Below are 57,671 nucleotides of genomic sequence, written 5' to 3' on the forward strand. Positions count from 1 at the left end.
GGCACTACAGGGTCAGGCCTTTTTCGGCGATACCCACATCGCGATGCGGGCCTGGAACACTTCCACGCCCTTGCTGTCGGTCACCCGCACCAACACCGGCAGGTCGTAGCCGGCGGCGGCACTGACGATGGGAATTTCCGGGCTGGCCACTGCCGTCAATACACCCAGCGCCTTGGCCTGGTACTTCACTTCCATGCCCTTGGGGATCCAGCGCATGTCGGCGGGCAGGCTGGCGTCGACCATGACACCGCCGACCAGCTCGGCCAGATTGCACATGGCAATCGCATGCACGGTGCCGATGTGGTTGCTGATGCGGCGGCGCTGGCGGATCACGCCTTCGCAGCGGCCCGGTTCCAGCACGGTGATCAGCGGCGAGATGCTGGCGAAGTAGGGCGCCTTGAAGCACACCGCGCGCGAGAACAACCAGTTGCCGGCGGGCCAGCGGCTGAAACGGCGGTACAGCGAAAGCAGCGGAGCGGTCATGGTGTGGATTCCTGAAAGAAAAACGGCGGGCACAAGGCCCGCCGTCGGTGTTGCGTGTGGCTTGGTTTACGCGGCCTGCTGCGGCTGCGGGCGCTGCTTGCCCGGCAGGTCGTAGTAGCCGGCCGAACGCAGTTCGTGCGGTTCGAAGTCGTCCACGGTGATCGTGTCCATGGTCAGCTCGCGCAGTTCTTCCAGCAGCTTGCGCTCGTCCTGGGTGATCACGCCCTCGGCCACGGCCTCGTCCAGCTGGCTGGCGAAGGTCAACGCCTCGATGCCCTTGGTCTTCAGCGCCTTGATGAACTTGCGCTCCACCGGCTCGGCCATGATTGCCTTGGACAGGTAGCTGTTGATGCGGCCGCCCGGGTTGTTCTCGCACGGGGTGAGGAACACGCCCTGGGCCAGGCGGTCACGGGCTTCGCCCGGGGCCATCAAGGTGGCGGCAACGCGACGGCTCAGGCGATCACCCGGTGCTTCGGCACGACGGCCGAACGGGAAGATCAGCGCCCACATCAGCCAGCCGATCGGACGGATCGGGAAGTTGCGCAGTGCAGCCGACAGCGACTCTTCGATCTTGTGCACGCTGTCGTGGAAGGCCCAGGCCAGCAGCGGCTGGTCGGCCTGCGGCGCGCCTTCGTCGTGGTAGCGCTTGAGCATGGCGCTGGTCATGTAGATGTGGCTGAGCACATCACCGAGGCGGCCGGACAGCGATTCCTTGAACTTGAGCTTGCCGCCCAGCGTCATCATCGAGATGTCGGCCATCAGCGCCAGGTTGGCCGAGTAACGGTCCAGCTTGCGGAAGTAGCGGCGGGTGTAAGCGTCACCCGGTGCAGCGCCGAAGCGCGCGCCGGTCAGGCCGAACCACAGCGAACGCACGGCGTTGGAAATGCCGAAGCGGACATGGCCGAACAGCGCCTGGTCGAATTCGCGCAGGCCAGCCTTGCGGTCTTCATCCTGCGCGGCCTTCATTTCCTTCAGCACCCACGGGTGGCAGAGGATGGCGCCCTGGCCGAAGATCAGCAGCGAGCGGGTCATGATGTTGGCGCCTTCCACCGTGATGGCGATCGGCGCGGCCTGCCAGCTGCGGCCGGCGAAGTTGCGCGGGCCCAGGATGATGCCCTTGCCGCCGATGACGTCCATCACATCGGAAATGACTTCGCGGCTCATGTTGGTGCAGTGGTATTTGGCAATCGCCGACGGCACCGACGGCACGTCACCACGGTCAACCGCGGCCGCGGTGGCCTGCGACAGCGCGCTGATTTTGTAAGCCTTGCCGCCGATGCGGGCCAGCGCTTCTTCCACGCCTTCGAAGCGGCCGACCGACAGGCCGAACTGCTTGCGGATGCGTGCGTAGGCACCGGTTACCACCGCGCCAGCCTTGGCACCGCCCGAAGCGGTGGAGGGCAGGGTGATGGAACGGCCAACGGCCAGACACTCGTTGAGCATGTTCCAGCCCAGGCCACGCTTCTCGGCGCCGCCGATCAGCTGGCTCAGCGGGATGAACACGTCCTTGCCGCGGATCGGGCCGTTCTGGAAGGTGGAGTTCAGCGGGAAGTGGCGACGGCCGATTTCCACGCCATCGGTGTCACGCGGCAGCAGTGCCAGAGTGATGCCGATGTCCTTGGTATCGCCGAGCAGGCCGTCCGGGTCGTACATGCGGAAGGCCATGCCGATCAGGGTCGCGACCGGGGCCAGGGTGATGTAACGCTTGTCGAAGGTCAGCTTCAGGCCCAGCACTTCCTCGCCCTTCCACATGCCCTTGCAGACGATGCCGAAGTCGGGAATGGAGGTCGCATCGGAGCCGGCAAACGGACCGGTCAAACCGAAGCAGGGCACTTCCTGGCCGATGGCCAGACGCGGCAGGTAATAGTCCTTCTGTTCCTGCGTGCCGTAATGGTTGAGCAGCTCACCCGGGCCCAGCGAATTGGGCACGCCGACGGTGGAACTGACCACGCTGGAAACCGAGGCCAGCTTCTGGATCACCTTGTGGTGGGCCAGCGCGCTGAAACCCAGGCCGCCGTATTCCTTCGGGATGATCATGCCGAAGAACTTGTTCTTCTTGATGAACTCCCACATTTCCGGCGGCAGGTCCGCGTAGACGTGGGTGATCTCGAAGTCGTTGACCATCTTGCACAGTTCTTCCACCGGGCCCTCCATGAAGGCCTGTTCCTCGGCGGTGAGCTGCGGCTTGGGGTAGTTGAGCAGGATGTTCCAGTCCGGGTCGCCGGTGAACAGCTCGCCTTCAAAACCGACCGAGCCGGTTTCCAGGGCAATGCGCTCGGTCTTGGACAGCGGCGGCAGCACCTTGCGGAACACGCCCATGAATGGCGAGGTGATCAGCGGCTTGCGCAGGAACGGCAGCAGCACCGGCACGCTGATCAGAGCGATGATGGCGGCTGCGACGATGATCGCTGTCTGGTTGACGCCGGCAAACCAGCAGACGGCCAGGGCCACCGCGCTGATCAGCGTCCACACCACCAGACGCATGCGGTGGTAGGCAACAAAGGCGCCTGCAAGCAGCAGGGCCAGGAAGGGTACGACGATGCTCATGGACGTGCTCCGGTAACGTGCTCGGTTCGGGCGGACGCTGCGGAAGGCAGGGCGTCCAGATAGTTCAACACGGCGGCGGTAAACGCATTGTTGTCATCGCCGGCCACCATGTGGGTGGCGTCGGGCAGATGGACATGCTGTGCGTGCGGCACCAGCGCCATGAATTCTTCAACGGTCTGCGGCGAGACCAGATCACTGCGGCCGCCACTGACCAGCAACAGCGGGCATTGCACCTTGCGCGCCGCCTCGGCGATCACGTCCTGGTGCTGCTCGCTGTCGCGTGCCAGCTCGTCGACCAGGCGCGGATCCCAATGCCAGCTCCAGCGGCCGTCCTTGCCGGGGCGCAGCAGGGCACGCAACGAATCTTCACTTTTGCGCGGACGGTGCGGCATGTAGACGGCGATGCTGTCTGCAGCTTCTTCCAGCGAGGCGAAACCGTCCGGGTGCGCGCTCATGAAGGCAAGGATGCGCTCCACGCCGCGGGTTTCCCAGCGCGGGGTGATGTCGACCAGCACCATCGCCGAGAACAGGCCCGGCCAGCGCGCTTCGGCCATCAGGCCGAACAGGCCGCCCATCGAGGCGGCCACCAGCACCGGCGGGCGCGGCAATTCACCGGCCAACACGATCAGGTCATCGGTGAATTGATCGCCGTGATAGGGCAGGTCGCTGGCGTTCCAGTCCGAATCGCCATGGCCGCGTGCGTCGTAGCTGAGCGTGGCATGGCCGGCCGCATTGAGCGCTTCGGCAGTAGTGGTCCAGGCGCCGCGGGTCTGGCCGAAGCCGTGGGCGAACAGGATGCCGGGCTGTTTCCCGGGGTTGCGGGATGCCCCAAGGCCCGCGCCATGCGCGCCTTCAAGGCGGATTTCTTCAGTAATAGCGGAGAAGGATAGTGGCGTAACCATACCTGATGGTATGGAATGGTCTGAATGGCTGTCAATACCCAAGGGTATGGAAACGCCGCGACGGGCAGGTAGTGCTGGTCGGCCTGATCAATTATTTGCCAGTTTGCCCGTGCATTTGTCCTCCACATACTGCAACCAGTCCCCGCCGTATGGTTAAATCTGCCCATGAACGATTCTTCAGTTTCCAGCACTGAATCCCGCAGTACGCGGCACAGCCGTCTGAGCGCGGATGACTGGGCGCAGGCAGCATTGGATTTGATCGCCGAGCAGGGCGTTGGCGCGGTCGCGGTCGAGCCGCTGGCACGCCGTCTTGGTGTGACCAAGGGCAGCTTCTATTGGCATTTCCCTTCACGCGATGCGCTGCTGCAAGCGGCCTTGGAGCGTTGGGAGGTGGTGGAGCAGCAGCAGGTATTCGGCAGCCTGGAAGAGGTGCCGGATCCGCGCACGCGGCTGCGCGCGCTGTTCCAGCTGGTGGCCCATGAGGTCACCCCGCATGTGATCTACAGCGAGTTGCTCAAGGCGCTGGACAATCCGATGGTGCGGCCGGTGATCGACCGTGTCTCGCAGCGGCGCATGGAATACCTGATCGCCTCGTTCCGCCAGGCCGGGCTCAGCTCCACCGATGCACGCCATCGTGCGCGTCTGGCCTATGCCGCCTACGTCGGCTTCCTGCAGCTGTCGCTGCAACTGCAGCAGCCCAAGCAGGCGCGCGAGGATTTCGAGGCCTATGTCGAGCATGTGATCGAGACCTTGATTCCGAACAGCTGAGTCGCTTGATCGCTGCGCAAAAGAATAAGGCCACAATGATGTGGCCTTATTCTTTTGCGCGCTTTTCATCCAACAAAAAACCACGGCCCCGAAGGGCCGTGGTCTGTTTCCGGGAACTACCTGGCTACGATCAGAACTTCTGGTTGTAGCGCATGTAGAAGAAGCGGCCCGGGATTTCGTACTGCGGGTCGAACGAGTTGGCGAACGTGGTGTAGGACTTCGGCGGGTCACGATCGAAGGCGTTGTTCACGCCGACGGTGATCTGGCCGTTCCACGGGGTCTTCCAATAAGCGCTCAGGTCGGTGTAGGTAACGCTCGGAATGTGACGCTGCGGATCAGCTTCGCCACCGCGGCCGATGTGGTCTGCATCCGAACACAGGCGGGCGAAGTTGCCGCCGGTGTAGTTTGCACCTGCGCAGTCTTCGACCTGGCTGGAGTAGTAGCGGGCCGAAGCGGTTGCGCCGAAGTCACCCAGCTGCCAAGCGACCAGCAGGTTGGAGCGGATACGCCAGTAATTGTCACGGTCCAGGTAGTTGCCGACGCGGTTATAACCTTCGGTCACCGGATCTTCGATGGTGTAGCTGGAGGTGTAGGTGCTATCCCAGACGAAGTTGAAGCTGCCGAAACGGGTATCCGGCAGGCGGTAGCCGACGGTGAAATCCCAGCCTTCCACTTCCATGGTGCCCACGTTGTTCGGCACGGCCAGCATGTTGGAGATCTGGCCAGTCGTGTCGCGGGTGATCATGCTGCAGATATCGCTCACGCCCTGCGAGTAGCAGGCGTCCAGCATCTGCTGGGCGGTCTGGGCGTAGATGGCGTCTTCGATCTTGATGTTCCACCAGTCGAGTGCGATGTCCAGGCCCTGCACGAAGCTCGGGCTGTATACGAAGCCCAGCGTCTTGGAGACCGAGGTTTCCGGCCCCAGCTCGGGGTTGCCGCCAACGGTGGTGCGGATCTGCGAGTTGGACTGCGTATATGCAGGCACGCCGGCGCAGCTGGCCGGAGGCGAATTCGGGTCATCACCGATAACGCCGGCGCACGGATCGGCGACGTCTTCGAAGGTGTCGCTGACGCCGGAGTACAGCTCGCTGATCGACGGAGCACGGAAGCCCTGCGACCAGTTACCGCGCACCATCAGGTCGTTGATCGGCTTCCAGCGGAAGCCGAACTTGCTGTTGAGGGTGTCGCCGAAATTGCTGTAGTCGGAGATACGGGTCGCAACGCTGAAGTCGAGCAGCTGGGCGCCGGTCACGCCGGACAGCAGCGGGATTGCCAGTTCCAGGTAGGCTTCATCGAGCTTGTAACCACCAGCGGTAGCGGTACGCGAGTTGCCGGTGGTGTCGCCGGAGTTGATCAGGCCATCCGGATCATCGAAGCCCGACTCGTCACGGCGTTCGACGCCGGCCGAGAAGGCAAGTGCGCCACCCGGCAGATCGAACAGTTCGCCGCCGATGTTGGCGTAATAGGTCTTCTGCTCGTAACCGTAGACGTCGTGCGCGGTGAAGCCTGCGTACTTGATCATGTCCGGGGTGAGCGAGCCGGCGCCGCTGAGCATGTTCATCGGCACGCAGCCGTCGATCGGCGAGGCACTGGTACCGCAGCGTGCGCTGCCGTCGGTGTCGATGAACGACGGGCCCAGCGCGTTGCGCAGAGCGGAGATGTTGAAGAAGCCCGTGGTGATGTCGGTCTGGTCGTTCTTGCCGTAGAACATACCGGCTTCCCAGTTCCAGAAGCGGGTGCCGACTTCGAAGTCACCTTCGAATGCGCCGTTGAACCCGTAGGTCTTCACGTTCTGCTTGTAGATACGACCACCGGTCTCCGTCGCGCGGTACTGGATGTAGTCGATGTCGCGGCCGGTTTCGTTGTAGATGTTGTCTTTGCTGATGACGATGTTGGCACCGTTGGTACCCGGTGCGGCGCGACCCAGCACGATCGGCATTGCGGCCAGGATCTGCTCGGACTTACGCTCGTTGTAGGTAACGGTGGTCTTGAAACGGACGTTGTCGGTGATCGACAGGCCGGCATCGGCAAACAGCGAGGTGCGCTCCTGCGGGGTGACCAGCAGGTTGCCCGGGGCGTGGTTGAAGCTGTCGGCCGAGGTGTACGGACGCCATGCGGCGCCGCCATTACCGGTGACGAAGTAGCCTGCGCTGCCGTCCGGACGGGTGGATTCAAACTTCGGTGAGCCGTCGGCATTGACGCCAGTCTGGGCGTAATAGCCGAAGCGGCCATCCGGGGTGGTGCTGCTGTTGCCGGTGTTCGGCAATGAGCCGAAGGCCGGTACTGCCGAGATCGCGCGGTCGCCTGCCCACACGGGCTCTTCCTTGACGTAGCCAACACCGACGGTGGCATGCCAGCGATCGCCGCTGGAGCCAATGGTGAAGTCATACGATTCACGGCCGCCGTCGCCCTTGTCGTACTGGCCGTAGTAAGCGTTGGCTTCGGCGCCGTCGAAGTTCTGGCGCAGGATGATGTTGACCACACCGGCAATGGCGTCCGAACCGTAGATGGTCGAGGCGCCGTCCTTCAGGACTTCGATGCGCTCCACTGCAGCGGTCGGAATGGTGTTCAGATCGACTGCACCACCCAGGCCGGTACCACCGACCCAGCGGCGGCCGTTGACCAGAACCAGCGTACGGCTGGAACCCAGGTTGCGCAGGTTGACGCGGGTTTCGCCGTTGCCACCGTTGTTGTAGGTGCTGTTGAGGCTGGAGCCGTTGGTGCTGATGTTCTGGATGATGTCGCCGATCGAGGTCTGGCCCTGGGCCTGGATCTGCTCGCGGCTCATGGTGAACACCGGCTGCGAGGTTTCCACGTCGGCGCGCTTGATGCGCGAACCGGTGACTTCAATCTTGTCCAGCGTCTGCGTGCTGTCCTGGGCGAAAGCGGCGCCTGCCGGCATCGCACTCGCAGCCAACGCGATGATAACTGCATCGCGCAGTTTCGTGGTCTTGCACTTCATTGGGTTCTCTCTCTCTGCCAAGTGGACTTGGTATAGCTGGGTTGGCCGCTGGTGGATCCGAAAAGCGGATCCAAAACCATGGGCTTGGGACCGATAGTACTTGCGACTGCAAATAAATTAAAGATTGGTTAATGAAGTTGTGGAACTCGCTCCAATTCAGCAAAGCCGATACGGCGCTGCAGGCCGCTGAAATGGCAGCTTGGCGGGAGTTGCCGCGGGCAGGCGGGTGTGCTCCGGACTTGCGCTGGCAGAGGTTTGCGTGCTGAAAATGCTGCAATGCAAAACGCCCCGGCAGGCGGGGCGCTGTGTGGATCAGGGCAGGGAGGTTTACAGGTCCTGTTCGTAACGGACGTACGGGATTGCGCCGTCGTCGTTGCTTTCGTTACGTGGTGAGAACGGGTTTTTGCCGCGGGTGATCACGTTTTCCGCGCCAACCGTGAGCTGGCCGCTCCATGGCGTGCGCCAGGTGATGCCCAGGCCCAGGCCTTCCCACTTGCCACTTTGCCCGGGGGCGTCGACAACGCGGCCGATGACATTGGCGCTGAAGGCGCCGTAGCCGCCGCCCACGGTCAGGCTCTTGCTGTCCCATTGATCGACCACGGCCGGAGCGGCGTCGGTCAGCGGAACCAGCCGGGCCTTGGCGTAGGTGCCGCCAATGGAGACGAAGCCTTCGCGGCCGATGTTCTTCTGCCCGAATACGGTCAGGTCATTCTGCTCGACCCGCGCCGCGCCGCTTTTGTTGCCACCGGACAGCCACGCAGGCAGCGTGTCGCGGCCGGTACCGGCGCTTACCCCGACGCGCCCACCCGGGCGGTTGAAGGCGGTGGTTGCCGAGATATGACGACCGTTGTTGTCGTCGTCATCGCCCAGGCTGGCCAGCATGCAATGGCTGGCGAGGCCGCCAATGCTGCTGCCACGGCTGCTGTTGCAGAGCAGGCCAAGCGAGTCACCCGAGGACAGACCGAAAGCGGCGTCCAGCGAGCTTTGGCCGAAATTCCAGCGCGCGCCCACATTCTGGGTGCCGGTGGGTTCCAGATAAAGCAGAGCTTCAACCTTGCCGCTACCGCGGTTCCATACCGGCAACACGGTGCTGTCCATGGCGCGCGGCTTGCTCTGCGCATGCGCGCCCGCAACCACCCCAAGGGCGATCATCAAGGCAAGCGGTAGGCGCAATAAGGCGTTCATGGACTCAGTGAGACCCCGTTGGCGCCAGGAAGTTCCCGGCGCGTGAGTTCTCGATCCTATGCGGTTTATGGTTTCTTAACAAGTCTTCGCCCTCCCCAGAACGTAACTCGTTGGACCGTTATTGCAGCCGCTCGGGAGCGGGCTGGTTGGCCGGTGTGGAACTGAACAATACGCCGAATTCTGCTAATGGGAAGTGATATTCCTGACCGCAGAACTCGCAGCGGACCTCGACCTGCCCGGTGGGCTCGGCCGCGGCCCGGGCTTCTTCCTCGCCAAGCGACTGCAGCATGGCGCTGACCCGCTCGCGCGAGCAGGAGCAGCCGAAGCGCAGGGGCTTGTCGCCGACCAGTTGCGGGTTCTCCTCATGGAACAGGCGGTGCAGCAGTTCGGCGCCGGGCAGGGCCAGCAGTTCGTCGCGGCCGAGTGTGTCAAACAGGGCGCCGGCGCGGATCCAGCCGTCTTCATCGCCTTCGTCGCCCGGCAGTTTCTGCAGCAGCAGGCCGGCGGCGTGCTCGCCATCGCTGGCCAGCAGCAGGCGGGTCGGCAACTGCTCGGAATGGCGGAAGTAGTCCTCGAAGGCGTCGTCCAGGCTGTCGCCGGTCAGCGCAACCAGGCTCTGGTAGCGCTGCGGTTCGCGCGGGTCCAGGCCGGGGTTTTCAATGGTGATGGCAAGCAGGGCGTCATCGCCGAGCTCGCCCAGCGTGGCCGGGGCGTCTTCGCCGTCGTTCAGCTGGACGATGCCGCGCAGGGTGCCGGCCGAGGTGCATTCACTGAACAGTGCGCGCAGGGCGCTGCTGCTGCGAAGCTGAATGGACAGCCGCCCGTCGACCTTGGTATGGCCGGTAAACAGCGCCGAGGCCACGCTGGCCTCGCCGAGCAGGCGCGTGGCGGTGGCCGGGTAGTCGCCGTGCGAGAGGATGTCGCGCCAGGCCTGGCCCAGCCGGACATGGACGCCGCGCACGCCGGCGGCGGGCAGGAGGAAGCGGACAAGCAGATCGGAGGTGTCGGTCATGGGGTTGCATCTACGCGAGGTGGGGCCGGTGCCGGATAATGCGCCGGACAAAGAGTCTTGCAAGGTGGATATCAATGGGGGCGGAGCAGGCCGAGCTCAAGGTGGAGCAGGGGGCGGGGAGCAAGCGCCGGCGGCGTTGGCTGCGGCGCTTGTTGTGGGCGCCGGTGGTATTTGCCGTGTTCAGCGTGGTGCAGGTGCTGGTCTTGCGCTTTGTCGACCCGCCATTTTCCACGGTGATGCTGTTCCGCCAGGTGGAAGCGGTGGCGCAGGGCGATTGGAAGTTCCGCCTGCATTATCAATGGTGTGATCTGGAGGATATGGCGCGCAGCGTGCCGATATCGCTGGTGGCGGCGGAGGACCAGCGCTTCCCCGAGCACAATGGTTTCGATCTGCAGGCCATTGAGAAGGCTCGCCAGCACAACGAGCGCGGCGGGCGCCTGCGCGGCGCCAGCACCATCAGCCAGCAGACCGCCAAGAATCTGTTCCTGTGGCAGGGCCGCAGTTGGCTGCGCAAGGGGCTGGAGGTCTGGTACACGGTGTTGATCGAGGCGCTATGGCCGAAGCAGCGGATCATCGAGATGTACGCCAATGTCGCCGAGTTCGGTGACGGCATCTATGGGGTGCAGGCGGCATCGCGCAGTTATTGGGGCAAGGATGCTGCACGCCTGAGCCCTGCCGAAAGCGCCCGCTTGGCCGCGGTGCTGCCATCGCCGCGGCGCTACAACGCAGCCAAGCCGGGTCCCTACGTGCAGCGGCGTGCGGCGTGGATCCAGCGGCAGGCGCGCCAGCTGGGTGGGGCAGACTATGTTGATGATGCCAATTGAATACGCAGCTCTGGGTAGACTTGTTGCATGAGCCAGCCTGAACGCCTGACCCTGCTGATTACTGCCTTCAATGAGCAGGATGTGTTGCCAATGCTGCATCCGCGCTTGTGTGCGCAGTTGCAGGCGTTGGTGGGCAGCGTCGACGGCCGCATTCTCTATGTCGATGATGGCAGTACCGATGCGACCTGGGCGGTGATGCAGCTGTTGGCAGCGCAGGAGCCGCGGGTTTCGGTGCTGCGGCTGTCGCGCAACTTCGGCAAGGAAATCGCGCTGACGGCGGGCCTGGACTTCATTGACGACGGTGCGGTGATCCTGCTGGATGCCGATGGGCAGGATCCGCCGGAGCTGATTCCGCAGTTCGTCGCGTTGTGGCAGCAGGGCTATGACGATGTCTATGGCACGCGCCTGGAGCGCGGCGGTGATGGCTGGCTGAAGCGGTTCACCGCAGCAGTCTTTTACCGGGTGATGGGGCGCTTGTCGAAAACGCCGATTCCGGCCGATACCGGCGATTTCCGTCTGCTCTCGCCGCGGGCATTGGCCGGCCTGCGCCAGCTGCGTGAACGCCATCGCTTCATGAAAGGCCTGTTCGGTTGGGTGGGTTACAAGCGCATCGCGCTGCCGTACCGGCGCGAGCCGCGTTTGGCGGGCAGCAGCAAGTTCGGCTTCTGGAAGCTCTGGAATTTCGCGCTGGAAGGAATAACCAGTTTCTCCACCGCGCCGTTGCGGGTGGCTACCTATCTGGGCCTGTTCACCGCGGCCGGGGCGTTCGGCTTCGCTGCCTGGGTGATCGGCAAGGCGGCGCTGTATGGCGACCGGGTTGCCGGTTGGCCAACGATGATGGCCGCGATCCTGTTCCTGGGCGGGGTACAGCTGATCGCGCTGGGCCTTATCGGCGAGTACCTGGGCCGCCTGTACATGGAGGCGAAACAGCGGCCGTTGTACCTGGTGGATACATGGCAGCCGGCGAACGTGGCAGTATCTGCCCCATCCGCCAGCGCAGGAGAACGCCATGCAGACCGTTCGACAGTTGCTTGGGGCCAAGTCCCCTGAAATCCACGCCGTGCCGCCGGATGTGGCGGTGGTACAGGCAATCCGCCTGATGGCCGAGAAGGGCATCGGCGCGGTGCTGGTCATGGAGGGGCGCCGGCTGGTGGGCATCCTTTCCGAGCGTGACTACGCGCGCAAGATCGTCCTGATGGACCGCTCCTCGGCAAGCACCCCGGTACGCGAAATCATGACCGCCGAACTAGTCACCGTGGCCCCCACGGTGACCGTTGAGCAATGCCTGGAACTGGTCACCAACCGCCGCATCCGCCATCTGCCGGTAGTGGACGGTGATGAGGTGGTGGGCGTGATCTCGATCGGTGACCTGGTCAAGTCGGTGATCGAGGCGCAACGCCGTGAACTGGGCCAGCTGCAGCAGTACATCACCGGCACCTGAGTGCTTCGGCGCTACCTGGCATAGCGCCCGCCACAATCGGCATCCTTGCCCGGCCCGGTTTCGATGGTGGCCAGCAGCGCTGCGGGCGGGGTGATGCTGGCCAGGGTCAGGGCGATCGCGCCACGCAGTCCCAGTGCCTTGAAGTCGGGGCGGAATGAGGGGTCCTTGAAGCTGCCGCCAATCCGCAGCGGCGAGCGCAGGGCGAGGATGCTGACATCCTTGGGGCGCGGGCGCAGCAGCAGGTCCAGTTGTTCCTGCTTGAGGTTGATGCTGCCTTCGCCGACGACCAGGGTGTCGGTGGTGTCGAACGCCAGGGCACGCGACTGCATGCGGCCGTTGCGCACGCCGAAGTCACCGAAGGCGCAGCGCAGCGGAATCTGCTTGTCGCCGGTGAACAGGAACTTGAGCGATTCCGCTACGTCCAGCCCGGCCAGTTCCATCAGCAGGTTGCCGATATGGCCGCGGCCCATGCCCAGCGCTACATCACCGTTGCTGCTGCCGAGCATCGCGGCGATGGAGTTGCCATTGCCGCTGAGGCGGATGTCGCCACTGATGCCGCCCGATGCCTGCTCGGCCAGTTTGGCATCGGGGAAAAGCTGGCCCAGCTGGATCCTGCGCAGGCTGGCAGTGAGCGTGGTGCTGATCTGCGGGCGCCGTGCATCCATGCGGATGGTGCTGCGGATATCGCCACCGGCGACGCCGAAGTTGAGCGGCTCCAGCCGCAGCACGCCGTTGTCCAGCAGCAGGTGCGCATCCATGTCGTCCAAGGGTAGCGTGGGGGCATTGATGTGCTGCGCCTTCCAGCGCACATCGGCATCCATCGCGCGCAGCTTGGTCAGGTTGTAGGGCTTGTCCGGCAATACCGTTGGCTTGGCGGCGAGCTGGGCGGCCTGTGCTTTTTGTTCGGCATTGGCCGATTCCTCGCCGCCGGTCTTTGGCGGTGCACCGATGAAGCCGGCAAGGTCATCGAAATCCAGGCGTTTGGACAGCAGGTTGGCGGTCAGCCGCGGACGCTCGCCGGCGACGTCGATTTCGACATCGCCGGCCAGGTCGCTGTCGCCGACGCGGCCGTTGAATTTCTCGTAGCGCCAACGTTCGTGATCGCGCTTGAGCTGCCCATCCAGGCGGTAAGGCGGCGAAGAAGGAATAGCGATGCCGATGAGCGGGTACAGGTCTTCCAGATCCTGGCCGCTGAGCTGGAACTGCAGGTCGAACACCTGGAACTGGAAGGGATTGGTCAAGCTGCCGCTGGCGATGGCGTGGGTAGGGCCGGCGCGGGCATCGAGGTGGATGCGGAAGGGGTGCTCGCTGTTGCTCAGTTCCAGTGGCGATTCAGTGCCGCCTTTCAGGGTGAACGCCGCGCCCCGCCATCGCCCCTTGCCCTGGATCAACAGCGGCGGTGCGGCATCGGCCTGCCTCGGGTTGCCGCTGCGCACGTCCAGATCGATGTGGGTGCGGCCGAGCTCATCAAGGAACTGCAGGCGACCGTCGCTGATGCGCAGGCGTTGCAGTTGCGGAGGGTTGCCGCCACCGCTGGCAAGGAAATTCCAGTTGCCAGGATCGCCCTTGCGCGCTGCGGTCTGCAGCAGCACGTCGGGGCGGCTCAGGCGGATCTCTGGAATCTGCACGCTGCCGCGCAGCAACGGCCAGATGCGGATATCCAATTCAACGCGGTCGGCGGTGGCCATCTGCGGTTGCGTGGCCCAGCTGGCATTGGCGAAGCGGATGGCATCAGCGCGGACGGTGGTGGTGCGGCCAAGATCCACATCGAGATTGCCTATATGGAGGGCGCGGCCGGTGCGGGCCTGCACCGCGCGTTCCAACGGTGCCTTGAACCAGTTCCAATCCCACAAAACGATCAGCACGATCAGCGCAATCAGTACCGCGACAGCAGCAATCAGCCAGTGCTGGCCGCGTTTGCCAGGGCGCCGCAGTCGCCAACGCGACATGGCTGGCGTAGCCGGGGGCGTGGAAGTATTCACGCCCCCATCGTGGCGTGGCCCGTGTTCACATCACGCGAAGCGCGCATTGAGGCGATGTGCAGGGCGCGTTGCCGGAGTGTTGGGGCGTGATGCTGCGCCTACAGGATCTGCGCGGTCACCGAGACGAAGTGACAGACGCTGCCGGCGATCACGAACAGGTGCCAGATCGCATGCGAGTAGGGCAGTTGTTCACGGTGATAGAACACGGTGCCCAGCGTGTAGAAAACGCCACCACCAAACAGCCAGCCCAGCGTCCAGCCATCAATCGAGGCCCACATCGGCTTGATCGCCACGATCACCAGCCAGCCCATGGCGATATAGATCGCGGTGGAGAGCTTCTTGAAACGGCCGGTGTAGAACAGCTTGAACACCACGCCGAACAGCGCCAATGCCCAGATCGCGATGAACATGCCCCAGCCCCAGGGGCCGCGCAGGCCGATCAGGGTGAATGGGGTATAGGTGCCGGCAATCAGGATGTAGATCGCGCAGTGGTCGAAGATCTTCAGCCGGCCCTTGGCCACCGGGTGCTGGATGGCGTGGTACAGGGTGGAGGCGGTGTAAAGCAGCAATAGCGCCACACCAAAGACGATGGCGCTGGCCAGTTGCCAGCCATCGCCGTAGATCGCGGCCAGGGTGATGAGGACGGCGCCGCCAGCCAGTGCGCTGACCGCGCCCAGACCGTGGGTGAGGGCGCTGGCGACTTCTTCGCGGATCGATGCAACGGTTGCAGTCATGGGCGTTGATGGCGCGGGCTGGGGGGAGGCCCGGTGCCCGCTATCATCACCCCGAATGGCGGCGTGTGCACGCCGCCATCGAACCTAGGCCACCGAAACCGTGTGCGCGGCTTCACGGGTTGCCGAGAAACGCACATCCGGTGCGCGTTCCTGCGCCAACTGCAGGTTGACCCGGGTCGGTGCCAGGTACACCAGATGGCCGGCGGCATCGATGCTGAGGTTGCTGGCGTTCTTCTCGCGGAACTCTTCCAGCTTCTTGGCATTGCTGCAGCTCACCCAGCGTGCGGTGATGACCGACACCGGCTCGAACACCGCTTCCACGCCGTACTCATCCTTCAAACGGTAGGCGGCCACGTCGAACTGCAGCACACCCACCGCGCCCAGGATCAGGTCGTTGCTCATCAGCGGGCGGAAGAACTGGGTGGCACCTTCCTCGGACAGCTGGGCCAGGCCCTTCTGCAGCTGCTTGAGCTTGAGCGGATCCTTCAGGCGCGCGCGGCGGAACAGTTCCGGGGCGAAGTTGGGGATGCCGGTGAAGGTGACGGCCTCGCCTTCGGTGAAGGTGTCACCGATGGAGATGGTGCCGTGGTTGTGGATGCCGATCACGTCGCCCGGCCACGCCTCGGCGGCGATCTCGCGGTCGCTGGCCATGAAGGTCAGCGCATTGGCCAGCTTCATTTCCTTGCCGGTACGCACGTGGAAGGTCTTCATGCCGGCGGTGAACTTGCCCGAGCACACGCGCATGAAGGCCACGCGGTCACGGTGCTGCGGGTCCATGTTGGCCTGGATCTTGAAGACGAAGCCGGTCAGCTTTTCTTCCTGCGGCGCGATGTCGCGGCCAGTGGTGGCACGCGGCTGCGGTGCCGGTGCGTGCTTGACGAAGAAGTCCAGTAGTGGCTGCACGCCGAAGTTGTTCACACCCGAGCCGAAGAACACCGGGGTCTGCTTGCCAGCCAGGTAGGCTTCCACGTCGAACGGGTGGCTGGCGCCCTGCACGAGTTCCAGTTCGTCGCGCAGGTCGGCCAGCATCTTCTCGCCGATCTTCCCGGCCAGGCCGGGCGAATCCAGCGACGGGAAGATGGTCGAATCCTGCCGGGTGAAGTTGCGGCCCTGTTCGTACAGGTGCACCTCGCCGGTGAGCAGGTGCACCACGCCCTTCAGACGCGTGCCCATGCCGATCGGCCAGGTCACCGGCGCGCACTGGATGCCGAGCACGGTTTCCACTTCATCCAGCAGCTCGATCGGGTCCTTGCCCTCGCGGTCGAGCTTGTTGATGAAGGTCATGATCGGGGTGTCGCGCAGGCGGCAGACTTCCATCAGCTTGATGGTGCGTTCTTCCACGCCCTTGGCCACGTCGATGACCATCAAGGCCGAGTCCACCGCGGTGAGCACGCGGTAGGTGTCCTCGCCGAAGTCGGCGTGGCCGGGGGTATCGAGCAGGTTGATGATCTTGTCTTCGTACGGGAACTGCATCACCGACGAGGTCACCGAGATGCCACGTTCCTTTTCCAGTGCCATCCAGTCCGAGGTGGCATGACGCGCGGCCTTGCGGCCCTTGACCGAGCCGGCCATCTGGATCGCGCCCCCGAACAGCAACAGCTTTTCGGTCAGCGTGGTCTTGCCGGCGTCAGGGTGGGAAATGATGGCGAAGGTGCGGCGGCGCGCGGCTTCGGAGGCGACTTCGGACATGGCAGGGGCGCCCGCCCGGGCGCATCAGAAACGAATGAACCGGCGATTATACCTGCCGCCAGCCCAGCAAGGATGACCGGCGGGCGTGGTGCTGGGCGATGCTCTGCAGGGGCCTTCCCGGACCTGTAGTGCCGAGCCATGCTCGGCAAGGGGCGTTCAGGCGATACATCAGGGGTTTGTAGGAGCGGCGTGAGCCGCGAAGCCCGCGTGGTGCGTATGACCCCTGTAGTGCCGAGCCATGCTCGGCAGAGGCCTTCAGGCGATACATCAGGGGTTAGTGGGAGCGGCGTCAGCCGCGAAGTCGACAATCCTGAAATCAGAGGCCGGGCGGCCAAGCTCATGGATAGCGAGCTTCGCGGCTTACGCCGCTCCCACAAACGTTAGGGGCCCGGTGGGGTTTTCCCGGTAAGGCCCCTGTCGAGCATGGCTCGGCACTACCGTTCAGGGGGTTCAGGGGACCTGGCGCGGGAACTTCAGCTCGCCGCGCTCGCTGACCATGCGGAAGGGGATCGAGCGCAGCGCCAGCCCGGTATTGGCCTGCAGCACGAAATGCAGGTGAGGACCACTGCTGTGGCCGGTATTGCCGGACAGCGCGATGGTTTGCCCGGCCTCGACGGTCTGGCCGGGGCGGACCTGGGCGCTGGCCGCCTGCAGGTGGGCGTACAAGGCCATGCTGCCGTCGCCGTGCAGAATGCGCAGCAGGCTGCCTTGCTCGCGGCTGTCCACCACCTGCATTACCCGCCCGCCGCGGGCGGCCCGCACTGGCGTGCCTTCGGCGAGGGGGAAATCCACCGCGTACAGGTTCTGCGCGTCGGTATGGCTGTAGTGGCCGGCAAAGGCCTGGCTGACCTGGACGGACGCGCTTTGCACGGGCACCAGATAGAGATGGTCCTGCGGGCGCGCCGCCGGGTCACCGGGAAAGGCATCCAATACCAGCCGCAGCGGCTTGCCCTCATCGGCCAACCACAGCAGTTCGCGCTGCTCGTCAGCGTTCAGCACGGTAGCCGGCGGGGTACGGCTGTCGCCCTGCAGGCGGACCTGCAGCGGCCCGGCCAGCAGATTGCTGACGATGGCGCTGCGGCCGCCAGCGCGTGGCTGCAGCTTCAGGCTGGCGAAAGCGTCTGAGCTTGCCGCTGGACTGGCCGGCGTGGTCGCGGCCATTCCCCAGGCGTCGCGCCAGCGGCTGCTGGGTGCGGCGTCGGCTGCATTTGCGCAGCACAGGGCAATGAATAACAGGGCGGAAAGGATGCGGGGCACAGTGCGCGCGTGGTTGGGATGACAGCCGTGATTGTGCCTGTTTGGTTGCTCCGGAAACTTATTCATCTCTTTATGCGAATAAAGCGATTGACAGGTGGGAAGGGCGCTGGCAATGTAGCGTCACCATCGAGACCGGCAGAGGGACAGGCCCTTTGAAGCCGGGGCAACCAGCGGACGCGCAAGCGGCTGCGTTTGGTGCCAAATCCTGCGGTGACCTCCGTGTCCGCCGAAAGATGGTTCGTTCCGTACCTTGCGTACGGCGAACACGAGCTCCGCGAAAGCTCGATGGCCGCTCCTTATCGGATACCGCCATGAGTTTCGCCACCGCTACCGCCGTCCAGCTCGCCCCCGTTGCCCTTGTTGATCGTGCCGACAGCGGCGTTTCCGCTGTACGCGGTGAGATCGAGCTGCAGCTGCGCATGCGTCACGCAGGGCAGCGTGCGCTGCGCCTGCGTTACGAACTGGTTGGCGCGGCCGACGCACCGGTGGTGCTGGTGGCCGGTGGAATTTCCGCGCACCGGCATCTGGCTGCCAATGCTGGCTACGCCGAAAAAGGCTGGGCCGAAGGCCTGGTTGGCGTAGGCCGCGCGCTGGACCCGCAACGCCGTCGCCTGCTTGGCGTTGATTTCATTGGTGCTGATGGCGCGTTGGATGCACCCATCGATACTGCCGACCAGGCCGATGCCGTTGCAGCGCTGCTTGATGCGCTGCATATCGAACAGCTGCATGGGGTTGTCGGCTATTCCTACGGTGCGCTGGTCGGCCTGCAGTTGGCCATCCGTCACCCGCGTCGTCTGCACAAGCTGATCGCGGTCAGTGGCGCGCATCGTCCGCATCCGTATGCCTCGGCATGGCGCGCCCTGCAGCGCCGCGCGGTTGCACTGGGCCAGCTGCAGTGCGCCGAAAGCCATGGTCTGGCGTTGGCGCGTCAATTCGCCATGCTCAGCTACCGCACCCCGGAAGAATTCGGCGAGCGCTTCGATGCCGCGCCGGAAGTGGTCAATGGCCGTGTGCGTGTCGCCGCCGAGGATTACCTCGATGCCGCTGGCGCGCAGTACGTGGCGCGCACCCGCGTCGACGCCTACCTGCGCCTGTCCGAATCCATCGACCTGCACCGGATTGATCCGGCTGCCGTCAGCGTGCCGACCCTGGTGGTCGCGGTTGAAGGTGACCGCTTGGTGCCGCTGTCGGACCTGGTCGCCCTGGTTGAAGGCCTGGGCCAGCGCGGCAGCCTGCGCGTGCTGCGCTCGCCCTACGGCCATGACGCCTTCCTCAAAGAAACCGATCGCATCGACGCGATCCTCGCCACTGCCCTACGCCTGCCCGGAGAAACCGCATGAGCCTTTCCCCCACTTCCGATATCTCCTGCAGCCGTGCCACGGCGGCGGTTCGTGCAGGCATCGACCGCGATACCGCTTATGGCGCGGTAACGCCGCCGATCGTGCTGTCCTCCAACTTCAGCTTTGATGGCTTCGGCAACAAGCGCCAGTACGATTACACCCGCAGCGGCAATCCCACCCGCGATCTGCTCGGTGAAGCGCTGGCCGAGCTGGAAGGTGGCGCTGGTGGCGTTATCACAGCGACCGGCATGGGCGCGATCAACCTGGTGCTGAACGCCCTGCTCGAGCCGGGCGAGCGCCTGGTGGTGCCGCATGATGCTTACGGCGGCAGCTGGCGCCTGTTCAATGCCCTGGCCAAGAAGGGCCACTTCGAGCTGATCACCGCTGACCTGACCGATCCGCGTTCGTTGGCCGATGCGCTGGCGCAGTCGCCCAAGCTGGTGCTGATCGAAACCCCGTCCAACCCGCTGCTGCGCGTCACCGACCTGCGCTTCGTCATCGATGCCGCACACAAGGCCGGCGCCAAGGTGGTGGTGGACAATACCTTCCTGTCGCCGGCACTGCAGACGCCGATCGCCTTTGGCGCGGACGTGGTGCTGCATTCCACCACCAAGTACGTCAATGGTCACAGTGATGTGGTCGGTGGTGCTGTGATCGCACGCGATGCCGAGGTGCACCAGCAACTGGTGTGGTGGGCCAATGCGCTGGGCCTGACCGGCTCGCCGTTCGATGCCTTCCTGACCCTGCGTGGCCTGCGTACGCTGGATGCGCGCCTGCGCGTGCACCAGGAAAACACTCGCGCGCTGGTTGACCTGCTGGCCAGCAGCGAGGCGGTGTCCACGGTGTACTACCCGGGGCTGGAATCGCATCCGGGCCATGCCGTGGCTGCGCGCCAGCAGAAGGGCTTCGGCGCGATGCTGTCGTTCGAACTGGCTGACTGCCAAGGCGATGATCCGTATGCGGCGGTGCGTGCGTTCCTGGATGGCCTGCACTACTTCACCCTGGCCGAATCGTTGGGCGGTGTTGAAAGCCTGGTCGCGCACCCGGCAACCATGACCCATGCAGCGATGACGCCTGAAGCACGCGCAGCCGCCGGCATCAGCGAATGCCTGCTGCGGGTTTCGGTGGGCATTGAATCCAGCCAGGACCTGGTCGCCGACCTGCAGGCCGGGCTGGCACGCGCTGCACAGGTGATCGCCGATGCGCAGCAGGCCGCTGGCAACTGTAAAAAAACGGTGGATGCATGAGCGCCGTACTGCGCCCGCTGGAACAGCCACAGGCGCGGCTGGTGTTGCTGGGAACCGGTACGGTCGGCTCGGCCTTTGTTGCGCGCTATCAGGCGCTGCAGCAGCGCCAGCTGAGCCTGCCGTCGCTGCAGGTGGTGGCCAACTCGCGCATCGCCTTGGCCTGTGAGGATGCGCCGGATGCGGCGTTGTCGCGTGCACGCAATGCGCAGCGGCAGGGCGACACGCCCATCCATCGGCAGGAAGTAGGGCGGCTGCGTGCGGGCGATATCGTGGTCGATGCCACCGCCAGCGAAGCTGTCGCCGCCGACCATGCGCCGTGGCTGGCGCAGGGCATCCATGTGGTGACCGCCAACAAGCTGGGCAATGGCACGGCCTTGGCGCGTGCACAGCAGATTGGTACGGCCTCCGCGGCCGGTGAGGCGCGCTATGGTGATGCGGCGACAGTGGGTGCCGGCCTGCCCTTGTTGCGCAGCATCCGTGCGTTGGTCGCCGGTGGCGACCATGTGCATGCGATCGAAGGCGTGCTGTCGGGTTCGTTGGCGTGGTTGTTCGATCGCTACGACGGTAGCCAGCCGTTCTCGGCCTGCGTACGCGAAGCCGCAGCCGCCGGCTATACCGAGCCGGACCCGCGCATCGACCTGTCCGGCGAAGATGTGCGCCGCAAGCTGCTGATACTCGCGCGTGCTGCGGGCGTGCCGCTGGAAGCGGATCAGATCAGCGTCGATTCGCTGGTGCCGGCGGCATTGGCCGCGCTGGACGCTGCCGATGTCGACGCAGCGCTGTCGCTGCTGGACGCACCGTTGGCTGAGCGCCTGCAGCAGGCGCAGTCTCAGGGTTTGAAGCTGTGCTTCGTCGGCCGCCTTGATGGGCAGGGTGCAAGCGTTGGCCTGCGCGCCCTGCCGCAAGGCCATGCGCTGGCGGGCGGCAGTGGTACCGACAACCGCGTGGCGATCCACAGTGATCGTTACAACACCCAGCCCTTGTTGATCCAGGGCCCGGGTGCAGGCGCTGAAGTAACTGCTGCAGCGCTGTTGGATGATGTGCTGAACATCGTCAATCGCTGAGTGATCGCAGGTCACCCGATAGCGAATCGGGTGACCTGTATCAATGCTGGAATTGGCTCGGTGCGTGGGAATCCCGCCGCGCGGACTTTGAAAGTGGCAAGGCGGCGCAGGGTCTCTCTATGATGCCGGGGTGCGGGCAGTAGCTGCCTGCGCTTGCATCCCGCGCCGGCCGCCTGCCGGTGGCTTTTTCTCCACAGGTGGTTCGTGTCCAAAGGTGTTCTGGTTTCGCTGGCGGCGTCCCTGCTGTTCGGCCTGATGTATTACGCCAGCCCGCAGCTGGCGCCGCTGCAGGGTGGTGACATCTTCGGTTGGCGGGTGTTGTTTGCAGTGCCGCTGGTGGCGTTGATGCTGCACCTGGGCGGTGAGAAGACCCTGATCGCAGATACCTTGCGGCGCCTGCCGGTGGAGCGCCGGCTGTGGTGGGCACTGCCGCTGTGTGCGGGCATGGTCGGTGTGCAGTTGTGGCTGTTTCTGTGGGCGCCGCTGCATGGCCGCGCGCTGCAGGTGTCGATGGGCTACTTCCTGCTGCCCTTGGTGATGGTGCTGCTGGGGCGCGTGGTCTACGGTGAGCGCCTGTCCGTCCTGCAGAAGCTGGCCGTGGCCAGCGCGGCGCTCGGTGTGGCCTGGGCGCTGCTGCGCAACCACGGGCTGTCCTGGGAAATGCTGCTGGTTGCGCTGGGCTACCCAGCGTACTTCCTGCTGCGCCGGCATCTGCACATCGGTCACCTGGGCGGGTTCTGGCTGGAACTGGTGCTGTTGCTGCCGGTGGCCTGGTGGGCAGCGATTGGCGACGGCCAGCAGCTGCTGGCAGCGTTGGCGCACAAGCCGTCCCTGTACGTATTGATTCCGCTGCTCGGGGTGATCAGCGCGGTGGCGCTGATGTGCTACATGCTGGCATCGAAGATGCTGTCCTTCAGCCTGTTTGGGCTGCTCACGTACGTGGAGCCGGTGCTGCTGATGCTGGCGGCGCTGCTGCTGGGCGAGAGCGTCGGCCACGGGCAGTGGCCGACCTATGTGGCGATCTGGCTGGCAGTGGCGCTGCTGGCCGTGGAAGGTGTGCTGAAACTGGGCCGACGCGCTGCTTGAATGCTCAGCCGCGCGCGGCTTTCGACGCCAGTTGCTGCGTTACGGCGTCGCGGCTCATTCGGTTGCCCTCGCTGTCGACGGCGGTGAAATCCACGCCGTTCTCCCATAGCTGTGGTGCCAGCAGCACCGCGATATCTTCGGAGGCGGTCTGCGACTGCAGATTCAACAGCCGCTGGTTGAAGCCGGCCGCGCGCAGCCAGGCGTTGTAGCTGGAGTTGTGCTCGGTGGCAAACTGGACCTGGTAGTGGCACTCCTTGCGCTCAGCTTCGTCAGGGCGCGCATCACATTGCGGGTTCCACTGGTGCAGGCCGATTACCGCATCGGCTTCCAGCTGCCGATTGCCGGCAGCCGCCCACAGCGCCACACACATGCTGGCGCAGTGCGATCGGACCCGGACGGTGAGATTGTTGCGGTTGATCAGCCGCGCCGCTTCCAGGCCGGGATTGGCATAGCCGCCGCCACTGGTGATGTCGATGCGACGTACGCTTGGGTTGGCATCCAGCAGGGCCTTCATCTGCGTGGCGAAGTTCCTGCCGACGCTGCCCTCGATGCGCAATACGCTGCCACCTTCCTGCACCGACATGTGCGCATCGTCGATGTTCGCCATGGTCGTGGACTTCTCGCCCTGGATCACCAGGGAGTCGGAGCTGGCAGCGGCCGAGGCTGGCGCCGTGGCTTCGGTCTGAGGCGTCGCGGCTGCTGTATCGGCAGCTGGCGAGGGCTTTCTATTGCCGAAGTAGTAGGCCAGCAACAGCAGCGCCACCGCAGCGAGGCCGATCTTGATCAAGGCCGCCATGCCGCTGCCAGGCGCCGCGGTGCGTGCGGCCGAGCGCGGGCGTCGTACTGGTGCCTGCTCGCCAGAGTCCTTTTGGTCGTGCATCCGCTCCCCCTGAAGCTGCGTTGTGATGCGCGATTCTGGTGTACCGCCCGGAGATATTGCAATACGTATGCACGGAGAATCGGGAGCAGTCGTTACGAGCACGCCTGTGCTAGTGCGGACGACCGCGCTGACGTCGTTGCCATAGCGCGTGGCCAACGAGAGCCAGCAACAGGACGATGCTCAAAGGAAGGACAAACACCCTGTTGAGCAGCCCCATCCACCAGGCCAGGTCAAGCTGCCAGCTGCTCCAGGCCTTGCCGTTGAGGGCTCTGATTGCCACCGCCATATCCATGCCGGCGGCTGCCGGTGGCGGTGCGCTGAGCTGGCCCGCCAGCCGATAGCGTCCGGGAGAGAGCGGCGGCAGGGGCTGTTTACAACTGACGGTAGCCGTCGACCAGCTGTCCACGCGATGGAAAAGCGCGGTGCCGGAGGCGACCTGCTGCCCGTCGTTTGCCAATAGACGCCATTGCAGCGTGATCGGACCGGTGTCGGCTGTTCCGTCTTTCCACGGAGCGGTGTGGTTCGCGAATTCGGCGTTGCCCAACCGGCCTGGATGGAAATCCAGATTCAACGCCCAGCGTTCCTGCAGGTGGATGTTGACGGGTACATCGAAATCGCCATCGTCGGCGATGGCACCCTGGCCGGGCGCGGCGGTCCAATAACTGCCCCAAAGCCAGCCGGCACCAAACCACGCCAACAAAACTAACAGCAGGCGCCAGCCCCAGCGGGGCCAGCGCCGGTCTAGCTGTGGATCAGCACTCGATGACGTTGACGGCAAGGCCGCCACGGCTGGTTTCCTTGTACTTGTCCTGCATATCGCGGCCGGTGTCGCGCATGGTCTTGATCACCTTGTCCAGCGACACCTTGTGCTTGCCGTCGCCGCGCATGGCCATGCGGCTGGCATTGATCGCCTTCACCGCGCCCATTGCGTTGCGCTCGATGCAGGGGATCTGCACAAGTCCGCCGATCGGGTCGCAGGTCAGGCCTAGGTTGTGCTCCATGCCGATCTCGGCGGCATTTTCGATCTGCCCCGGGTTGCCGCCCAGCGCGGCCATCAAGCCGCCGGCAGCCATCGAGCAGGCCACGCCCACTTCGCCCTGGCAACCGACTTCAGCACCGCTGATCGAGGCGTTTTCCTTGTACAGGATGCCAATGGCGGCAGCGGTCAGCAGGAAATTGAATACACCCTGCTCGTTGCTGCCGGGGCAGAAGCGGTCGTAGTAATGCAGTACCGAGGGAATGATGCCGGCCGCGCCGTTGGTGGGCGCGGTGACCACGCGGCCACCAGCGGCGTTTTCTTCATTCACCGCCAAGGCATACAGGTTGACCCAGTCCAGCGTGGTCAATGGATCGCGCATGGCCGCTTCCGGGCGCGAAGACAGCTCGCGGTACAGCGTGGGCGCGCGCCGGCTGACATTGAGCCCGCCGGGCAGGGTGCCTTCGGAACGGATGCCGCGGGTCACGCAGGACTGCATTGCATCCCATATTTCGCGCAGGCTGGCGCGGATCTCTTCTTCACTGCGCCAGCACTTTTCATTCTCGTACATCATCTGGGCGATGCTCAGGCCACTGCGCGCGGCCTGCGCCAGCAGCTCGTCGCCACTCTTGAACGGGTAGGGGATCGGTGTCTGGTCGGGCACGATGCGGTCATCGGCGGCATCGTCCTCGTTGACCACGAAACCGCCGCCCACCGAGTAGTAGTCGCGGGTGGCGATGATCTGGTCATCGGCGTCATAGGCGGTGAAGCGCATACCGTTGGTGTGGTACGGCAGCTTCTGGCGCTTGTTCATGGCCAGGTCGCGTTTCTCGTCGAAGGCGATCTCGCGCTGGCCCATCAGGTTGATGCGCTTGCTGCTGCGGATGCGCTCCAGCGTGGCCGGGATGATGTCCGGATCGATCTCATTGGGGCGGTTGCCTTCCAGGCCCAGCAGCACGGCCTTGTCGGTACCGTGGCCGCGGCCGGTCAGGGCCAGCGAGCCGAACACCTCGGCGCGGATGCGCACCGTGTTCTGCAGTTGGCCGGGGTCCAGCAGCCAGCGATGGACGAAGCGCTCGGCCGCGCGCATCGGACCCACGGTGTGGGAGGAACTCGGGCCAATGCCGATCTTGAACAGGTCGAACGTGCTGACGGACATGCGGATTCTGCGTACTGCGATGAGATGGCCGCTATTCTACGGGTTCATTGCTGCAGGCCATGTATGCAGCGCAGCATTCCCCAGACAGGTGCGCAGATGGGATTGACTCTGTACCAGCGTGACGATTGCCATCTGTGTGACCTCGCGCTGGCGGTGCTGGCGCAGGCGCGGGCGCCGGAATTTGACAGTGTGTTCATCGACGACGATGAGGTGCTGGAAGAGAAGTACGGTCAGCGCGTGCCGGTGTTGCGTGATTCCAGCGGCAGGGAGTTGGACTGGCCGTTTGATGCAGCCACCCTCCAGCAATGGCTGTGACAGCGTGGTGGCTCAGAGCTTGAGGCCGGTGTTGCGGCCGTGGTCGGTATCGCGGTCGTAGGCAAGCTCGCGCTGACGTTGTTCATCGATCAATGCGCTGCCCAGCTGGTTGGCTTGCGTCAACAGGTTTGGGCAGCCCACCTGCGCGGGCATGGCGATGAGTTGTTGGCGTATTGCAGCGGCCGCGTCCAGCGCGAACTGGTAGTGACCTTGCTCATGTTCACGCAGCAGCGAGCTGTAGTGTTGCCAGCGGTTCAGGAGATCCTCGGTCGCGCCTTGTGTGTCTGTCCATTGCGGAAGGGTGATGGTGCCGGTGACCTGGGTATCGACGGACGTGATACTGCAACGGTTGCCGCGTGAGGAGGTCTGGTATTTCCAGCTCACATGCCAGCGGGTGTAGCCGTGGAAGCGGCGGCCGTCATCGCCCTCAGGTCCGTGCTGTTGCATTGCTTCCAGCAGCTGCTTCGAGGACTTTCCGCTGATCGGATAGTAGGTGATATCCAGCTGTTCGGACGCTGCCAACGGGTAGCTTGCGGTCAGCAGCAAGCTGGCAAGAAGCAGGGGTTTACGCACGGTACAAATCCGTTTGATATGTCAGACACCCAGCGTGGCGTGCTGCCGCGCTGGGTGTCAACCGCTGTGGCGAGCAGCAGCCCGGCTTACTTCGCGTTGAGTTTGACGATGGTGCTGATCGCAGTTTCGTCGGGGATGGTCTTGGTGTCGGCCCAGTCGCCGCCGCCCACGCCGAAGTCCAGGCGCTTGACCGTTGCCTTGCCGGTCAATACCGGTTGTGCGCCCGCTGCCCAGGTGAAGGTCAGGGTGACCGGCTTGCTGATGCCGCGCAGTTCCAGAGTGCCGTCGGCAGCGAACTGGTTGTTGCCCAACGCGCGGAAACCGTTGGCGGTATAGCGGGCCTGGGCGAAGCGGGCCACGTTGAAGAAATCCGCGCCCTGCAAGGTGGAGTCGCGGTCGTTGTTGCCGCTCTTGGCGCCGGCCAGCGGAATGGTCACGTCGAGCTTGCCAGCGGCCGGGTTGGCCGGGTCGAAGCTGACTTCGGTCTGGAAGCCCGGGAAGCTGCCAGTGAACACTTCACCGTCGTACTTGCTGGCAAACACCAGGATCGAACCGTTGCCGGGGGCCTGCTGGTAGTCGGCAGCCATCGCCGGGGCGATGGCGAGCATGCCGGCAAGTGCGGCGGCAACGGCGGCGGGAGAGGTCAGTTTGATGTTCATGCGGAATCCTTCTGGGAAGCGTTGAGCCAGCCTTGCGGCAGCATGCGGGTCAGCGTGGCATCGCGCTGATGAATGTGGTGATAGAACGCTGCGCCGGCATGCGCCAGCACCAGCAGGATCAGCGCCCAGAAACCCCATTCGTGGATGGCATGGGATACCTGGCTGAGCTGTTCGCTCGGGGCGACCAGCTTGGGCATTTCAACCAGCCCGAACAGCTTGAACGGGCGCAGCCCGCTGGCCGAGTCGTACAACCAGCCCGCCAGCGGAATGGCGAACATCAGCACATACAGTGCCCAATGCGTGGCCGAGGCAATGCGTTCCTGCCAACCCGGCGTGCCCGGCACCGGCTCCGGTGCGCCGGCATACAGGCGCCATGCCAGTCGCACTGCCACCAGCACCAGCACGCTGATGCCGATCGACTTGTGCATCGTGTAGATCCAGAAGTACTTGGGCGTCTTGGGGAACTCGCCCATGGTCAGGCCGACAATACCCAGCGCCAGTATCAGCAGGGCGATCAGCCAATGCAGGCTCTTGCTGACGCTGCCCCAGCGTTGGGCGGTGTTTTTCAGGCTCATGGATGGGTTTCCGTTTGGGTTGCGGCGTCCTGGGCGGCTTTCAGGGCCGCCTCGGCGGCGTCGTCCAGGCTGTTGTCTGTGGTGGTTGCCGGTGCGGGAATTGCCGGTGCTGCTTCGGCACCGGCATCACGCACGGCTTCGGCTTCGATGCGCAGTGCGACCTGGTCGCCTATTACCGACGGCCATGCGCTGATGCCGAAATCGGCGCGGCTGAGGGTGGCCGTGGCCGAGACGCCCAGCGTGCGGCGGAACGGCGGCAGCGGATGGCGCTTGAGTGCATTGAGGGTGACGTCGAGCATCACCTCGCGGCTGACGCCGCGCAGGGTCAACTGGCCGAACACGCGGGCATGGTTGGCATCGATCGGTTCGATGCGGGTGGAGACAAAGCGTGCCTGCGGGAAATGCTCGCCATCCAGCAGGTTGCGCGCCAGCGTGGCCTGGTTCCATTTGCCATCGCCCAGATCAAGCCGGGTGATCGGCACGACCACGTCAAGCCGGGCCGTGGTCCAATCCTGTGGGTCGAAGTCGAGCACGCCCTCGCTGCCGGACACGGTGCCCAGGGCCTGCGAGAAGCCTGCGTGGTCAATGGCGAACAACACCCGGGTATGCACAGGATCGAGCCGATAGCGCTCGTTCGCTGCCAGGGCGGCAACGGGCAGCAGGCTGCAGATCAGCAGAAGCAGGCGTGGCAGCAAGGTCGGGCTCCAGATCGGGAAGGGGGATTCTAGGCGTATGCAGGTAACGGTTTGTGCGCATATTGCGCAACGGTTTGTTACGTAGTCGGTTTGGGTGACTTTGCCGGGGCCGGGCACCGGCGCTACAGTCGCCGACGGTGGAGGTCGCTGCAAGCAGCTTGCGATGGGGAGTGTCGAGCGTTGATGAAACGGATTCTTCGGGGTGTATTGCGGTGCGTGCTGGCAGGGCTGCTGGCATGGCCGTGCGGGATCATGGCCTTGGATCTGGCCGAAACACCGCGCATGCGGCGGCTGAGCGTGGCTGAAGGTCTGCCCTCGCGGACCGTGCTTGCGCTGGCGCAGGACCGCCAGGGCTATGTCTGGGCCGCCACCGACGATGGCCTGGCGCGCTACGACGGCGCCCATCTACGGGTCTGGCGGCACGACCCGCAGGTATCCGGGTCGCTGCCGGGCAATACCCTGGAGACGATGCTGATTGACGCGCAGGACCGGGTTTGGGTCGGCGCCAACGGTGCGGGCCTGTCGATGCTGGATGCCGGCCGGCAGCGCTTCACCCGCTTCGCCGAGCTTGAGGCTATCTGCACCCAGCAGGTCTGGGCGTTGGCCATGCAGGGCACCGATCTGTGGGTCGGCACCAGTGGCAGCGGCATCTGCCTGTTGCATGCCGACGGCCGCATAAGCCGCTATCAGCACCGGCCCGAGGACCCGCGCAGCCTGCCCGACGACACCATCTATGCCCTGCTGCCAGGCAAGGACGGCAGCGTTTGGATCGGCACCACCTCTGGCCTGGTGCGCTGGAAACGTGGCGACGGGTTCGCGACGGTGCAGTCGCCACTGCTCGCCGGCAAGGACGTGATCCGCCTGAGCGGCGACCGTGACGGCGGTATCTGGGCCGGCACCGACGCCGGCCTTTACCGGGTCTCGGACGAGGGCCAGGTAGCACCCGCACCATGGCCGGAAGCGGCGCAGACCCGCGCGGCGGTGGTGCTGCATGATCGCGATGGCCGCTACTGGATGGGCAGCTCCAATGGTCTGTACCGCGGCGATGGGCAGCGCATGCAGTTGCTGGAAGGCGATGGCGGCAGCGGCTTTCTCACCGGCAACAGCGGTGTGCTGGATCTGCTGCAGGATCATGAAGGCGGCATCTGGACGGCGCTGCTGACCCAGGGCATGGCCTATCTGCGACCGGACTGGTCGCGTTTTTCCAGCCACTACCAGCTCAATGGCAAATCGCTGGAAAGCTTGTATCTGATCAATTCGGCCGCCGACGGCAATGGCTTCCTGGTGGTTGGCGGGCACGGCCTGTATCAGCTGGACGGGGCGGGCAAGTTGTCGCAGCTGGCCGGCGAGGCGCAGCTTGGCCCCGGCAGTATCTGGTCGGTGCAGCGCGGTGGCGATGGGGTGATCTGGCTGGGCCGCGCCGGTGGCCTCACCCTGTATCGACCCTCCGATGGGCAGGCCAGGCGCCTTGATCTGGGAGTGGGCGACGATCCGGCGCAACGCGCGGACCTTATGCGTCTGGCGCCTGACGGCAGCATGTGGCTGTCGATCATCAACTACGGCCTGCAGCACCGCGCCGCGGACGGCCGCTTGTTGGCCGACTATCCGCAGGGCGAGGCCTCCGGCCTGCCTGAGAAACTGGTCGAACAACTGCGCCTTGGCAGCGATGGCAGCCTGTGGCTGGTCGGCGGGGCCGGCGTGCAACGGTTTGATGGCCAGCGCTTCGTCAACGTGCCCGGGGTATCGGCCGGCATGGTCTATGACCTGGTGTTCCTTGCCGATGGCTCCGCCTGGTTGGCACGTGATGGTGCCTTGGAGCACTACCGCAACGATGCCGAAGGGTTTTCCCTGATCCAGCGGTTGAGCGCCGATGAAGGGGTGCCGGCGGTGGCGATGGGTGGCCTGGTGGTGGGCTGCAGTGGCCAGCTGTGGGCAACCACCACGCGCGGGCTGCTGTGGTGGCAGCCGGGCGCATCACGGGTGCGGATGCTGGAAGAAGGCGATGGCCTGAGCGATACCGAGTTCACTGCACGGCCACCGTCACATGCGGGTTGCGGCCGGGCATTGGCGGTGTCGGCCACCGGTCTGCTCAGTTTCAACCCGGATGCCAAGGTCGCCGCGCCGGTGGGCTCGCAGCTGGTGATCGAATCGGTGGGTGTGCGTCGCGACGATGCTGCCCGCGAGCAGCGTTTGAAAGGGCCGCTGATCCAGCTTGGCCCCAATGATCGCGATCTGCGCGTGACCGGCCGGCTGCTGTCCTACGTGGATCCGGCGCGGCATCGCTTCCGTGTGCATATCGACGGTTACGACCAGAACTGGGTGGATCTGGGCAGTGATGGCGAACGGCTGGTATCACGCCTGCCGGCGGGCAGTTACCGCATGGACGTGCAGGCGGCCGCCGCCGATGGGCCATGGACCAATGCACAGACGCTGCTGGTTGAAGTGGCGCCGCCCTGGTGGCGCAGCAACTGGGCGTTGGCGCTATGGGCCTTGTTGCTGGCCTTGCTGGCGACGGCGGCGGTGTTTGCCTATCGGCGGCGGGTGCGGCGGCGCAGCGAATGGCAGCTGGCGGTGCACAAGCAGGAACTTGCCGAACAGGCATCGCAGGCGAAAACCCGCTTCCTGGCGACGCTGGGGCATGAGGTGCGCACGCCGTTGACCGGCGTGCTGGGCATGAGTGAACTGCTGCTGGGCACGTCGCTGGATGATCGTCAGCAGCGCTACGCCGGCGCGATCCAGCAGGCCGGTACGCACCTGCTGGGCCTGGTCAACGACGCGCTGGATCTGGCCCGTATCGAGGCGGGCAGGTTGGAGCTGGACAACCGTCCGTTTGATCTTGGCCGCTTGCTGCAGGAAGTAAGCGCCTTGATGGCGCCAATGGCGGAGCGCCGGGGGCTGCGGTTTGAATCTGCAGCGCCGTTCCCGACCCCGGTGATGGTGGTGGGCGATGCCATGCGCCTGCGGCAGATTCTGATGAACCTGCTGGGCAACGCCATCAAGTTCACCGAGCGTGGCAAGGTCGCGGTGGCCGCGCAGCTGCATCCGGGCCGCGATGGCATCACCTTGAGCGTGTCCGACAGCGGCCCGGGCATCAGCGCCGAGCAGCAGACGCGCTTGTTCCAGCGTTTCGAGCAGGCCGATGGCAACCGCACAGCATCACGCTATGGCGGCAGTGGGCTGGGCCTGGCGATCTGCCAGGAGTTGGCGATGGCGATGGGTGGCAGCATCCGGGTCGAAAGCCGGTTGGGCGAGGGCGCCCGGTTTGTACTGGAGCTGCCGTTGCCCTGGCAGCCGGCCAATGTTGCCACGGCAGGCTCGGTCGAACCGGTTGCCGACACGCGCGCGCTGAACGTACTGCTGGTTGAGGATGACCCTACCGTGGCGCAGGTGATTACCGGTTTGTTGGCCGCACGTGGCCATCGGGTGGTGCATGCCCCGCACGGGTTGGCGGCACTGGCTGAAGCGGCAGGGCAGGACTTTGACATCGGCCTGCTCGATCTGGATCTGCCGGCGCTGGATGGGATTGCATTGGCACGCCAGCTGCGTGGTTCCGGGCATATGTTGCCGTTGATCGCGGTGACCGCACGCGCTGACAGCCAGGCCGAACAGTTGGCACGTTCGGCGGGCATGGTTGGCTTCCTGCGCAAGCCGGTGACCGGGCGGATGTTGGTCGATGCGATTGCCGAGGCCTTGGCGCTCAGCAAGAGACAGGCACAATAGCGGCATCACAGACGCGCCGGCCGGGCGTTGCAGGAGGCAGGGTTTGATGAAATGGCTTGCAGGGATGTTGGTATGCGGATTGCTGCTGGCGACGCCGTCGGTGCAGGCCGAGGTGCCAGCCACGCCGCAGCCGCGCCAGCTGACTGTGGCCGACGGCCTGCCCTCGAGCAACATCAATGCCTTCGCCGAAGACCTCACCGGTTACCTGTGGCTGGCCAGTCGTGACGGGCTTGCCCGTTACGACGGGCGCAACTACCGCATCTGGCGCGCGGAGAACGGCCTGCGCGACAACGTGGTGTGGAGCCTGCATTCGGACAAGAGCAACCGCCTGTGGATAGGCACGCAGAACGCTGGCCTGGTGATGCTGTCGGCGGATCGGCGAGGTTTTCGGTTCTTCGACCAGCAGACCTATCCGCAGATTGGCAGCAACACCATCTGGGCGATCACCTCCACCGCCGACGGCAGCATCTGGTTTGGTACTGCCACCGGCGGCCTGCACCGGCTTGATCCGGAAGGTGGGATCCGTCGTTTCATGCCGGTGCCGGGTGACGTGCACAGCTTGCCAGCGGCAGCGGTGACCTATCTGGCGGTTACCCCGGACGGCAGCTTGTGGGTCGGTACCAAGGGCGGGCTGGCGCGCTGGAATGGCGCCGCTTTCGACCGGGTCGGCAGCGAGGTATTGCCTTCTCCGCGCATCAACGGTTTGAAAGTCGACAAGCAGGGCCGGCTGTGGGTTGCGACCAACGAAGGCGTGGTCGTGCGTCATGCCGATGGCCGTTTCGAGCCGGCCAACTGGCCTGGTGCGGCGCCCGGCGAAGTGTTCAACATGCTGCAGTATTCGGCCGATGGCAGCTATTGGCTGGATACGCGCGCCGGCCTGGGCCGGATCCGCAGCGCGGCGATGCGCAACGTGCCTTTGTACAGCTCGCAGGAACGCGGCCTGGTCAAGCCGAACTGGTCCAGCGCCTACGAAGACCGCGAAGGTGGCCTGTGGTTTGCCAGTACCAATGCCGGCTTGTGGCATCTGCCGCCGAGCTGGCGGCAGTTCTCGGTGCTGTCGCGGCATCTGGATGATCCGGCCTCGCTGCGCAATCCCTATGCGCTGGCGTTGGCGCCCTCGGCCAATGGTGGCATCTGGGTGACCGGCACCCGCGGTGCCCTTGATCGACTGGATCCGGGGAGTGGCGAGGTAGAGCACCATCTGGCACCGATCGACGGCAACAACTGGCCGCAATCGCTGGTCGAGGATGCGCGTGGCAAGGTCTGGATCGGCAGCCTGGATGCGCTGGTGCGCTACGACCCTCGCGACAACAGCGTACAGCGCTGGCACAGCGACGACCGCACCGACGCGGCGATGCAGGGCGATGCCGACATCGTGCGCAGTTGCGATGGCGGTCGGATCTGGATCTATTCCGAAGACGGCGGCATGCAGCAGCGTGATGCCGACGGCCACGTGCTGCTGCATCTGCAGGCGGGCCAGGGCGGCTTGCCGGAAGCTTCGGTGGAGGACATGCAATGCGGCCCCGGCGACCATCTATGGCTGGCCAGTGGCACCGGGCTGCATGCCTGGCAATCGTCCAGTGCACGCTTCTCGCCCGTGCCGGGTGGGCCGGCCGGGCGCGTATCCACCTTCAACGTGACCGATACCGGCGTGGTCTGGATTGCCGGCCTGGGGCGGATGGACCGCTATCTGTGGGACGGGCAACGCATGACCCTGCTCGATCGCGTCGGCGTTGAACAGGGCTTCCCGATGTTGGCCGCAACCGGCTTGCTGGAAGACGCCCACGGTGTGGCGTGGGCGATCAGCGCCCGTGGCCTGATCCGTATCGACCCGGCCAACCGCTCGGTGCGTTTGTACGGCGTGCACGATGGCCTGCCGGGCCAGGAGTTCCGGCGCCGCTCGCTGGTGCAGGCGCGCAGCGGCCAGCTGGCCGGTGGTACGCCGGACGGGGTGGTCTTGTTCGACCCCGACCAGGTCAAGCCGTCCACCCGGCGGCCGCCACTGATCATCGAGCGTGTCAGCGTCCGCCGCGGCGACAAGGAACAGGATCTGACCCAGGAGTCGGCGCTGCAGATTCTTGATGGCGACCGCGACCTGCGCATCGCCGCGCGCCTGTTGTCCTTTGCCGACTCGGCGACCAATACCTACCGCTTCCGTCTGGCCGGCTACGACCCGGACTGGGTGGATGTGGGTGCCAGCGGTGACCGCGTGTTCTCACGGCTGCCACCCGGGCGCTATCAACTGGAAATACAGGCCGCCACCTCGGACAACGTGTGGTCGCCGGTGCAGACGCTGGCCTTCCGCGTGCAGCCGCCATGGTCACGTAGTCCGGCCGGTGTGATGACCTCCATCGTGGTCGGCGTCGCGCTGTTGCTGGGCGGCGCCTGGTTGTACCAGCGGCGCCTGCGCCGGCGTAACGAGTGGCAGCTGGCACGGCACAAGCAGGAGTTGGCCGAACAGGCTTCGCTGGCCAAGACCCGCTTCCTGGCCACGCTGGGCCACGAAGTGCGCACGCCGATGACCGGCGTGTTGGGCATGAGCGAGCTGCTATTGGCCACGCCCCTGGATGAGCGCCAACGCGGCTATACGCAGGCGATCCGGCGCGCCGGCGAACACCTGCTGCGGTTGGTCAACGACGCGCTGGATCTGGCCCGCATCGAGGCCGGCCGCCTGGAACTGCAGAACCAGCCGCTGGAACTGCGGCAGCTGCTCGAGGACGTGCGTGGCCTGATGGAACCGCTGGCCAAACGCCGTGGGCTGGCCTTTGAATTCGACAACGCGGCAGCACCGCGCACTCGCCTGACCGGCGATGTGATGCGCCTGCGGCAGATCCTGCTCAACCTGCTCGGCAACGCGATCAAGTTCACCAGTCACGGCTCGGTGTGCCTGCGGGTCCGGTTGGAGGAGGCCGGCAAGGGCGTGCGTTTCGAGGTCAGCGATACCGGCCCGGGGATCAGTGCCGAACAGCAGCAGCGTCTGTTCCGCCGCTTTGAACAGGCCGATGGCGCGCGCACCGCGGCCCGCTACGGTGGCAGCGGCCTGGGCCTGGCCATCTGCAACGAACTGACCGTGGCCATGGGCGGCAGCATCGATGTCCAAAGCAGCCTGGGCGAGGGCACCTGCTTCAGCGTGAACCTGCCGCTGGCCTGGGAAGTACCTGCAACCTCGACGGAAGAGGATGAGGTTGCCGCCAGCGCGTGGATGAGCTTGCCGCCGCAGCGGGTATTGCTGGTCGAGGATGATCCGACCATCGCCGCGGTGATCCGTGGCTTGCTGGAGGTGCACGGGCATGGGGTGGTGCATGCCGCGCATGGTTTGGCGGCCTTGGCCGAGCTTTCCACCCAGGAGTTCGATGTGGGCCTGCTCGACCTGGATCTGCCCGGCATCGATGGCTTCGGCCTGGCCCGGCAGTTGAAGGCGATGGGCTATGAAATGCCGCTGATCGCAGTGACCGCCCGTTCCGATACCGAGGCCGAACCGGAGGCGCGCGAGGCAGGCTTTGCCGATTTCCTGCGCAAGCCGGTGACCGCGCAGATGCTGCTGGAAGCCATTGCCGGGGTGCTGGATGCGCAACGCCGGCAACAGGCGCAGTCCTCAGCGGAGTGAGGGCTGCGCAGGCTTATTCGACGACTTCCTCAACCGCGCGCGGGTGCGGCCGGTTTTCTGGCAGCTGCCAGAACACCAGCGTCGAGCTGAGCGTGATCGCACCCACGCAGAGGAAGGTGGCATGCAGGGCGGCGGTCGCGCCGTGCGCGTTCAAATGGCTGCCGAAGGCCGCCAACAGGCTGCCGGCGGTGGCGGCGCCAAAGCCGGTGGCCAGCATCATCACCATCGACAGCAGGCTGTTGCCGCTGCTGGCCTGATGCATGTCCAGGTCACGCAGGGTAACGGTGTTCATTACCGTGAACTGCATGGAATTGACCGCGCCGAAGATCGCCAGCTGGGTCAGTTGCAGCCACAGCGGCTGGTTGGCATTGATCAGCGCGAAGCTGGCCATCGCCAGGCCCACGCAGACCGTGTTGATCATCAGGATGCGGCGGTAGCCGAAACGTTCCACCAGGCTCACTGCGGCACGTTTGGCGGCCATGCCGGACAAGGCCACTGGAATCATCATCATCCCGGCCGTCATCGGGCTCAGGCCCATGCCGACCTGCAGCAACAACGGGATCAGCAACGGCATTGCGCCGCTACCGATACGCGAGAACAGGTTGCCAAGAATGCCGATGCGGAAACTGATCACCTTGAACAGGCTCAGCGGGAACAGCGCGTTGCTGGTACTGGCCGCATGCAGCCAGTAGCCGGCCAGGGCGGCGATTCCGACCACTGCCAGCAACAGCACCAGCGCATGCGCCGAGTTGATTGCCGAGACCCCGTCCAGCGCCAGCGACAAGGCAATCATGCCGAACGCCAGCATCAGGTAGCCGGCCAGATCGAAGCGCTGTTTCTGCTGGCCGTAGTGGTCGGGCATGATTCGCAGCGCGGCGACGAAGCCGGCCACACCAATCGGCAGGTTGATCAGGAAGATCCAATGCCAGGACCACACCTCCACCAGCCAGCCGCCCATGGTCGGGCCGAGCAGTGGGCCGATCAGGGCGGGGATGGCGATGAAGCTCATTGCCGATAGGAACTGGTCGCGCGGAACCGAACGCATCACCGCCAAACGCCCAACCGGCAGCAACATCGCTCCGCCGATGCCCTGCAGCACGCGCGAGGCCACCAGCCATTGCAGCGTCGGTGACAGGGCACAGGCCAGCGAGCCCAGGGTGAACAGCACGATCGCGGCGAGGAAGGTACGGCGCGTGCCGAAGCGGTCGGCGATCCAGCCCGAGGCGGGAATGAAGCTGGCCACCGCCAGCGCATAGCTGAACACCACCGACTGCATCTGCAGCGGGCTTTCGCCCAGGCTGCGTGCCATCGCCGGCAGTGCCGTATTGACGATGGTCGAGTCCAGCATCTGCATGAAGATGGCCAGTGACACCAGCCACAGCAGTGGTTTCTGGGCGGAGCTGGCAGGCAGTGGTCTGGGGGGAGCAGGGGACATCAGGACGGCTCGCGCTAAGGCAGGCGCCCATTGTCCTCCGAAGCATGTGCAGATGCCGCAGTAGTGCCGAGCCATGCTCGGCAGGGGCTTCACCCGTAGCGGCGGATCAGCGCAAGGTCCTGTAGTGCCGAGCCATGCTCGGCAGGGGCTTCACCCGTAGCGGCGGATCAGCGCAAGGTCCTGTAGTGCCGAGCCATGCTCGGCAGGGGCTTCACCCGTAGCGGCAGATCATGCGCAAGGCCCTTGTAGTGCCGAGCGATGCTCGGCAAGGGGCTTCACTGGTAGAGCCTCAGCCGAGCATGGCTCGGCTCTACAGGTAAAGCGAAGGCCCGGGTTGCCCCGGGCCTTCAGGATTCAGCGGCGGCTGAGGCGGTGTACCGCTTCCACCAGCACGGCGACGTGCTCGGGGTTCATGTCCGGCGACATGCCGTGGCCGAGGTTGAATACATGGCCTTCGCGCGAGCCGCCATTGCCGGCGGCATAGCTTTCCAGCACCTTGCCGACTTCGCGGGTGATCGCGTCGGGCGAGCCATACAGCGTGGTCGGGTCCAGGTTGCCCTGCAGTGCGACTTTGCCGCCAACCGCACGCGCGGCGTCTTCCAGACTGATGGTCCAGTCCACACCCACGCCTTCGGCACCGCTGGCGGCAAGCTCGGCCACATACTGGCCGGTGCCCTTGCCGAACAGGATCAGCGGGGTGCGCTCGGCGCCTTCGCCACGCTTGAGCTCGCTGGCAATGCGGTTGAGGTAACGCAGCGAAAATTCGCGGTACATCGCCGGGCCCAGCACGCCGCCCCAGGTATCGAACACCTGCAATGCCTGCGCGCCAGCATCGCGCTGTGCCGACAGATAGGCGATGACCGCATCGGTCACCACTTCCAGCAACTGGTGCAGGGCCTTGGGTTCGTTCAGCGCCATTGCCTTGATGCGGGCGAAATCCTTGCTGCCGCCGCCTTCGATCATGTAGCAGGCCAGCGTCCACGGACTGCCGGAGAAGCCGATCAACGGCACCTTGCCGTCCAGCTCACGGCGGATCAGGCGCACCGCGTCCATCACGTAGCGCAGCTCGGTTTCCATGTCCGGCACCGCCAGCTTGGCGACGGCTGCGACATCACGCACCGGGTGCTTGAACTTGGGGCCTTCCCCGTCGACGAAGTACAGGCCCAGGCCCATCGCGTCCGGCACGGTGAGGATGTCCGAGAACAGGATGGCGGCATCCAGGTCGAAGCGCTCGAGCGGCTGCAGGGTCACTTCACAGGCGACTTCCGGGTTCTTGGCCATACCCAGGAAGCTGCCTGCGCGGGCGCGGGTGGCGCGGTATTCCGGCAGGTAGCGGCCGGCCTGGCGCATCAGCCAGACGGGGGTGTAGTCCACAGGTTCGCGGCGCAGGGCGCGCAGGAAGCGGTCGTTGCGAAGTGGGCTGGTCACATGGAACTCCTGGAGGCTGAGGTCCGCAGGCGCGCTGCGGCGCACCTGCAGGGGATACGGGATTCAGGGCGCGGGCTGGCCGGCGGTGAACATCACCTGGAAGCCTTTCTTGATCTGGCCGTCGCGGGCTTTCTCGAAGGCATGGATGGCTTCGTCGTGCTGCAGGAACAGCTCGCGGCGCAGCTGGATGCGACCGCCGGTCTGGCCACTCTCGCGCAGCAGCTCCCAGCCGCCGAGCAGATCCGGCACCAGGGAGAGCTGTACATAGCGGGGGGCTTCATTGCCGCTGGGCGGCTGTTGCAGTAGGACGCGCATGGCGGCGATTGTAGCCGGTGTGCGGAATTTGGGCTGGTTTTGGGCCCCGCGTCATCCTTCTCCCTGCGGGAGAAGGTGCCCGAAGGGCGGATGAGGGTGCGGGCGAAGCCCCATGCTCTTTTGACGCCAGCAGGCTTGGCCCGGACCCTCACCCCAACCCCTCTCCCGCTGGGAGAGGGGCTTCAGGCGCTGCCGCTCAGCCTTGCTGCAACACTGCCAGCACCGCGGCTTCATCCACATCCGGTACCACCTCGGCCTTGCCGATGCCGCGCCACAGCACCAGCCGCAGGCGCCCGGCGATGTTCTTCTTGTCCAGCCGCATGTGTGCCAGCAGCGCCTGCGGGTCCAGGCCGGCGGGGATGCTGGTTGGCAGGCCATAGGCTTGCAGCAGCTCGCGCAGTACCTCGGTATCGGCCGCATCGGCCATGCCCAGGGCTGCGGACAGTCTGGCTGCCAGCACCATGCCGACCGCTACCGCCTCGCCATGGTTGAGGTTGTCATTGCCCGGCGCGCCATAGCCCTGCGCCGTCTCGATCGCATGGCCAAAGGTGTGGCCCAGGTTGAGCAGGGCGCGTTCGCCCTTTTCCAGCGGGTCGCGTTCGACGATCTCGGCCTTGTGTTCGCAACTGCGGGCAATCGCCTGCGCCAGCGCGCTGTCGTCGCCGGCCAGCAGGGCCTGACGTTCGGCCTGCAGCCATTGGAAAAACAGCGGGTCGCGAATTGCGCCGTACTTGATCACCTCGGCCAGCCCGGCGCGCAGTTCGCGCAGTGGCAGGGTCCGCAGCGCGCTGGTATCTGCAACCACCGCACGCGGCGGGTGGAAGGCACCGACCAGGTTCTTGCCCTGCGGAATGTCTACCGCGGTCTTGCCGCCGACCGAGGAGTCGACCATCGACAGCAGGGTGGTGGGCAGCTGCACGCAGTCGACGCCGCGCATCCAGCAGGCTGCGGCAAAACCGGCCAGGTCACCGACCACGCCGCCGCCCAGCGCCAGTAGGCAGGCATCGCGGGTTGCGCCGAGGCTGGCCAGTGCGTTGATCGTCGCGGCGAAGTTGTCCAGGGTCTTGGACGCTTCACCGGCCGGGATCACGTGCTGGCCGATCTTCAGATCCGGCCGGGCCGACAACAGCGCGTTCTGTACCTGTGCCAGATACAGCGGGGCGACGGTGTCGTCGCTGACCAGCAACACATGGCGGCCACGGATGGCAGCCAGCAACGCCTGCGGCTGGGACAGCAGGCCGGGGCCGATATGGATCTGGTAGGGGTGGTCGCCGCCAACGGCGACGGTGCGGGAGGGGGCGGTCATGCGGGTGGGTTCCAGAATCTGCCATTGCGCGACAAGCCGGGTCACGGTGTGCGCGGTGGCATCGGCGGGGGAGTAGAGATCGGTGTCGATGATCAGGTCGGCCACTTCGCTGTAAAGCGGGTCGCGGGCAGCGGCCATGGCGTGCAGCACCTGCTCGCGGTCCTCGCGTTGCAGCAACGGGCGGGTCTTGTCGCGATGCAGGCGTTGCAGCTGCGAGGCCACGCTGACCCGCAGATAGACCACAAACCCCTGCGCGCGGATGCGTTGGCGGTTTTCCGGATCCAGGATGGCGCCGCCACCGGTGGAGATCAGCAGGCCGCTGCCGTCCAGCAACTTGGCCAGCATGCGCTTTTCATGGGCACGGAAGCCGACCTCACCGACATTTTCGAAGATGGCGGGAATGCTGGAGCCGACGTCATCGACGATGGCCTGGTCGGCGTCCACGAACGCCAGGCCAAAGCGCTCGGCCAGGCGCCGGCCGATGCTGGTTTTGCCGGCGCCCATCGGGCCGACCAGGATGAGATTGGGGGCTGGATTCATTGCAGGAAGATGCTAGCACCTCGTGTCAGTGCCTTAACACGGTAGCAGCCAAGCTCGGCAGCTCCACGAATGGTTCGTGGTGCAACCAAGGAGTTGGACATGTCAGTGGCGAAAATCATTGAAGTCAGCGCGTCCTCCAAGACCAGCGTCGAGGATGCCGTACGCAGTGGTATCAAAAAGGTTGCCGAGACGGTCAAGGGCATCCAGGGCGCCTGGGTCAACGAGACCAAGGTTGTCACCGATGGTGACGGCAACATCATCGAATGGCGGGTCAACCTGCGGATTACCTTCCTGGTGCAATGAATCGCGCGGCGGCTGCGCACGGCCTTTCGTGGGGCGCGGCCACGCAATGACGCGGCGGCGCTCGCGCCGTCGCGTCGTTTCAGCTCTGCGCGTCAACCAGCGGCTGCCGCTGTGCATCCAGGGCAATCACCCGGTCGGCGATCTCGGGCAGGGTGCGCAGTGCCTGGCGGCTGATCCGCTCGTAGAACTGCACGAAACGCTCCAGCTGCGGCCGGGTCATGCTGCTGCGGCCTGGTGAGGCCTGCTGCAGTGCCTGCTCCTGCTGCCAGCGCCAGTGTGGCACCACCGCGAAGCTGGGCGGTTGCAACATCCACAGGCGGTCGAAGCGCTGCCACAAGGCGGGGTAGTGCTCGGCCAAGGCCTGGTTGCACCAGCGGCGCCAGGTGCCGTCGGCATCGGCATCGCGTTCCAAGGCGTTCAGGGGCGTGCGCAGCGCCTCATCGGCCTCGGCCGGCGTGCCCAGGAACCAGCCTTCGAAGACCAGCAGATCCAGCGGTTGTTCGATCCGCTTCCACTGCGCTTCCGGCACCCGTTCGTCAGCAAGTTTGTCAAAGCGCGGCAGTGGGAAAGATTGGCCGGCTTTGGCTGCATCCAGGGTGGCCATTGCCAGGGCCAGATCATGCGTGCCGGGCGGCCCACGCGTGGCCAGCAGCGGATGGATGCGGTCGGCCAGGCGCTGGCGTTGCGCGCGGGTCAGGTAGGTGTCGTCGATCGAGACTGCGGCGGCGCACAGGCCGCGGCTGCGTGCCAACTCCACGATCTGGCCTGCCAACGTGGATTTGCCGCTGCCCTGCACGCCGCTGATGGCGAGCACCGGCGTGCTGCTGGCACTGGCCAAGGCATCATCCAGGGCCTGCGCCACCAATGCAGGTGCAAAGCGGCGTTGGGAAAAACTGTGCGGAGCGGGGGACATGACGCCACAATAGCCCAAACCCGTGGCGTACGAAGCAGGACCATGACCAATCTTTATGCAGAAGCGTTATCGACTTTCGCCGCATTGTTTGAAGAGGCCAAGGCTGGCAAGGAAATCGATGCCACCGCGATGACCGTGGCCACCGCTGACATCGACGGCCGGCCCTCGGCACGCACCGTGCTGCTCAAGGCCTTCGATGAGCGTGGTTTTGTGTTCTATACCCACCTGGACAGCCGCAAGGGCCGTGAGCTGCATGACAACCGCGCGGCGGCCTTGCTGTTCCTGTGGCGCAGCCTGCGCGAAGCCGGTATCCAGGTGCGCATTGAAGGCGACGCGCAGCTGGTATCGGCGGCTGAAGCCGATGCCTATTTTGCCAGCCGCCCGCGCATGAGCCAGATCGGCGCGTGGGCATCGGTGCAGTCGCAGCCACTGGCCTCGCGCGAAGAGTTTGAACAACGCCTTGCCAATTTCGAGGCGCGCTTTGAAGGCCGTGATGTGCCGCGCCCGGACGGTTGGGGCGGCGTGCGCGTCGTGCCGCGCCGGATCGAGTTCTGGTACGGCGCCGACTTCCGTCTGCACGAGCGTTGGTGCTATGAGGCCGATGCGGCAGGGCAGTGGAGCAAGCGGATGCTGTTCCCGTGAAGCGGGCCGGCGTCGAAATCCGTCGCGCGCTGGCCAGTGACTGGCCGGCGTGGGCGCAGTTGCGTCGCGCCTTGTGGGCCGATTGCGATACGGATCTGGCCGAGCTGCAGCAATTGCTGGAAGAAGACGCCAGCACCGTGCTGCTGGCCTTCGCGCAGGGACAGCCGGTGGGCCTGGCCGAAGCCAGCCTGCGGCATGACTACGTCAATGGCACCTCCAGTTCGCCGGTGGGCTTTCTCGAGGGTTGGTATGTGATCGAAAGCCTGCGTGGCAAAGGCATAGGCCGCGCGCTGGTGGCCGAGGTTGCGCGTTGGGCACGCGCGCAGGGCTGCAGTGAGCTGGCCTCCGATACCGCGCTGGACAATGCGCAGGCCCAGGCCGCGCACAAGGCCAGCGGCTTTGTCGAAACCGAACGCGTGGTCTACTACTGCATGGGTCTGGACGAGCCGACGGAATGAAGTTGCTTCCGGTCTACCGCATCACCGTGTTCGTACCGCCGGCCGCGCTGGCACGGCTGAAGCAGGGCATTCTGGCGGTCGATGACCTGGCCGCCGGTGGTTACGCCGATGGCATGTGGGAATCGGACGCGCGCGAGCAGTTCCGGGTGCTGGACGGTACCCGCAGCGTGCAGGGGCAGGGCGGCGAGCGCGTATATCAGCCCTCGGTACGGCTGGAGTTCTGCATCCCGCGCGATGCGCGGCGCCTGCAGGACCTGTTGGCGGCCATCGCCGCGCATCATCCCTGGAACACCCCGTCGGTTTTCGTCGATACAACGGAGTTCGCCATCGCATGATCGGCCCGCGTCGCATTGTCTGTCTTACCGAAGAACCCACCGAGACCCTGTACGCACTGGGCGAGCAGGACCGCATCGTCGGCATCAGTGGCTTCACCGTGCGGCCGCCCGAGGCGCGCCGCGACAAGCCCAAGGTCAGTGCCTTCACCAGCGCCAAGGTGGGGGAGATCCTCAAGCTCAAGCCGGATCTGGCGATTGGTTTTTCCGACATACAGGCCGATATCGCCGCCGAGTTGATACGCAACGGCGTGGAAGTCTGGATTGCCAACCATCGCAGCGTGGCCGGCATCCTCGATTACATCCGCCGCCTCGGTGGCCTGGTCGGCGCGGCCGAGCGTGCCAGCGCCTATGCCGATGAACTGCAGCGTGGTCTGGATGCGATCGCCGCACAAGCGTCAATGCTGCCGCAGCGCCCGCGCGTCTATGTCGAGGAATGGGATGAGCCCATCATCACCGGCATCCAATGGGGTGCCGAGCTGGTGGAGATCGCCGGCGGCATCGATGTGTTTCCCGAGTTGTCGCGTGAGCCGTTGGCCAAGGCGCGCATTCTTGCCAATGGCGATCCGGTGATCGCACGCAACCCGGACATCATCATCGGCTCGTGGTGTGGCAAGAAATTCCGCCCCGAGCGGGTCGCTGCGCGGCCCGGCTGGGAGGCCATCAATGCCGTACGCGATGGCGAACTGCATGAAATCAAGTCACCACTGATCCTGCAGCCCGGCCCGGCCGCGCTGACCGATGGCGTACAGGCAATCGCGCAGATCATCCAGCAATGGTCGAAGCGCGTTGTAGGAGCGGCGTAAGCCGCGAAGCCAGCAGCAACCAAGCCGCCGATGCACCTGTAATCAGCTGCATCGCCGGATGTGGGAGCGGCATAAGCCGCGAAGCTAATAGCAACCGAACCGCCGATTCAATTGCAATCAGCTGCATCGCACGGATGTGGGAGCGGCATAAGCCGCGAAGCTGGAAATGTGAGAAGGCGCCAAAAGCTCACCCCTCCCCAACCCTCCCCTTTGCTGCGCAAAAGGGAGGGGGCAAAAGCACCTCGCCGTTCGGATGTGGGAGCGGCGTAAGCCGCGAAGCGAACGCCAATGAATCTACCCGCCAATCGGCAATCCGATATTGCCGATCCCGCGCGGTGGCAGAAGATCAACGGACGGCACAGTCTGATTGCCCATGGTGTGGCCGTTTGCTTGTTGCCAGCTTCGCGGCTTACGCCGCTCCTACCGGGAGCTTCGGCGCCAACCCGGTATACCGCGCACGCGGCCGTATCAAAGTGCCCAGCGCCTGCTGCTCCAACGCATGTGCCAGCCAACCAGTAAGACGGGCGGTGGCGAACATCACCAGTGCATGCGCACCCGGCAGCTCGTATACGTAGCAGACGGCGCCGAGCATGCCGTCGATGTTTGGGTGCTGGCCGCTGACTTCCTCGGTAGCGGCCAGTACGGCTTCCACCAGGCGCATGCGTGGCGAGTCGCCGCACGAGTCGCGCAGCTGGCGCAGCACTTCAGCGCCGCGCGGGTCGCCATCGGGATAGAGCAGGTGATGGAAGCCGGGCAGCTCGTCGCCGCGCCGCCAACGTTCGGCAATGAAGGCGGCAGGTGCGCCACTGGCCTCGGCATCCAGCAACAAGGCATGCGCACGGGCGGTGGCACCGCCGTGGCGGGGGCCGGACAAGGCGGCAAGACCGGCACTGACAGTGGCATGCAGATGTGCGCCGGTAGAGGCAACCACACGCGCGGCGAATGCGGACACATTGAGCTCGTGATCGGCACACAGTACCAGCGCCGAGCGCACCAGCTCAGCAAAAACCGTATCGCCCGGCCGCCACGCGTCGGCCAGCAAACGATGCACCGGACGTGCATCCGGCTCGGTACCGACCAGCAGCGCCGCGTTCTGCCGCAGCAGCATGGCCGCGACCTCGCGCCTGACCGCGATGGCGGCATTGAGCGATTGGCGTTGTTCCAGCGCCAGCAAGGGGATGCAGGCCATTGTGCGTTCGACCGGGGGCAGCTCGGCATCCAGCGCCAGGCTGGCGATACGTGATGGCCATGCGGCTGGCGCGGTGGCGGCAAACGGGTCATGGTCCTCGCATTCCCATAGCAGCCGCGCGATGTCCTCGAGGGTTGCGCCGGCCTGTGCCGCAGCCACCGCCGAACGGCCGCGGTAATAGGGCGCATCCGGGCGGATCAGCGAGATGCGTGTCTCCAGTACCGGCAGGCCGCGATCCAAGCTTTGCGCGGCACCGCGCTCAGCGCCGCGACCGGCACGTTTGCGTTGTGCGAGTCGCTCCACTTCGGCCCGTAAGTACACCCGGCTGCGCGCCTGCGGGCCTGGCCGCGAGCTCAGTTGCCCGCGGCTGACATAGGCATACAGCGTGGCGGCACTGATGCCGAGCAGGGCACAGGCTTCATTGGCGGTGATCAGTTCGGTGTCGGAATGCTCGGACATGCGTATTCAATATATTGATTGGTTGAATCAAGATTGATCAATGCATCCGATAGTGACAGATTGAGCGCCATAGCGGAATGGCATGCTCGCCTCCGCCCCGCCAGGAGCCACTTCATGAGTCTTTCTTCCGCCGGCGCAGCCTTCCGCGCCGCACTGGCCGCCGAAACGCCGCTGCAGATTGTGGGCGCCATCAATGCCAACCACGCCCTGCTGGCCAAGCGCGCCGGCTACCGCGCCATCTACCTGTCCGGTGGCGGTGTTGCCGCCGGTTCGCTGGGCCTGCCGGACCTGGGCATCAACACGATGGAAGATGTGCTGATCGACGTGCGCCGCATCAGCGATGTCTGTGACCTGCCGCTGCTGGTGGATATCGATACCGGCTTCGGCCCGAGTGCGTTCAACATCGCGCGCACGGTGAAGTCGCTGATCAAGGCCGGTGCTGCGGCCTGCCATATCGAAGACCAGGTCGGCGCCAAGCGCTGCGGTCACCGCCCGGGCAAGGAAATCGTGTCGCAGGGTGAAATGGTGGACCGGGTGAAGGCCGCGGCCGACGCCAGGACCGACCCGGATTTCTTCCTGATCGCCCGCACCGATGCCATCCAGATGGAAGGCGTGGACGCCGCCATCGAGCGCGCGCTGGCCTGCGTGGAAGCCGGTGCTGACGGCATCTTCGCCGAAGCCGCGTATGACCTGGACACCTACAAGCGCTTCGTCGATGCGGTGAAGGTACCGTTGCTGGCCAACATCACCGAATTCGGCGCGACCCCGTTGTTCAGCCGCGATGAACTGGCCTCGGCCGGTGTTGCCATGCAGCTGTTCCCGCTGTCGGCATTCCGTGCGGCCAACAAGGCGGCCGAAAGCGTGTACGAAGCCATCCGCCGCGACGGCCACCAGCGTAATGTGGTGGACAGCATGCAGACCCGCGAGGAGCTGTATGACCGTATCGGTTACCACGAATTCGAACGCAGCCTGGACAAGACGTTTGCTGCGAAGAAGTAACTGCACCTCCTTCTCCCACTGGGAGAAGGTGGCGCGCAGCGCCTGATGAGGGTCGGTGCCACTACTGCTGAATGTTTCAGCGGGTCCGACCCTCACCCCAAGCCCTCTCCCGATGGGAGAGGGGCTTCAAAATCCCGTATCTGAGCGAGGTTCACACCATGTCCGAATCCACCGCCGCACCGGCGTTCAAGCCGAAGAAGTCCGTCGCCCTGTCCGGCACCGCTGCCGGTAATACCGCGCTGTGTACCGTTGGCCGTAGCGGCAACGATCTGCACTACCGTGGTTACGACATCCTGGACCTGGCCAACACCAGTGAGTTCGAGGAAATCGCCCACCTGCTGGTGCACGGCAAGCTGCCGAACAAGGCTGAGCTGCGCGCCTACAAGGCCAAGCTGAAGGCGCTGCGTGGCATCCCGGCATCGGTGAAGGCCGCGCTGGAAGAACTGCCGCCGTCGGCGCACCCGATGGACGTGATGCGTACCGGTGTTTCCGTACTCGGCTGCGTGTCGCCGGAGAAGGACGACCACAACCACCCGGGCGCCCGCGACATCGCCGACAAGCTGATGGCCTCGCTGGGTTCGATGCTGCTCTACTGGTACCACTGGAGCCACAACGGCAAGGTCATCGACGTGGAGACCGACGATGATTCGATCGGCGGCCACTTCCTGCACCTGCTGCACGGCGAGCAGCCGCGCGAGTCCTGGGTCAAGGCCATGCACACCAGCCTGATCCTGTACGCCGAACACGAATTCAATGCCTCGACCTTTGCCTGCCGCGTGATTGCCGGCACCGGCAGCGACATGTACAGCGCCATCACGGGCGGTATCGGTGCACTGCGCGGCCCCAAGCACGGCGGCGCCAATGAAGTGGCCTTCGAAGTGCAGAAGCGCTACGAAACCCCGGACGAAGCCGAGGCGGACATCAAGGCCCGCGTCGAGCGCAAGGAAGTGGTGATTGGTTTCGGCCACCCGGTCTACACCGTGTCCGATCCGCGCAACAAGGTGATCAAGGACGTCTCGCGCGAGCTGTCGGCCGAGCAGGAGAACATGAAGATGTACGACATCGCCGAGCGTCTGGAAGCGGTGATGTGGGACATCAAGAAAATGTTCCCGAACCTGGATTGGTTCAGCGCGGTCAGCTACCACATGATGGGCGTGCCGACGGCGATGTTCACCCCTCTGTTCGTGATTGCCCGTACCGCAGGCTGGAGCGCACACATCATCGAGCAGCGCATCGACGGCAAGATCATCCGCCCAAGCGCGAACTACACCGGCCCGGAAGACCAGACCTTCGTGCCGATCGACAAGCGCGCCTGAGGCAACCCAGCCCTCTGCGCCACAAGCGAGACAAAGCCCCTCTCCCGTTCACGGGAGAGGGGTTGGGGTGAGGGGAAGCTCCTAGCACGTACAGCAGCTTCCAGCTCTTAAAAAAACGGAGCAAAGCTGAAGCAAGAGCAGAAGCAGAAGCACCCCCCATCCGCCCTCCGGGCACCTTCCCCCGCAAGCGGGAGAAGGGAGTTGCCAGAATCCATGCAGTGCTGTGGGCTTGCTGCAATCGCAGGCACCCGCGGGTAAACCAAGCACACCAGCAAGCCCAGACCCTCACAGGCCAGCCATGAATACCGATTACCGCAAACACCTCGCCGGCAGCACGCTCGATTACTTCGATGCACGCGCCGCAGTCGATGCCATCCAGCCCGGCGCCTACGCCACGCTGCCCTATACCTCACGCGTGCTGGCTGAAAACCTGGTGCGCCGCTGCAACCCCGCCACGCTGAGCGATTCGCTCAAGCAGCTGATCGAACGCAAGCGCGACCTTGATTTCCCCTGGTTCCCGGCGCGCGTGGTCTGCCACGACATCCTTGGCCAGACCGCGCTGGTCGACCTGGCGGGTCTGCGTGATGCCATCGCTGAAAAGGGCGGTGACCCGGCCAAGGTGAATCCGGTAGTGCCGGTGCAGCTGATCGTCGATCACTCGCTGGCAGTGGAATGCGGTGGCTACGATCCGGACGCGTTCGCCAAGAACCGCGCCATCGAAGACCGCCGCAACGAAGACCGCTTCCACTTCATCGACTGGACCAAGCTGGCCTTCGAAAACGTCGATGTGATCCCGCCGGGCAACGGCATCATGCACCAGATCAATCTGGAGAAGATGTCGCCGGTGATCTACCAGCAGGGTGGGGTGGCCTTCCCGGATACCTGCGTAGGCACCGACAGCCACACCCCGCATGTGGACGCGCTGGGCGTGATCGCCATCGGCGTGGGCGGCCTGGAAGCCGAGAACGTGATGCTGGGCCGCGCCTCATGGATGCGCCTGCCCGACATCATCGGCGTCAAGCTGACCGGCAAGCCGCAGCCGACCATCACCGCCACCGACGTGGTGCTGGCGATCACCGAGTTCCTGCGCAAGGAGCGCGTGGTCGGCGCCTGGCTGGAGTTCTTTGGCGAAGGCGCTGCAGCACTGACCATCGGCGACCGTGCCACCATTTCCAATATGTGCCCGGAATACGGTGCGACTGCGGCGATGTTCTACATCGACCAGCAGACCATTGATTACCTGCGCCTGACCGGCCGCGAAGAAGCACAGATCGCCCTGGTCGAGAACTACGCCAGGACCACTGGCCTGTGGGCTGACGCATTGGAAACGGCGAAGTACGAGCGCGTGCTGGAGTTCGATCTGTCCAGCGTCGTACGCAACATGGCCGGCCCCAGCAACCCGCACAAGCGCCTGCCGGTATCGGATCTGGCCGAGCGCGGCATTGCCGACGAAGCCAAGCTGGAGAGTGGCAAGGTCGAGGAAGCCGAAGGCCTGATGCCGGATGGCGCGGTGATCATCGCTGCCATCACCAGTTGCACCAACACCTCCAACCCGCGCAACGTGATTGCCGCCGCGCTGCTGGCGCGTAACGCCAATGTGCGCGGGCTGACCCGCAAGCCATGGGTTAAATCATCGCTGGCGCCGGGCTCCAAGGCGGTGCAGTTGTACCTGGAAGAAGCCGGCCTGCTGCCGGATCTGGAAAAGCTGGGCTTCGGCATCGTTGCCTTTGCCTGCACCACCTGCAACGGCATGAGCGGTGCGCTGGATCCCGAGATCCAGCAGGAAATCATCGACCGCGATCTGTATGCAACCGCCGTGCTGTCCGGTAACCGAAATTTCGACGGCCGCATCCACCCGTATGCCAAGCAGGCCTTCCTGGCCTCGCCACCGCTGGTGATCGCCTATGCCATTGCCGGCACCGTGCGCTTCGACATCGAGAAGGATGTGCTGGGTGTGGATGCCGAGGGCAAGGAAGTGCGCCTGAAGGACATCTGGCCGAGCGATGCCGAGATCGATGCGGTGGTGAAGGCCTCGGTCAAGCCGGAGCAGTTCCGCAAGGTCTACAACCCGATGTTCAACATCCGCGTCGAACACGGTGAGAAAGTCAGCCCGTTGTACAACTGGCGCCCGCAGAGCACCTATATCCGCCGCCCGCCGTATTGGGAGGGCGCACTGGCCGGTGAACGCACGCTGCGCGGCATGCGCGCATTGGCCGTGCTGCCGGACAACATCACCACCGACCATCTGTCGCCGTCCAACGCCATCCTGCGTTCCAGCGCGGCCGGTGAGTACCTGGCCAAGATGGGCCTGCCGGAAGAAGACTTCAATTCCTACGCGACCCATCGCGGTGACCACCTCACCGCGCAGCGCGCCACCTTCGCCAACCCCAAGCTCTTCAACGAGATGGTGCGCAACGAAGACGGCAGCGTGAAGCAGGGTTCGCTGGCGCGCGTGGAGCCGGAAGGCAAGGTGATGCGCATGTGGGAGGCAATTGAAACCTACATGGAACGCAAACAGCCGCTGATCATCATTGCCGGCGCCGACTACGGCCAGGGCAGCTCGCGCGACTGGGCCGCCAAGGGCGTACGGCTGGCCGGCGTGGAGGCGATTGCGGCCGAAGGCTTCGAGCGCATCCACCGCACCAACCTGATCGGCATGGGGGTGCTGCCGCTGGAGTTCAAACCGGGCACCAACCGCAACACGCTGGCCATCGACGGTACTGAAACCTACGACGTGCAGGGCCTGCGCACGCCGGGCACGGACCTGACCCTGGTCATCACCCGTCGCAATGGTGAAGTGCTGAAGGTGCCGATGACCTGCCGTCTGGATTCAGACGAGGAAGTAGCAATCTACGAGGCAGGCGGCGTGTTGCAGCGCTTCGCGCAGGATTTTTTGGAGTCGGCGAACGCATGACAAGAGCCCCTCTCCCGCCTGCGGGAGAGGGGTTGGGGTGAGGGCAGGGGTGGCCAGTGATGCATCCGATCCTTCACATCAAGAACCAAGTAGGAAAGCCTGAACATGTCCCACACCCCCCAAATCAAAATCCCGGCCACCTACATGCGCGGCGGCACCTCCAAAGGCGTGTTCTTCCGCCTCGAAGACCTGCCCGCCAGCGCCCAGCAGCCCGGCGCTGCCCGCGACCGCCTGCTGCAGCGGGTGATCGGCTCGCCCGATCCCTACGCCAAACACACCGACGGCATGGGCGGTGCAACCTCCAGCACCAGCAAGTGCGTGATCATCTCGCCCAGCAGCAAGCCCGACCATGACGTCGACTACCTGTACGGCCAGGTTTCCATCGACATCGACTTCGTCGACTGGTCAGGCAACTGCGGCAACCTCTCTACCGGTGCCGGCGCATTCGCGCTGCATGCCGGTTATGTAGACCCGGCGCGCGTACCGCAGAACGGTATCTGCGAGGTACGCATCTGGCAGGCCAATATCAACAAGACCATCATCGCGCACGTGCCCGTCACCGATGGCCAGGTGCAGGAAACCGGCGATTTCGAGCTGGATGGCGTGACCTTTCCCGCCGCCGAGATCGTGCTGGAGTTCATCGACCCGGCCGACGAAGGTGAAGGCGAGGGCGGTGGTGCGATGTTCCCCACCGGCAACCTGGTCGACACCCTCGATGTGCCAGGCGTCGGTGCATTGCAGGCAACTATGATTACCGCGGGCATCCCCACGGTATTCGTCAACGCTGTCGACATCGGCTATACCGGTGCGGAACTGCAGCCGGTCATCAATGACGACAATGCAGCGCTGATCAAGCTGGAAGCTATCCGCGTAGCCGGTGCCCTGCGTATGGGCCTGATCAAGGCGCCTGAAGAAGCGCTCAAGCGCCAGCACACACCCAAGGTCGTATTCGTCGCGCCGCCGCAGGACTATGTGTCCAGCGGCAACAAGCAGATCCATGCTGCCGACATCGACCTCAACGCCCGCGCCATGTCGATGGGCAAGCTGCACCACGCGATGATGGGCACCGCCTCGGTGGCTATTGCCACCGCCGCGGCGGTGCCGGGTACCCTGGTCAATCTTGCCGCCGGCGGTGGCCAGCGTGATGCAGTGCGCTTCGGGCATCCGTCCGGCACGCTGCGCGTGGGCGCCGCGGTTAGCCAGGTTGACGGCCAGTGGACCGTCACCAAGGCAGTGATGAGCCGTAGTGCCCGCATCCTGATGGAAGGCTGGGTGCGCGTGCCGGGTGATGCGTTCTGAGTTTCCCTCAGTCGCGGTGATTTCAAGCAGGGGCCGCTGGTATCAGCGGCCCTTTGCTTCTGCGGCAGTGGGCGCGAACTGGAGGGCCGGAACGAGCGCATGACGAACCGGCTTCCAGACAAATCGCCGACGGAATGCGCACCGTTACACAAGGCTTTGCATGCGGGCTGGTTATACTCCGGCCATCTGCGGGAGGACGCCATGGGTAACAGGATGTTGAAGCGTATGCGGTGGGCAGCGGTCGCCATGGTGGCGCTGGCCTTGGTTGCAGGATGCGGCAGGAACGAAAGCGGGCAGTTGCCCGGGGCCACCGGCGAGGCGATTCAGACCAAGCAGGAAGAGGTCAAGGGCTTCGCCATGCTGCGCGCCTACCCGGACCAGAAGAGCGGCGACGGTCTCGCGCTGGCGGTGGAGTTCTCGCGCCCGCTGGTCGGCACCCAGGATTTCGACAAGCTGCTGCGCTTCGAGGAAAAGGTCGGCAACGAGGACAGCAGCTGGTCGCTTTCCGACGACGGCAAGACCCTGCGCTATCCCTATGTGGAGGCGGCCAAGGAATACACCCTGATCATCTCGGCCGATCTGCTGGCTGCCGATGGCAACCGGCTGGGTACCGAGGTCAAGCAGAAGGTTTTCACCGGCGAGCTTGACCCGGCGGTGGGCTTCGCCTCGCAGGGCAGCGTGCTGCCAGCCAAGGACAGCCGTGGCCTGCCGGTGGTGTCGGTCAATGTGCCCGAGGTGGATGTCGAGTTCCTGCGCGTGCGCGAGAAGGACCTGCCCAACTTCTTCAGCCAGTACCAGCGCGGCGGTCGCCGTGGCAGCTGGGAGCTGGACAGTGAATACAGTGACCGGACGCCGCTGTCGCAGCTGGCCGAGCCGGTCTATGTCAACCGTTTCGTGCTGGGCGGCAAGCAGAACGAGCGCGTGCTGACCTACCTGCCGATCCAGGAGGTGAAGGAGCTGCAGCAGCCCGGCCTGTACTTCGCGGTGATGAAGCGCACCGGCAGCTTCGACAATGAATTCGATACCGCGTTCTTCACGGTCAGTGACATCGGCCTGCATACCCGCGCCTACAAGGACAAGCTGTTCGTCCACACCGCCTCGTTGGCAGATGGTGCGCCGGCCAAGAAGGTCGAGCTGAAGGTCATCGACGGCAAGGGTGAGGTCATCCTCAAGGGCCAGACCGACGGCAACGGCAATGCCTTGCTCAACTACACGCTGGATGCCGCGCATGTGCTGGTCGCCAGCAGCGGCAGCGACACCACCATGCTGCCGTTCAACCAGCCGGCGCTGGACCTGAGCGAGTTCGCCGTGGCCGGGCGCCAGAACGCCAACTTCGATGTGTTTGCCTGGTCCGGGCGTGATCTGTACCGCCCCGGTGAGACCGTGCGCATCTCCGCGCTGCTGCGCGACAACGACGGCAAGACCCTGGCCGGTCCGGCTACCGGCGGCCAGCCGGTGTTCCTGCGGCTGAAGCAGCCGGACGGCAAGACCTTCCGCGAAACCCGCCTGCAGCCCGGCGAGCAGGGCTATTTCTCGTTCGAGCAGACCATCCCGGCGGAGGCACCGACCGGGCGCTGGACGGTTGAATTCCGCACCGATCCGGCCAGCAAGGAGGCCGTGCAGGGCATGACCCTGCGCATCGAGGAGTTCCTGCCCGAGCGCATGAAGCTGGACCTGGACAGCGCGCAGAAGACGCTGAAGCCGGGCGAGCCGCTGAAGCTGCAGGCCGATGCGGCCTATCTGTACGGCGCACCGGCCGATGGCAACCGCTTCACCGCGCGGCTGGCGGTGGCGGTCGAGCAGCACCCGGTGGAGTCGATGCCGGGCTGGTTCTTCGGCGACCCGACCGTGCAGCTGCCGCGGGAAGCCAATGACGTGATCGATACCACCTTGCCCAAGGACGGCAAGCTGCGCGAAGACGTGGCCCTGCCGGCCGAGGCGGGCAAGGCCACCACCGTGGCCGCGCTGTTGTCGGGCAGTGTCTATGAAACCGGCGGCCGCACCGTCACCCGCACAATGAAGCGGGTGATGTGGCCGGCCCCGGCCCTGGTAGCGGTTCGCCCGCTGTTCAACGACGCCGATGGCGCTGACGCCAATGCCAATGCCCGCTTCGAGTTGATGCGGGTGGATGCCGATGGCAAGCCGCAGCCGGCCAAGGGCTTGAAGATCACCCTGGTACGCGAGCTGCGCGATTACCACTGGACCTACACCGACAACCGCTGGGATTACGACTTCACCCGCCGTTTCGAGAACAAGGAAACCCGCACCGTCGATGCCGGTGCAACCTCCGTCCGCTTCGACTTCCCGGTGGAATGGGGCGAGTACCGGGTGGACGTGTTCGACCCGGCCACTGGCCTGACCATGCGTTATCCGTTCCGCGCCGGCTGGAGCTGGAACGACGACAACCGCGGCCTGGATGCACGGCCTGACAAGGTCAAGCTGTCGCTGGACAAGACCGCCTATCGCGAAGGCGACACGCTCAAGGTCACGCTGACCCCGCCGCATGCCGGGCGCGGCGTGCTGATGGTGGAAAGCGACCACATGCTGTACGTGCAGGACATCGACGCCAAGCCGGGCAGCACCTTCGAAATCCCGGTGACCAAGGATTGGGAGCGGCATGATGTTTACATCACCGCTTTGGTATTCCGGGGTGGCAGCGCGCCCAGCAAGATCACCCCGGCGCGTGCCGTGGGCGTGGTGCATGTGCCGATGGATCGCCGCGACCGTCGCGTTGCGGTGGGCCTGATCGCACCCAAGCAGATGCGCCCGGAACAACCGATGACGGTGACCGTCAGCGCACCCGAGCTGGCTGGCAAGCCGGCGCACGTCACCGTCTTGGCGGTGGACGTGGGCATCCTCAACATCACCCGTTTCCCGGTGCCGGATGCACCTGCGCATTTCTTCGCGCAGCGGCGCCTGGGCGTGGATGCGTATGACATCTACGGCCGGGTGATCGAGAGCTTTGAGGGCAACAGCGGCAAGCTCAAGTTCGGTGGCGACATGGCATTGGCGGCATTGCCGCAGGCCAAGCGGCCTACCGCGCGCGTGCAGACGGTGGATCTGTTCTCCGGGCCGGTGGCGCTGGATGCCAAGGGCAATGCGCGGGTGCAGCTGCAGGTGCCGGATTTCAACGGCACCCTGCGGGTGTCGGCGATGGTCTATTCGGCCGACCGCTACGGCAACCGCGATGTGGAAACGCTGGTGCGTGCGCCGATCCTGGCCGAAGCCAGCATGCCGCGGGTGATGGCGCCGGGGGACCGCAGCACCATTACCCTGGACGTGCAGAACTTCACCGGCAAACCGGGCGAGTTCAACGTCCGCGTGGATGGCGAAGGCCCGCTGGGCATCGCCGAATCGACCCGGACGGTGCAACTGGCCGGCGACGCCAAGAGCACGCTGAGCTTCCCGCTCACCGCGCAGGAAGGCTATAGCGTGGCCAAGGTGCGGGTACGGGTGGACGGCAACGGCTTCAAGGTGGACCGGCGTTACGACCTGCCGGTACGCGCGGCATGGCCGTCGGTGCTGCGCTCGCAGACCCGCACTCTGGACCCGCTGGCACCGGTCACCCTGGACAGCAGCTTTGCCAATGGTTTGATGGGCGGCTCGGTCAATGCGCGCATGCTGGTCAGCGCCTTGCCGCCGATCCCGTTCGCCTCGGCGCTGCAGGGGGCATTGAACTACCCCTACGGCTGTGCCGAGCAGACCACCAGCAAGGGCTATGCAGCCTTGATGCTGGATGAGGCCACCTCGGCCATGCTTGGCGCCGATGGCCTGGATGCCAAAAACCGTCGTGAGCGCATGGAAGGCGCGTTCGGCCGCTTGGCGTCGATGCAGGTGGCCAATGGCAACTTCTCGATGTGGGGCGATGATGACTACATCAACCCGGCGCTGACCCCATATGTTGCCGAGTTCCTGCTCGATGCCAAGGATGCCGGTTTCGCGGTGCCGGAAAACGTGCTGCAGAAGGCACTGAACCGGATCAGCGAGGATCTGCTCAGCGGCGGCAACCAGTTCTACGGCAGTGATCGTCGTGATGGGCTGAAGTTCGCCAACCAGGCTTATTCGGGCTATGTGCTGGCGCGCGTCAACCGCGCGCCGCTGGGGACGCTGCGCACGCTGTGGGACAACGAGCGCAGCAAGGCGGTGACCGGTCTGTCGCTGGTGCATCTGGGCGCGGCGTTGGCGATCCAGGGCGACAGCAAGCGTGGCCAGGCCGCCATCGCTGCGGGCTTTGCCAAATCCAGCGCGGATCGTCCGGAGTACTTCGGTGACTACGGCACCCGCCTGCGCGATGAGGCCTTGATGATCGCGCTGCTGCACGAGCGTGGCCTGTCCAAGCCGGAATACGATGCGCGCGTGATCGATCTGGGCCGCACCCTGGACGTGCGTCGTGGCAGTGGCCTGATGTGGCTGAGCACGCAGGAGCAGGTGGCCTTGGCGCGTCTGGGCAAGGCCTTGATGGCCAACCAGAAGAAGCTGGTGTCCGGCGAGCTGGCGGTAGGCGACAAGGTCGAGAACATCGATGCACGCAAGGCCTTCGGCCGCGTCTTCGACATGGCGCAGTTGGCACAGGGCGTGCGTTTCTCGCCGCAGGGCGAGGCGCCGATGTTCGCCAGCCTCGATGTGGCCGGTATTCCGCGCCAGGCACCGGCGCCGGACAACAGCGTGATCGGCATCGAACGCTCCTGGTTCGGCACCGACGGCAAGCCGTGGACGCCGCGGCCGCTGAAGGAAGGCGAGGCCCTGATCGTGCGGCTCAGTGTCACCGCCAACTCGAACATGCCCGATGCCTTGTTGACCGACCTGCTGCCGGCCGGCCTGGAGATCGAGAACTTCAATCTCGGCGATGCCAAGCAATGGGCCGATGTGGTGGTCGGTGAGGTCAAGGTCAGCGACCGCTCCAGCGCCGCCGACGTCAAGCATGAAGAGTTCCGTGATGACCGTTATGTGGCGGCGCTGAAGCTGTCACGCGGCAGCACCGCACACGTGTTCTATCTGGTGCGCGCGGTCACCCCGGGTACCTACATGGTGCCGCCGCCGCTGGCCGAGGACATGTACCGTCCCGACATGCGCGGTGTGGGCCGCTCCAACCCGAGCACGATCACGGTGGTGCAGCCTTAAGTCGCGGCGTCAGGCAGCCGCTCTTGCCCCCTCCCTTTGCCGAAGGCAAGGGGAGGGCTGGGGAGGGCTAAGCTCTTCCCCGACCAAGCCATTCCGCCCCAGCTCCACAGGCAACGTTTGAAGAACCATCCACAGTGAACGCGCGCGCCCCTCGGCTGAAACACCTTGCCCCCCGCCTGCGCGCCATTTTCACGCTTCGCAACCTGCGCTGGGC

General features: G+C 65.1%; 45 protein-coding genes, 1 pseudogene and 1 riboswitch (1 of these 47 running past the window's edge). Of the genes and pseudogenes, 22 read left to right on the plus strand and 24 right to left on the minus strand.

Annotated elements, in window-relative coordinates; all coding sequences use genetic code 11:
* Positions 1-12: 12 nt before the first annotated feature.
* From ABB27_RS14015 to ABB27_RS14025, 3 genes are all read right to left on the minus strand, one after another.
* Positions 13-483, minus strand: a complete 471-nt coding sequence (locus ABB27_RS14015; protein WP_057629402.1) for a hotdog fold domain-containing protein — start codon at positions 481-483, stop codon at positions 13-15.
* 66 nt (positions 484-549) lie between these two features.
* Entirely contained in the window at positions 550-3,030 is a 2,481-nt protein-coding gene (locus ABB27_RS14020; RefSeq protein ID WP_057629403.1) for an acyl-CoA dehydrogenase, read from the minus strand.
* On the minus strand, positions 3,027-3,932 hold the full coding sequence (locus ABB27_RS14025; RefSeq protein WP_057629404.1) for an alpha/beta fold hydrolase: 906 nt from the start codon (positions 3,930-3,932) through the stop codon (positions 3,027-3,029). The genes ABB27_RS14020 and ABB27_RS14025 overlap by 4 nt, the downstream gene beginning before the upstream one ends.
* A gap of 165 nt (positions 3,933-4,097) precedes the next feature.
* Between ABB27_RS14025 and ABB27_RS14030 the strand changes: the two genes are divergently transcribed.
* A complete protein-coding gene (locus tag ABB27_RS14030) occupies positions 4,098-4,700 on the plus strand; it encodes a TetR/AcrR family transcriptional regulator (RefSeq protein WP_057629405.1) in 603 nt (200 codons plus the stop codon).
* A gap of 130 nt (positions 4,701-4,830) precedes the next feature.
* Here the strand turns inward: ABB27_RS14030 and ABB27_RS14035 are convergent, their stop codons facing one another.
* The 3 genes from ABB27_RS14035 to hslO all read right to left on the minus strand — a co-directional run bounded on the left by ABB27_RS14035 (position 4,831) and on the right by hslO (position 9,859).
* Positions 4,831-7,662 carry a TonB-dependent receptor plug domain-containing protein gene (locus tag ABB27_RS14035; RefSeq protein ID WP_057629406.1) on the minus strand — a complete coding sequence of 944 codons (2,832 nt, stop codon included), beginning with the start codon at positions 7,660-7,662 and terminating at the stop codon, positions 4,831-4,833.
* Positions 7,663-7,989: 327 nt separating this feature from the next.
* Positions 7,990-8,814, minus strand: a complete 825-nt coding sequence (locus ABB27_RS14040; protein WP_211263715.1) for an XOO1806 family protein — start codon at positions 8,812-8,814, stop codon at positions 7,990-7,992.
* 151 nt (positions 8,815-8,965) lie between these two features.
* On the minus strand, positions 8,966-9,859 hold the full coding sequence (gene hslO, locus ABB27_RS14045) for an Hsp33 family molecular chaperone HslO (protein ID WP_057629408.1): 894 nt from the start codon (positions 9,857-9,859) through the stop codon (positions 8,966-8,968).
* 74 nt (positions 9,860-9,933) lie between these two features.
* On the opposite strand from hslO, the gene mtgA reads away from it, so the two are divergent.
* Genes mtgA through ABB27_RS14060 form a run of 3 tightly spaced genes read left to right on the plus strand, consistent with a single transcriptional unit; the run spans position 9,934 to position 12,124 of the window.
* Positions 9,934-10,683, plus strand: a complete 750-nt coding sequence (mtgA, locus tag ABB27_RS14050) for a monofunctional biosynthetic peptidoglycan transglycosylase (protein WP_057629409.1) — start codon at positions 9,934-9,936, stop codon at positions 10,681-10,683.
* A 27-nt stretch (positions 10,684-10,710) separates the two neighbouring features.
* A complete protein-coding gene (locus ABB27_RS14055) occupies positions 10,711-11,733 on the plus strand; it encodes a glycosyltransferase family 2 protein (protein WP_057629410.1) in 1,023 nt (340 codons plus the stop codon).
* Complete coding sequence (locus ABB27_RS14060; RefSeq protein WP_057629411.1) at positions 11,693-12,124, plus strand: CBS domain-containing protein; 432 nt, start codon at positions 11,693-11,695, stop codon at positions 12,122-12,124. Before ABB27_RS14055 ends, ABB27_RS14060 begins: the two co-directional genes overlap by 41 nt.
* An 11-nt stretch (positions 12,125-12,135) precedes the next feature.
* Here ABB27_RS14060 and ABB27_RS14065 read toward each other — a convergent pair whose 3' ends face one another.
* The 4 genes from ABB27_RS14065 to ABB27_RS14080 form a co-directional block, all read right to left on the minus strand.
* On the minus strand, positions 12,136-14,073 hold the full coding sequence (locus ABB27_RS14065; RefSeq protein ID WP_057629412.1) for an AsmA family protein: 1,938 nt from the start codon (positions 14,071-14,073) through the stop codon (positions 12,136-12,138).
* 131 nt (positions 14,074-14,204) lie between these two features.
* Entirely contained in the window at positions 14,205-14,840 is a 636-nt protein-coding gene (trhA, locus tag ABB27_RS14070) for a PAQR family membrane homeostasis protein TrhA (protein WP_057629413.1), read from the minus strand.
* 84 nt (positions 14,841-14,924) lie between these two features.
* A complete protein-coding gene (locus ABB27_RS14075; protein ID WP_057629414.1) occupies positions 14,925-16,529 on the minus strand; it encodes a peptide chain release factor 3 in 1,605 nt (534 codons plus the stop codon).
* A 450-nt stretch (positions 16,530-16,979) separates the two neighbouring features.
* Entirely contained in the window at positions 16,980-17,690 is a 711-nt protein-coding gene (locus tag ABB27_RS14080; RefSeq protein WP_057629415.1) for a M23 family metallopeptidase, read from the minus strand.
* Between the two features lie 216 nt (positions 17,691-17,906).
* Positions 17,907-18,026: riboswitch (SAM riboswitch) on the plus strand.
* A 71-nt stretch (positions 18,027-18,097) separates the two neighbouring features.
* Here ABB27_RS14080 and metX point away from each other — a divergent pair.
* The 4 genes from metX (at position 18,098) to rarD (ending at position 22,523) form a co-directional block, all read left to right on the plus strand.
* Positions 18,098-19,126 carry a homoserine O-succinyltransferase MetX gene (gene metX / locus ABB27_RS14085; RefSeq protein WP_057629416.1) on the plus strand — a complete coding sequence of 343 codons (1,029 nt, stop codon included), beginning with the start codon at positions 18,098-18,100 and terminating at the stop codon, positions 19,124-19,126.
* On the plus strand, positions 19,123-20,373 hold the full coding sequence (locus ABB27_RS14090) for an O-succinylhomoserine (thiol)-lyase (protein WP_057629417.1): 1,251 nt from the start codon (positions 19,123-19,125) through the stop codon (positions 20,371-20,373). The genes metX and ABB27_RS14090 overlap by 4 nt, the downstream gene beginning before the upstream one ends.
* Positions 20,370-21,437, plus strand: a complete 1,068-nt coding sequence (locus ABB27_RS14095) for a homoserine dehydrogenase family protein (protein WP_057629418.1) — start codon at positions 20,370-20,372, stop codon at positions 21,435-21,437. The genes ABB27_RS14090 and ABB27_RS14095 overlap by 4 nt, the downstream gene beginning before the upstream one ends.
* A gap of 204 nt (positions 21,438-21,641) precedes the next feature.
* On the plus strand, positions 21,642-22,523 hold the full coding sequence (gene rarD / locus ABB27_RS14100) for an EamA family transporter RarD (protein WP_057629419.1): 882 nt from the start codon (positions 21,642-21,644) through the stop codon (positions 22,521-22,523).
* Positions 22,524-22,527: 4 nt separating this feature from the next.
* Here rarD and ABB27_RS14105 read toward each other — a convergent pair whose 3' ends face one another.
* The 3 genes from ABB27_RS14105 to ABB27_RS14115 all read right to left on the minus strand — a co-directional run bounded on the left by ABB27_RS14105 (position 22,528) and on the right by ABB27_RS14115 (position 25,538).
* The gene (locus ABB27_RS14105; RefSeq protein ID WP_057629420.1) at positions 22,528-23,403 is read right to left on the minus strand and encodes a hypothetical protein; all 876 of its coding nucleotides are present in this window, start codon (positions 23,401-23,403) and stop codon (positions 22,528-22,530) included.
* Between the two features lie 109 nt (positions 23,404-23,512).
* On the minus strand, positions 23,513-24,190 hold the full coding sequence (locus tag ABB27_RS14110) for a hypothetical protein (RefSeq protein WP_152984595.1): 678 nt from the start codon (positions 24,188-24,190) through the stop codon (positions 23,513-23,515).
* The gene (locus ABB27_RS14115; RefSeq protein ID WP_057629422.1) at positions 24,156-25,538 is read right to left on the minus strand and encodes an L-serine ammonia-lyase; all 1,383 of its coding nucleotides are present in this window, start codon (positions 25,536-25,538) and stop codon (positions 24,156-24,158) included. Before ABB27_RS14115 ends, ABB27_RS14110 begins: the two co-directional genes overlap by 35 nt.
* A gap of 96 nt (positions 25,539-25,634) precedes the next feature.
* Between ABB27_RS14115 and ABB27_RS14120 the strand changes: the two genes are divergently transcribed.
* On the plus strand, positions 25,635-25,853 hold the full coding sequence (locus tag ABB27_RS14120) for a glutaredoxin family protein (RefSeq protein WP_057629449.1): 219 nt from the start codon (positions 25,635-25,637) through the stop codon (positions 25,851-25,853).
* A 12-nt stretch (positions 25,854-25,865) separates the two neighbouring features.
* On the opposite strand, the gene ABB27_RS14125 is transcribed toward ABB27_RS14120, so the two are convergent.
* From ABB27_RS14125 to ABB27_RS14140, 4 genes are all read right to left on the minus strand, one after another.
* On the minus strand, positions 25,866-26,426 hold the full coding sequence (locus tag ABB27_RS14125) for a DUF922 domain-containing Zn-dependent protease (RefSeq protein WP_152984596.1): 561 nt from the start codon (positions 26,424-26,426) through the stop codon (positions 25,866-25,868).
* Between the two features lie 86 nt (positions 26,427-26,512).
* On the minus strand, positions 26,513-27,085 hold the full coding sequence (locus tag ABB27_RS14130; RefSeq protein ID WP_057629424.1) for a YceI family protein: 573 nt from the start codon (positions 27,083-27,085) through the stop codon (positions 26,513-26,515).
* The gene (locus ABB27_RS14135) at positions 27,082-27,660 is read right to left on the minus strand and encodes a cytochrome b (protein WP_057629425.1); all 579 of its coding nucleotides are present in this window, start codon (positions 27,658-27,660) and stop codon (positions 27,082-27,084) included. The genes ABB27_RS14130 and ABB27_RS14135 overlap by 4 nt, the downstream gene beginning before the upstream one ends.
* A complete protein-coding gene (locus ABB27_RS14140; RefSeq protein ID WP_057629426.1) occupies positions 27,657-28,355 on the minus strand; it encodes a YceI family protein in 699 nt (232 codons plus the stop codon). The genes ABB27_RS14135 and ABB27_RS14140 overlap by 4 nt, the downstream gene beginning before the upstream one ends.
* Before the next feature lie 183 nt (positions 28,356-28,538).
* Here ABB27_RS14140 and ABB27_RS14145 point away from each other — a divergent pair, with 183 nt between their 5' ends.
* Positions 28,539-32,075: a hybrid sensor histidine kinase/response regulator gene (locus ABB27_RS14145; protein ID WP_057629427.1), complete on the plus strand. Its 3,537-nt coding sequence runs from the start codon at positions 28,539-28,541 to the stop codon at positions 32,073-32,075.
* Between the two features lie 46 nt (positions 32,076-32,121).
* Positions 32,122-35,682: a hybrid sensor histidine kinase/response regulator gene (locus ABB27_RS14150; protein WP_083491321.1), complete on the plus strand. Its 3,561-nt coding sequence runs from the start codon at positions 32,122-32,124 to the stop codon at positions 35,680-35,682.
* Positions 35,683-35,695: 13 nt separating this feature from the next.
* Here the strand turns inward: ABB27_RS14150 and mdtD are convergent, their stop codons facing one another.
* The 5 genes and pseudogenes from mdtD to ABB27_RS20220 all read right to left on the minus strand — a co-directional run.
* Entirely contained in the window at positions 35,696-37,117 is a 1,422-nt protein-coding gene (gene mdtD / locus ABB27_RS14155) for a multidrug transporter subunit MdtD (protein ID WP_083491322.1), read from the minus strand.
* A 354-nt stretch (positions 37,118-37,471) separates the two neighbouring features.
* Positions 37,472-38,545 carry a uroporphyrinogen decarboxylase gene (hemE, locus tag ABB27_RS14160; protein WP_057629452.1) on the minus strand — a complete coding sequence of 358 codons (1,074 nt, stop codon included), beginning with the start codon at positions 38,543-38,545 and terminating at the stop codon, positions 37,472-37,474.
* Between the two features lie 63 nt (positions 38,546-38,608).
* Positions 38,609-38,860, minus strand: a complete 252-nt coding sequence (locus ABB27_RS14165; RefSeq protein ID WP_057629428.1) for a WGR domain-containing protein — start codon at positions 38,858-38,860, stop codon at positions 38,609-38,611.
* Between the two features lie 196 nt (positions 38,861-39,056).
* Positions 39,057-40,166 (minus strand): 3-dehydroquinate synthase, encoded by a 1,110-nt coding sequence (gene aroB / locus ABB27_RS14170; RefSeq protein ID WP_057629453.1) that lies wholly within the window; start codon positions 40,164-40,166, stop codon positions 39,057-39,059.
* Between the two features lie 15 nt (positions 40,167-40,181).
* A pseudogene (locus tag ABB27_RS20220) lies at positions 40,182-40,706 on the minus strand (shikimate kinase); the annotation flags it as partial.
* Between the two features lie 99 nt (positions 40,707-40,805).
* Here ABB27_RS20220 and ABB27_RS14175 point away from each other — a divergent pair.
* Positions 40,806-41,009, plus strand: coding sequence for a dodecin family protein (locus ABB27_RS14175; RefSeq protein WP_057629454.1), 204 nt, complete (start codon positions 40,806-40,808; stop codon positions 41,007-41,009).
* Between the two features lie 79 nt (positions 41,010-41,088).
* On the opposite strand, the gene ABB27_RS14180 is transcribed toward ABB27_RS14175, so the two are convergent.
* Positions 41,089-41,922, minus strand: a complete 834-nt coding sequence (locus tag ABB27_RS14180) for a kinase (RefSeq protein ID WP_057629429.1) — start codon at positions 41,920-41,922, stop codon at positions 41,089-41,091.
* Positions 41,923-41,964: 42 nt separating this feature from the next.
* Here ABB27_RS14180 and pdxH point away from each other — a divergent pair, with 42 nt between their 5' ends.
* Genes pdxH through ABB27_RS14200 form a run of 4 tightly spaced genes read left to right on the plus strand, consistent with a single transcriptional unit; the run spans position 41,965 to position 44,160 of the window.
* On the plus strand, positions 41,965-42,564 hold the full coding sequence (gene pdxH / locus ABB27_RS14185; protein WP_057629430.1) for a pyridoxamine 5'-phosphate oxidase: 600 nt from the start codon (positions 41,965-41,967) through the stop codon (positions 42,562-42,564).
* Positions 42,561-43,022 (plus strand): aminoglycoside 6'-N-acetyltransferase, encoded by a 462-nt coding sequence (gene aac(6') / locus ABB27_RS14190; RefSeq protein WP_057629431.1) that lies wholly within the window; start codon positions 42,561-42,563, stop codon positions 43,020-43,022. The genes pdxH and aac(6') overlap by 4 nt, the downstream gene beginning before the upstream one ends.
* On the plus strand, positions 43,019-43,357 hold the full coding sequence (locus ABB27_RS14195) for a YqfO family protein (protein ID WP_057629432.1): 339 nt from the start codon (positions 43,019-43,021) through the stop codon (positions 43,355-43,357). The genes aac(6') and ABB27_RS14195 overlap by 4 nt, the downstream gene beginning before the upstream one ends.
* Positions 43,357-44,160 (plus strand): cobalamin-binding protein, encoded by an 804-nt coding sequence (locus ABB27_RS14200; protein ID WP_083491325.1) that lies wholly within the window; start codon positions 43,357-43,359, stop codon positions 44,158-44,160. Before ABB27_RS14195 ends, ABB27_RS14200 begins: the two co-directional genes overlap by 1 nt.
* A 409-nt stretch (positions 44,161-44,569) precedes the next feature.
* Here the strand turns inward: ABB27_RS14200 and ABB27_RS14205 are convergent, their stop codons facing one another.
* The gene (locus ABB27_RS14205; RefSeq protein ID WP_057629434.1) at positions 44,570-45,808 is read right to left on the minus strand and encodes a citrate synthase family protein; all 1,239 of its coding nucleotides are present in this window, start codon (positions 45,806-45,808) and stop codon (positions 44,570-44,572) included.
* A gap of 114 nt (positions 45,809-45,922) precedes the next feature.
* On the opposite strand from ABB27_RS14205, the gene prpB reads away from it, so the two are divergent.
* The 6 genes from prpB to pbpC form a co-directional block, all read left to right on the plus strand.
* Positions 45,923-46,807: a methylisocitrate lyase gene (gene prpB / locus ABB27_RS14210; RefSeq protein ID WP_057629435.1), complete on the plus strand. Its 885-nt coding sequence runs from the start codon at positions 45,923-45,925 to the stop codon at positions 46,805-46,807.
* A 158-nt stretch (positions 46,808-46,965) separates the two neighbouring features.
* Positions 46,966-48,123: a bifunctional 2-methylcitrate synthase/citrate synthase gene (prpC, locus tag ABB27_RS14215; protein ID WP_057629436.1), complete on the plus strand. Its 1,158-nt coding sequence runs from the start codon at positions 46,966-46,968 to the stop codon at positions 48,121-48,123.
* 298 nt (positions 48,124-48,421) lie between these two features.
* Positions 48,422-51,037, plus strand: a complete 2,616-nt coding sequence (acnD, locus tag ABB27_RS14220) for a Fe/S-dependent 2-methylisocitrate dehydratase AcnD (protein WP_057629437.1) — start codon at positions 48,422-48,424, stop codon at positions 51,035-51,037.
* 105 nt (positions 51,038-51,142) lie between these two features.
* A complete protein-coding gene (gene prpF, locus ABB27_RS14225; protein WP_057629438.1) occupies positions 51,143-52,336 on the plus strand; it encodes a 2-methylaconitate cis-trans isomerase PrpF in 1,194 nt (397 codons plus the stop codon).
* Between the two features lie 201 nt (positions 52,337-52,537).
* Positions 52,538-57,457 carry an alpha-2-macroglobulin family protein gene (locus tag ABB27_RS14230; RefSeq protein ID WP_057629439.1) on the plus strand — a complete coding sequence of 1,640 codons (4,920 nt, stop codon included), beginning with the start codon at positions 52,538-52,540 and terminating at the stop codon, positions 57,455-57,457.
* A 155-nt stretch (positions 57,458-57,612) separates the two neighbouring features.
* Positions 57,613-57,671, plus strand: partial view of a penicillin-binding protein 1C gene (gene pbpC / locus ABB27_RS14235; protein ID WP_425477547.1) — the 5' portion only. Its footprint extends 2,305 nt past the window's final position; 59 of the gene's 2,364 nt are visible here — the first part of the coding sequence; its start codon is at positions 57,613-57,615; the stop codon falls past the right edge of the window.

It is taken from the genome of Stenotrophomonas terrae (genome assembly GCF_001431465.1).
Classification (GTDB): Bacteria; Pseudomonadota; Gammaproteobacteria; order Xanthomonadales; family Xanthomonadaceae; genus Stenotrophomonas; species Stenotrophomonas terrae.

Coding starts and splice junctions, on each gene's coding strand:
- hslO (WP_057629408.1), bottom strand. CDS start 9,859: ATGACCGACACCTCCGATCTGCTTGTCCGCTTCCTCCTGCCCGCCGCC.
- ABB27_RS14150 (WP_083491321.1), top strand. CDS start 32,122: ATGAAATGGCTTGCAGGGATGTTGGTATGCGGATTGCTGCTGGCGACG.
- ABB27_RS14030 (WP_057629405.1), top strand. CDS start 4,098: ATGAACGATTCTTCAGTTTCCAGCACTGAATCCCGCAGTACGCGGCAC.
- aroB (WP_057629453.1), bottom strand. CDS start 40,166: ATGACCGCCCCCTCCCGCACCGTCGCCGTTGGCGGCGACCACCCCTAC.
- ABB27_RS14135 (WP_057629425.1), bottom strand. CDS start 27,660: ATGAGCCTGAAAAACACCGCCCAACGCTGGGGCAGCGTCAGCAAGAGC.
- ABB27_RS14165 (WP_057629428.1), bottom strand. CDS start 38,860: ATGCGCGTCCTACTGCAACAGCCGCCCAGCGGCAATGAAGCCCCCCGC.
- mtgA (WP_057629409.1), top strand. CDS start 9,934: ATGGGGGCGGAGCAGGCCGAGCTCAAGGTGGAGCAGGGGGCGGGGAGC.
- ABB27_RS14120 (WP_057629449.1), top strand. CDS start 25,635: ATGGGATTGACTCTGTACCAGCGTGACGATTGCCATCTGTGTGACCTC.
- prpB (WP_057629435.1), top strand. CDS start 45,923: ATGAGTCTTTCTTCCGCCGGCGCAGCCTTCCGCGCCGCACTGGCCGCC.
- ABB27_RS14020 (WP_057629403.1), bottom strand. CDS start 3,030: ATGAGCATCGTCGTACCCTTCCTGGCCCTGCTGCTTGCAGGCGCCTTT.
- ABB27_RS14230 (WP_057629439.1), top strand. CDS start 52,538: ATGGGTAACAGGATGTTGAAGCGTATGCGGTGGGCAGCGGTCGCCATG.
- trhA (WP_057629413.1), bottom strand. CDS start 14,840: ATGACTGCAACCGTTGCATCGATCCGCGAAGAAGTCGCCAGCGCCCTC.
- ABB27_RS14095 (WP_057629418.1), top strand. CDS start 20,370: ATGAGCGCCGTACTGCGCCCGCTGGAACAGCCACAGGCGCGGCTGGTG.
- ABB27_RS14145 (WP_057629427.1), top strand. CDS start 28,539: ATGAAACGGATTCTTCGGGGTGTATTGCGGTGCGTGCTGGCAGGGCTG.
- ABB27_RS14080 (WP_057629415.1), bottom strand. CDS start 17,690: ATGGCCGCGACCACGCCGGCCAGTCCAGCGGCAAGCTCAGACGCTTTC.
- prpC (WP_057629436.1), top strand. CDS start 46,966: ATGTCCGAATCCACCGCCGCACCGGCGTTCAAGCCGAAGAAGTCCGTC.
- acnD (WP_057629437.1), top strand. CDS start 48,422: ATGAATACCGATTACCGCAAACACCTCGCCGGCAGCACGCTCGATTAC.
- ABB27_RS14090 (WP_057629417.1), top strand. CDS start 19,123: ATGAGCCTTTCCCCCACTTCCGATATCTCCTGCAGCCGTGCCACGGCG.
- ABB27_RS14040 (WP_211263715.1), bottom strand. CDS start 8,814: ATGATCGCCCTTGGGGTGGTTGCGGGCGCGCATGCGCAGAGCAAGCCG.
- ABB27_RS14060 (WP_057629411.1), top strand. CDS start 11,693: ATGCAGACCGTTCGACAGTTGCTTGGGGCCAAGTCCCCTGAAATCCAC.
- metX (WP_057629416.1), top strand. CDS start 18,098: ATGAGTTTCGCCACCGCTACCGCCGTCCAGCTCGCCCCCGTTGCCCTT.
- mdtD (WP_083491322.1), bottom strand. CDS start 37,117: ATGTCCCCTGCTCCCCCCAGACCACTGCCTGCCAGCTCCGCCCAGAAA.
- ABB27_RS14055 (WP_057629410.1), top strand. CDS start 10,711: ATGAGCCAGCCTGAACGCCTGACCCTGCTGATTACTGCCTTCAATGAG.
- ABB27_RS14015 (WP_057629402.1), bottom strand. CDS start 483: ATGACCGCTCCGCTGCTTTCGCTGTACCGCCGTTTCAGCCGCTGGCCC.
- ABB27_RS14175 (WP_057629454.1), top strand. CDS start 40,806: ATGTCAGTGGCGAAAATCATTGAAGTCAGCGCGTCCTCCAAGACCAGC.
- ABB27_RS14105 (WP_057629420.1), bottom strand. CDS start 23,403: ATGCACGACCAAAAGGACTCTGGCGAGCAGGCACCAGTACGACGCCCG.
- ABB27_RS14035 (WP_057629406.1), bottom strand. CDS start 7,662: ATGAAGTGCAAGACCACGAAACTGCGCGATGCAGTTATCATCGCGTTG.
- ABB27_RS14195 (WP_057629432.1), top strand. CDS start 43,019: ATGAAGTTGCTTCCGGTCTACCGCATCACCGTGTTCGTACCGCCGGCC.
- prpF (WP_057629438.1), top strand. CDS start 51,143: ATGTCCCACACCCCCCAAATCAAAATCCCGGCCACCTACATGCGCGGC.
- ABB27_RS14130 (WP_057629424.1), bottom strand. CDS start 27,085: ATGAACATCAAACTGACCTCTCCCGCCGCCGTTGCCGCCGCACTTGCC.
- ABB27_RS14115 (WP_057629422.1), bottom strand. CDS start 25,538: ATGTCCGTCAGCACGTTCGACCTGTTCAAGATCGGCATTGGCCCGAGT.
- ABB27_RS14180 (WP_057629429.1), bottom strand. CDS start 41,922: ATGTCCCCCGCTCCGCACAGTTTTTCCCAACGCCGCTTTGCACCTGCA.
- pdxH (WP_057629430.1), top strand. CDS start 41,965: ATGACCAATCTTTATGCAGAAGCGTTATCGACTTTCGCCGCATTGTTT.
- ABB27_RS14025 (WP_057629404.1), bottom strand. CDS start 3,932: ATGGTTACGCCACTATCCTTCTCCGCTATTACTGAAGAAATCCGCCTT.
- ABB27_RS14075 (WP_057629414.1), bottom strand. CDS start 16,529: ATGTCCGAAGTCGCCTCCGAAGCCGCGCGCCGCCGCACCTTCGCCATC.
- ABB27_RS14205 (WP_057629434.1), bottom strand. CDS start 45,808: ATGTCCGAGCATTCCGACACCGAACTGATCACCGCCAATGAAGCCTGT.
- ABB27_RS14065 (WP_057629412.1), bottom strand. CDS start 14,073: ATGTCGCGTTGGCGACTGCGGCGCCCTGGCAAACGCGGCCAGCACTGG.